The following is a 44,730-nucleotide window of genomic DNA, read 5'->3' on the forward strand; positions in this document are numbered from 1 at the left end:
TCTGTGTGGGTTTGCGCCCGGACACCCGAGGCCGCGAGCGGTCGACGAACGAAAATGTTTCAGTCGTGAACAGTGACGTTCATACCGTAAGCGCACAGACCCTGCCGGCGCGCTAACGTTTTCGTCTGCTGAATGGCCCGTCAACCGGTGGATCAAGGCACCGGCAAAGATTGCCGATCAGGTGGGTCGCGGATAGGAGGCCCCCTTCCACGAAGAAACAAGTGTTTCGCGAAAAATGTTGCATTCGTGGATAGGGTTTGGAGCGCCTGGATCGCCGACGTCAGCGTGGACTTTTCGACGAGCCTTGTAGGACGGGGCGCGCGCGGGTTTCGCGTCGTTTCGTGTACGGAACCATCGGACGCTCACACCGAACGCAAGGTTCGGCGAAAAATGTTGCATTGCGTACACGAACTACCATTTTGGGCGGAACTGAACCGTCTGCCGGCCTCTTCATGAATCAGATTCATGTTTCTTGAACAGCCTTCGTTTGTGCTCTGGCGTGGCCGAGGTCAACATCATTCAACCCCAATCAATATGCATGGAGCGAACCATGAGCGACGTCATCGAGACCCCCGCAAAGACCGCCGAACCGACCATCGATCTCAAGGTCGCGTGTCGATAACAGCCGGAGCAGGACGGCCTGATCTTCCCGGAAATGCCGGCGTTCTCCAGCCATGCCGAGCATCGCCAGTGTCTGAAGGAGCGGCTGGTGGCCGCGTGCCGTGCGTTCGCGCTGCAGGGCTACGATTACGGCTTCGCCGGCCACCTCACCGTGCGCGATCCGGAGCATCCGTCGCTGTACTGGACCAACCCGATGGCCGTGCACTTCTCGCAAGTCAAGCTCTCGAATCTGATCTGCGCCGATCACAAAGGCAGCGTGGTCGAAGGCAAGTACGCGATCAACCGTGCGGGCTTCGTGCTGCACGCGGCAGTGCATGAGCAGCATTAGGACATCGTGGCGATATGCCACGGATGTGCCACGCGCATACGGTCTACGGCACCGCGTTCGCGGCGCTCGGCAAGCCGCTGATCCCGATGTCGCAGGACGCGTGCGCGTTCTTCGAAGACCACGTCGTGATCGGTGACGAGGCCGGCAAGGTGGCTGTCGAGATGAAGGGCGGCAACAAGGTCGCGAACGCGTTCAAGGGCGTGAAGGCCGCCATTCACCAGAATCACGGCCTGCTCACGGCGAGCCGCCACAGCATCGACTCCGCCGCGTTCTGGTTCATCGCGCTCGAGCGCTGCTGTCAGCAACAGCTGATGATCGAGGCCACCGGCATCACACCGAAGCTCGTGCCGGAAGATCGCGCGCGTTACAGCCGCGAGCACGTGGGCAGCGACTATATCGGCTGGCTGCACTTTCATACCATCTGGAACGACTGATCGCCACGCAGCCCGACATGTTCGACTGATCGCGGCCCGATGTTCCTGCAGCAAGGCCTAGCCTTCGGAGAAAGGCGAGGCAAACGCTTCATAAAGAAAGATCGGAGACATCCCCATGACTACGTCGAGACAAACGTTCCCGGCGTCGCCTGAGTATCAGCGCGCGGACACCTCGGAGTCCACGCTGTATGCGAAAGTGACGTGGCGCCTCATTCCCCTCCTGTTTCTCTGCTATGTCGCCGCGCATCTGGACCGCGTGAACGTCGGCTTCGCCAAACTTCAGATGCTGAAGGACCTCGGCTTCAGCGAGACGGTCTACGGACTGGGTGCGGGCATCTTCTTCATCGCCTATTTCATCTTCGAAGTGCCGAGCAACGTCATCCTGCACAAGGTGGGCGCGCGCTTGTGAATTGCACGCGTGATGATCACCCGGGCCATCATCTCCGCCACGATGATGTTCGTGCAGACGCCCACCACGTTCTACGTCCTGCGCTTCCTGCTCGGTCTCGCCGAAGCCGGCCTGTTCCCGGGCGTGATCCTGTACCTGACCTATGGGTATCCGTCGGCGCGGCGCGGCAGGATCATTGCGATGTTCATGACCGGCATCCCGGTCTCGGGTGTGATCGGCGGTCCGCTGTCGGGCTGGATCCTGCTCGCGATGAGCGGCATGCACGGTTTCGCTGGCTGGCAATGGCTCTTCTTGCTCGAAGGGATTCCGTCGCTGGTGCTGGGCATCGTCATCATCTTCATGCTCGACAAGGGTTTCGAGCAGGCGAAGTGGCTCACGGACGCCGAGAAAAAGACGCTCGCCGCAAATGTCGCGGCCGACGCGAACGGCATCGAATCGCACGCGTTCAAGGACGGCTTCACGAACCCGATGGTCGGGGCGCTCTCCGTGACCGACCTGTTCTTCATCATGGGCCTGTACGGCGTGGGCTTCTGGCTGCCGACGCTGATCAATGGATCCGGCGTGAAGGACCCGCTCGCGATCGGCTCCCTCACGACCCTGCCGTATGCGGCCGCCGCGATCTCGATGATCCTCGTCGGACGCAGCTCGGATGCGCGCCGCGAGCGTCGCTGGCACGTTGCGGTGCCGGGACTGATCGGCACGGCGGGCTGGATCGCCGCGGTCATGGCGGGCAGCGGCAACGTGACGCTCGCGATGATCGGCCTCACGGTCGCGACGATGGGCGTCATGACCACGCTGTGCCAGTTCTGGTGCTTGCCGACCGCGATCCTGGCCGGTGCGGCGGCCGCGACCGGCGTAGCGGTGGTGAACTCGTTCGGCAACCTGGCGGGCTTCGAGTGCCCGTATGTGATCGGCTGGTTCATCGACAGGACGCATTCGACCGATCTCGGCGTGTACACGCTGGCGGCGTGTCTCGCGATTGGCGGATTGCTCGTGTTGCTGATGCCGAAGCGGCTGGTGAATCGCTGATCTACCTGGACTGGATGACGTGGGCGGCGCGGAGGAATCCGCGCCGTTTTGCATGAATGGGGGCACTTCGGGATGCACGTCGCTTACGGCCTGTTCCTGAATAGCTGAATTAACGACCGGCCTGTCTCCGCACCTCTCGACTGAAAGTCCTGATTAATCTAATGAAAACGGGGCAGTGCGGACGTCTGAATGTGTCGGATCGACTACAAAAAGACGTCCGAGCGATTAAATCGATATAACGTTAACCCTTATTAGACACGCGAAAAATTGTGATTTATATTTCCCGTGCCAATAACCCCTCTTCATATTTAATAATACTATAAGCTGATTGAACCAGGTATGCGTCAGGCCCAACCGATATCGGGAACGATTTTAATCATGAAAATAACGATCGTCATTTCCAGCAATGAAAATGCTTTCAATCTGATCTCAGAGCCTGCTTTTTTACATCAATGGCGCGACTTAAGCGAGAGGTGCCCTTGGGGCACCGTGTTTCAATCCCCGGACTTTGTCAAGGTCTGGTATGAAACGTATCGCGAACGATTCATCCCTGTTATTTTAAGCAAGAGCACTCCCGGGGGCCAACTCTGCGGACTTCTCACGCTGGCCATCAATCGATCGACAGGACAACTCGTCTATGCCGGCGATGTCTACGCCGAATATCAGGTCTGGCTCGCGCACGAAGACGCTAATGACGCATTTGTCTCCGAAGCTTTTAGTGTGCTCAGAGAAAAGTGGCCGCGAAAAGTATTAATGCTGAAATACATTCCTCCGCGGGTGCGCCTGGAAGTAGTTGAACAGTCGAGCTGGCTGAAGGGTATCTGCTTTTTTCGGCCGTCTTCTCGACCTTTGATAGGTCTGGATGCACAACAGCGCGTCGATCAGTCGCTGAAATCGAAACAGGTCAAACTCAACCGACTCAGGAAGCTCGGAGCCGTCTCGTTCGTAACGATCGAACGCGACGAATTCGCCGAAATCTTCGAGCGCGCGTGGCCGTTGTACGAGTTTCGTCAGATCGAGCAATACGACTCCAGTCCATTTCTAAGGGACGTCGATCTCAAAAGACTCTGGGTCGGCGTTGCGAAAAATTCAGACGCGCTGCATATGTCCGTGCTGAAGGTAGACGAAGCCATCGTTGCCTGGTTCCTCGGCCTTCAGGGAAACGGATACGTGCACCTGCTTTCGATGGGTTATTCCCCGTTTTACTCGCGTCATAGTCCTGCAATGCTGCACATGCTGATGCTGGCAAAGAGACTGATCCAGGAGCAGCGCGTCTTCGACCTCACGCCAGGCGGGTCCAAATACAAGGAACAGCTGGCGACCGCGCATGAAAAAACGCTGACGCTATATTTCATTCCGAGTCTCAGATCCGCCATTGAGTCGAAGCCGACGCGTGAGCTGGCCCAGAGAGCGGTAAAAAGGCTGGTGAGAGTTGCGGTCAAGAATCCTGCACAGGCTCTTGCGTCGTCGCTGCGCAGGAAGCCGGACGATGCGCCGGTCTCCAGCAGTCCGCCTCCCGCTCCCCGAGCACCGGAGATCCGCTTTCGCCTGCACAGACTCAACACGGTGGACTGTGCGCACCACGACGAGCGGTTGGAAGCCGTTGGAAAGAACAAGATCGCCGATCTTATACGTTACGAATCGACGCACGCGCAGTCACTTCGCGATTTCGTGAGCGAGGCATGGCGCTTCATCGATCAAGGCGCGGATGTTTATACCCTGGTGCGAAGCGAACGTCTGGCAGCAAGTTGCTGGATAGTCTCGGGTGAAAAGACGGCTTCCGCGGATTTACCGGATTCCGGCGTGCCCGCCGGCACGGCGCGTTTGGTCGGCTTCTACGCGCATGCCGATGAAGATCGGGGAAAAATGATCAATATGTTCATGGACAAATGGAGTAGCGAGGTCACAGCCGTAGCAAAAACGGCTGATATAAATATTGGCATACCTGAAACAGACATGTTTCGAAACATGCAGGTTTTCGGCGAGGACCTGCCCAAGGTGCCGATCGTACAGAAATCGAGTATGAAAACGTTGACCGCCAACGAATGAGATAAATCCAGACGATCAGCGGGCTTTTCGAAACAGGTCTGCTGAGGTCTTCCCTGCGTGGGAATCCCCTGATTTCGAAACCACTTTCGCCGCGCCTTTCAAACTCGTCAGGCCGGTGGCAGCGTATTCACCTGAATCTGCTGATCGATTAATCAGATATTTTCGAGACGCTTCGTTCTACTGGGCGAATACAGCATATGTTCGATACCGCGCATTGTTTTGTAGTCTGGTACGGTAGCTTTGTGTCACCTGGCGAGCAGACTGAATTCTTTAACTGTATCCAGTACCGGGTTTGCAGGATCGTGCGTCAGACTTCATGGTGCAATCCGCTGAGGATTCGTGACGAGTCTGTTCGATGGATTCATGATTCATCGCTGGGAAATAGGCGCAACCGATGCGTTCCTTTTAAACCGATCGATTATCGATCAAACCATGCTTCGCGACCTCTCGTCACTCGTCACGGCCAGGCAAGCCGTCCATGACTCAAAGCCCGCCACTGGCGGTGCATTGTCCCCTTGATTTTTTCACCGCAAGGCGATCGACCTGGGTCGTCGCGCCGACGACGCGTCTTTTTCTCCACGATGGTGGGCATTCATGTCGCAAATCGCGAGCTGGCGTAACCGTCTGCTGAGCATTCACCCGGATCACATACGCATTGCGAGAAGTGCGATGTGGGTGTCGGCGTTCGCGCTCCTCGCCAAGTGCGCAGGTGCGTTCAAGGAAATGGCGATCGCCTACCGCTACGGCATCAGCAACATCGTGGATGCCTATCAGCTGTCATTTACCGCGATCTCATGGTTGCCCACCGTGTTTGTCACCGTGTTGAGCGTCGTGCTCATTCCCACGCTCGTCGGCATGCATATGAAACACAAGGAAGAGCGCGCACGCTTCCTGGGCGAGCTCGACGTGATGGCGCTCGTTGTCGGCGCGGCCCTTGCCGCGCTCCTGTACTTCGCGTGGCCTCTTGCGCTGAAGCTGATCGGCCGAAACCTCTCCGAGGAGACGAGGACATTGTCTCGCCAGATGATGTTCTGGATGTGGCCGATCGGCATTCTGACGTTGACCGTCTGTATACACGCAGCGCGCTTGCAGGCGCGCGAGCGGCATGTGAACACATTCCTGGAATCGGTGCCCGCCATATGCACCTTGTGCCTTGTGCTCGGCTGGCAAACCGACCGGATGTCTCTTCCGCTGGTAATCGGCTCGACGGCCGGGTTCTTCGTACAGGCTTTCCTGCTGATCATGCTTTCGAGGAAGGCAGACGGCATCCGTCCGCACTATCGCCTGGGTTTCACGTCGCCCCAATGGCCCAAGATGGGTCGCGCCGTGGGCGTGTTCATGATCGGGCAGTTCATCATGGCCCTCGATACGCCGCTGGATCAGTACTTTGTCGCGGGTCTGGGGGACGGCGGGATCGCGACGCTTGGCTACGCCAACCGTATCATCGCGCTCCTGGTCGGCATGGGCGCCGTGGCGATCAGCCGTGCGACGCTGCCGGTGCTGTCGGAGATGCTGAGCAAAGGCGATCACGCGCGCGCCCGCACCATCGCGCTCAAGTGGTCGATGGTCATGACGGTCATCGGTGTCGGCGTGGTCGTGGTGGCTTGGGCGCTTGCACCGATCGGGGTGGCGTTGCTGTTTCAGCGCGGTGCCTTCACCGCCGCCGACACGCAGGCGGTAGCCGGCCTGTTCCGCTGGGGGCTCTTGCAGATTCCGTGTTATTTCGGCGTGCTGGTGCTAGTGCAGTTGCTCGCAAGCGAGGGCCGATTCAGGGCCATGGCCTGGGTCGCTGCGCTGAATTTCATCGTCAAGGCCGGCGGCAATCTGATCTTTATCCGCTGGCTCGGCATTTCCGGCGTGATGCTTGCCACCACCTTGATGTGCGTCTGCTCTTACGCCTCTTATCTGTATCTCACGCTTTCCACGCGGCCAGCCAGCGGGAATGCGGGTGCGTCATGAGGGGCGCGCCGCTTTTTCCCTTCTCTCCTTTTTTGTCCGTGCAGGCGCGTCGCCATGACGCCGGCGAACGCGGACCGGCCGACGGATGGGAGGTCTGCGTCACGCAGGAAGCTTGCCGCACGAGCTAAGCCCATGCGCTCCGCACGAGCCGAGCGGCGCGGAATCGCCAGAAACATTTTGCGCACAGGAGCCGGACCATGAACGGACGTAAAGTCGTGCTGTTCGCGAATACGGACTGGTATCTCTACAATTTTCGGCGCTCGCTGGCCGAGCGGCTCAGACAGGACGGCTATGAGGTCGTGCTGCTGTCGCCACCCGGCGACTGCGGCGGCAAGCTGCAGGCACTAGGGTTTCGCTGGCATGCCATACCGATGCAGCGCCGCAGCCTGAACCCGTTGCGCGAACTGACTTTGCTCGCCTGGCTCGTACGCTTCCTGCAGAAAGAAAAGCCTGCGCTGTTGCATGCCTTCACCATCAAGAGCGCCGTGTACGGGTCGGTGGCAAGCAAACTCGCGGGCGTGCCCGCGCGCATCAACGCGGTAGCGGGAATGGGCTACGTGTTCACCAGCAGCGACAGGAAGGCGCGCGTACTCAAGCCGGTCGTGCGGCAGTTGATGCGCCTCGCACTCAACGGCAACGGCAGCGCGTTGATTCTGCAGAATCCGGACGATGCGACGCTCTTCAAGGAGGCCAACATTGTCAGCGACAGCGCCATCCGGCTCATCAAGGGCTCCGGTGTCGATTGCTCCAGGTTCAACGCGCGCACCAGAAGCGATACGACCTCAATCGAGCCGCTGCGCGTCTTGCTCGCGGCGCGCCTGCTCTGGGACAAGGGTCTCGCGGAATACATAGCGGCTGTCCGCACGCTGGCAGGCGAAGGCCGGACGATCAAATTCATTCTTGCTGGTTCGCCCGACGAGGGCAATCCCACGTCCGTACCGAAGCAGACCGTTGAAGAATGGGTGAAAGAAGGTCTCGTCGAATGGCGCGGCCACGTTTGGGACATGCCGGCGCTGCTCTCGGAAGTCGATGTCGTTGTTTTGCCGAGCTATCGCGAAGGATTGCCGAAGACGCTGATCGAGGCTGCCGCATGCGCGTTGCCGCTCGTCACCACTGACGTACCGGGCTGCCGCGAAGTGGTGAGCAAAAACGGCGAGGACGGCTTGCGCGTGCCGGTGCGCGACAGCGTGGCACTGACCGACGCCATCCGCTTGCTCGACGACGATCGCGCGCTATGCCGCAAGCTCGGCAATGCAGCGCGAGCACGCGCCCTGAGCGAGTTCGACGAAAACATCGTGATCAACAAGACGCTGCTCGTTTATCACGAATTGCTCTCAGCGCAGATGGGCTTCACGGACGACGCGGCAGCCGAGCGGGATAGTCGGGCCTGAATTTTCGGGCGGAAATAATCCGGCTCGCAACCTGAAACTTGATCGATCGAACATGTCCTCCACCAAGTTCATCCTCCGTTTCGACGACATCACGCCGGAAATGGCGTGGTCGAAGTTCAGGGCCTTTGACGACCTTTCCGCTGAGCTCGATTTGCCGCTGCTCGTCGGCGTCGTGCCCAACTCCCTCGACGCCAGCCTGTGCGTCGAGCCCGCCAACGACGCCTTCTGGGAATTGATTCGCGGCTGGGCCTTGCGGGGCTGGACCATCGCGCAACATGGCTACACGCATCAATACGTGACGCGCGATCCGGGAATTCTCCGCATCGGCCGGCAATCTGAGCTCGCGGGTCTTTCCTACGACGAGCAATTCTCCAAGCTCGAGGCAGGCAAACGCATCATGGTCGGGCATAACGTATGGCAGCCCGTGTTCATGGCGCCGTCGCATTCATTCGACGAAAATACGCTGCGTGCGTTGGCGGCACTCGACTTTCGCTATTTGACCGATGGTTATGGTGTCTTTCCGTACCGCTTCGGCAACCTGACCGCTGTTCCGCAATTGTTCGCATCGCCACTGCACTTCGGCTTCGGCGTCTATTCGATTTGCCTGCATGTCAATACGCTCGGCGACGAACAGATTGCCAAGACGATCGACTTCGTCAAGCGCAACCGAAGCCGCTTCATTTCCTTCGAAGAAGGAACCCGCGTGGGCAGTGCGCTGCCGGGCGTTGCACTGGCGATGCGCCTGCTCACGTCGTCCCCGCTACGCCTGGCCCGCATGCTGCGTCGGTGACGAAGGGAGAGCACCGATGAACGGACGTCGAACAGCATTGAAGAAATTGCGAGCATTGGCGTGGAGCACGATGGCGGGTGCGGCCGGCTTGCGGCCCGTCGAGGCAGCCACTGCTCAGTCCGGCCGCCAGGACAGCGCAGACGAAGTGGTCGACAGATGGTTCGGCGTGCGCGCCGACGGCCGGACAAACGACCGCGAAGCGCTGCAGAAGGCCGTCGATAGTTCAGTCGGCAAGACCCTCGTCATTACCGGGCCGTCCCGTATCGACGCCGCCGGCGTGCATCTGAGAAGTCGAAGTCATGTGCGCTTCGTGGATGGCGCGTCGATCAAGCTGCTCCCCCATCGCGAAACGAATTACGAAATTCTCCGGATCTGGGATGTGCAGCATGTGGTCGTCGAACGTCCGCGCCTGGATGGAAGCAAGGATCTCAACACCGCGAAGGGCGGTGAGTGGGGGATGGGTATCTCGATCGCGGGCAGCAGCGACGTGACCATACTTTCACCCTACACGATAGATTGCTGGGGTGACGGCATCTATATCAGCAACAGCTTTCACGGCGGACTGCCTTATTCGAGCGATCTCAGGATCATGAACCACTACGCCAGCGGATGCCGCCGGCAAGGAACCTCGATCATCAGCGGGAAAAACGTCCTGTTCGATCATCCGGTGTGGGAGAACATTGCCGGCACGCCACCCGCCGCCGGCCTCGATATCGAGCCGAACTTCAACACGGACGTACTCGAAAATATCCGCATCGTCGATCCAGTCACGCGCAACTGCCAAATCGGTATTCTCGTGTGGCTCGCGGCGCTGCCGGGAGTTCAAGACAAGCACGTGACTATCTCGATAGAAGGACACCACGACGAAGGCAGCCGGGACGCGGCTTTCAGCGTGTCGAGGCTCAAGACCGAAGGACGCATCGTAACCGGATCTATCTCGAGTCGTCGGCCTACCTGGGTGCATCCCAAACGCCATGCTTTCGTCAACAGCGACTGGGACAGTGCCGGTCCGCGCGTGGACGTATCGGATTCGACAATCATTCGCTGAGTTTTCGTCGTAAGAATGAGCGATCCGCTTCGCGATCCGGTTGGCTGCGTAGCTAGCCGGGTGGCGCCGACCATTCGCGTGGCACGTCGCGCCACGTCTCTCCCGACACGCGTTGGGAATCACTTCATCCCGCCGGTCTACCCCTCGCATGACTAAGGCCCGCAAAGCGCCATTAGTTAGTCGCGCATCGCTTGGATGAGTGTTTCCGTGCGCCCCAGTACATTGCCTCCAGCCATATCGGCAGACTATTAATGTGCAGAAGATAGTTTCTGCTATCCTCTGCTTCCTTTTTACTACACCTCGCCGTGCGCTCTGCGATCCATCGTCGACAGCATGTTCCTGGCGGGCGGGAAGACTTCGGCCGTGGGCTGGCAACCTTTGTGCATGCTCTTTTATGTTTGACTAGCATTGAGAGCGTCCACGTAGCCTTTTTCGGCCGTGGCGCTTTATCGGGAGCGCTGAGCGGAGAACTTATGAATCTACTCGAAATAATTGGCGGAGCGGTGTTTTGCCTGGCGGTCGTCCTTGGGCTGATTGCCGTCTCGGATGTGTTCTCTCCCCGGCGCCGACGAGACCGTCAGGCTCACAATCCGAAGCAAACTTTCAACGAACGAGCAGATTCGTCCTTGAAGGCACTGCAGACATCGCCGCGGCGAGACGCTCGGACAGAGAGGCTCTGACTGGAGAGTCCTGGCGATGCCTTGCCTCCTCTCGCGGGCAATTCCACGGTTACGGCGCTTGATCCGCTTCCCAGCGGCCCCGCAGAATGCGCGCAACCAGCCGCTTCCATCCCGCTGTCAACGAAAATTTTTCGTGATAGAAATCCAGGATTGCCGAGTCTCCATGTATGTCGAGCGTGTGAGGCCCCGAGGCATCCTCATATCTGATTGTGCCGACCACCCGTTCCTCGTACGACTCTCTTGAGATCGAGACGATTTCACCAAGCGTCAGGCCATTGCCGTAGCCGTAAGAGTTATTCTGGCCCACGCGGTAAATCTTGTTACCGATGGACAGGATTTGCCCACCCATTCTGGCTCGCGTCGGATCGACCACGATTGGATTTCGAGGATGCGGATGAAATACTCCTTCGAGCGAGTCACTGAAAAATAGAAACAAGCAGTCCGCGGACGACTTCTTGTCGCTTGCAAAAAAGTAGTAAGTGTCATCCTTGATGAAGAGGACACCATCCACGATCCTTCTTGTCTCCAGTCCGCGCAGCAGCAGTCGCTTTCCCTCATCGTCAAACGGGCGCTGCATGAGATACGGCGACGAATGTGATGCTACTTCGGGCAGGAGATATTCCTTCGAGAATTCGGCAAACGATATCGGAAACGAATAATGTTTTCCTTTTAGAAGGTTGGAGGTTTTGGACAGGTGTTGAGCATCCAGTTCGATAATGTCGCCGAGCCCGGTCGTCCGGTCCAGCGCCTCAACCCGCACCCTGTCTCCCGAAGCGCTAAAAAACGGATCGGCATAGAAATCGTAGCCAGGAGCGATCTTCGGGACGAAGCCGTCGCTCACCCGAAGCACGTTCGGAACCGGGGATCCCGGGAGGTTGAACTTCACGACGTTCCATCGCTTCTCGTAGAACATGCCATAAAGTGCTCTGCACAAACTTCTATAGGCAAGCGCCATGACGAAGCGCGCGACCAGCGCGTTCGTGGGTAACGTAAAGCTCCGTCCGTCGGTAGCTATATCCACGGTGCGCGCGTTCGAGTAGTTGATCAGCGCGTTGCGAAGCAGATATTTTGAGTTTGCGTAGAAGTTGAGCGCTGTCTTCCTGTACGAATGATGAAACGCTTTCGAATAGCCCAACGCCAGAACGTCTCCACTGTCGAGCTCGTTGGACAGTCTCTGAACGATGGTTCCCACCCTCTCGCACTTGTGAAACAGCTCGTAAAATCCAGCAGGTCTTCCACGGTACTCAGAGGGATCGCCGTGATGAAAAGACAATGCGTCGACATTCAGCAGGTTGCCCTCTATCCTCAGCAAATTCATGCCGAACTTGATTGTCACCTTGATGGATTTATTTAAAAGCGTCTCGGATACGCAATCTGGAATGCGCTGCCAAGCTCCGTCGTATTCGGAATCAAAGCTTACAACTTCGATATTCTTTGTATCGAGCAGGACTTTTGCCGAGAGCGAGTTCTCCAGCGTGAAGCGATTCAGAACGTAATATGCAAAATTGTCTATGGTCCTTTTCTTCGATCGAGTGTTCGTGCAGGAAAGCACGACCCGTACATTGATCAAATCTGCAACATATTCGAGAGCTTGCTTCTGCCATAAAGCTATCCGGCAATCGTCGACAATGAGGGCGACGTCAATCTTCATTTCTCGCTTACCTCTTGTTAGATGATAGGCTTCGAAAGATGAGAAGCAAGCTCCGCAATCCTTTGCGTCCGGTATGCAACTCCGTTCGCGATGTTTTGATTCTATTGCTCAGGAACGGCACCGGCTCCAGCGATCGCTTGCTTAAAACTGTTCTGTGTGGCTTCGCTCGCAAGCCTGTCAGGCTGCATGAGTGCGCGGACGCGATAGTCGGGCGCCAGGAAGCATTCTCAGAAGACCTGGTATCGTCGAAACGAATAGAGCGATTCGGATCGAGCGCTCGTATAGAGGACGTTCGGCCTTAATACCATACGACTTTTCCCTCCCATGCTGGGTCAAAATCGTTCTGGAAAGCTAAAATTCTTCGTAGCGTAGGCGAACTGTCGATGAGAGTATGTGCGGACGACTACTCAACTTTTATTCCGCAAGCATGGCAGGAGGTTCAGATTTGCCGATGCTGCAGTGCGCCACTATCTCTGTGTCGTCATGTTCTGCTATGTCGGGCCTGCGCCTGATCGAGGCGTCGGTAGAACGTCAGATCCGCGTAAGGCGTTTTAATGGAAAAAATGCCATACAACAGTATGGCATTTCTTTCAATGACGACGTTCAGGCCATCTTCACGCCAGTGGCCGTGACGGTCGGCCCCCCCTTATCCCAGTTCTGGAGCTTGAGCGGATATTTCCACGTCGGATTCGTGCTGGTAATCGAACCATTTACCACATAGCCTTCGAGGAACAGTTCTTCGACGACGAATGAGCCGACCGGGCTCGTCGTGTCGGTATGTCCGGAAATCGCAATGCTGACGGTCTTGCTGACCGGTCCGGGCATGTTGTACATAAAGATCTGAATCCCGCCACCCGCGCAATTCGCGGTCGTCGGATTGACGATATTGATGTTCTTGAGAACGGCGTTGTTATCGTTGGGTTCGATATCAAGGCCGCAGCTCGGCATCGTGCCGCTGATATTTTCCCAAAGCGGAGTATTGAACGTGATGGTGTCTCCGCTGATGATCGACACGCCTTGGCGTCGGCAGCCGCTCGCGTGATGATTATTGATGGTGATGTTCTTGGTAACGCCGCTGGACGGATTGGTATAGCTGTTATTGATATAGATTCCGTCACCCCAGCAATTAATCGTGGTCGGAGACGTGATCGTGCAGTTCGAGGCGCCCTGAATGGAAATGCCCATGCCCCATTCGCCCGTGGTGGCCGAATTCAACTCCTTGCTGCCGTCGAGATACGGACTTTCGAGCGTGACGTTGCTTACGTCCCACAAGCGAATCATCTCGCAGGACTCTTCCTTGTACGGCAGCAGCTTGATGCTGGCGCCCTGCGCAAAGCGAACATGACTGTTGTTGCGCAGGTCGAGGCCGCCTGCGTCGATGCGGCTTTGACCCGTAATCAGAAGGATTTGCCCGATGGAACCATCGATAGCTGCTTGAAGAGCCGCGCGGTCATTGGTCTTCCCGTCTCCCTTCACACCGAAAGACGTGTCGAGGACAGTGCCCGCCGTGCTGGTTCCGGAGTTATTACCTGACGACGTGTTAGCCGCAGTGGTGGAGCTAGCCGATGAAGCTGGAGAAGCCGAGCTTGCCGGGGTCGACGAACCGGCGCCGTGTCGTCGTCTGCTGCGTTCGGCCACTGAATCGAGATTGGATGAATCGCTGCCGCCACCGCCGCAAGCGGTCAGGACGAGCGCACCGCCGCCTGCGAGTAGCGAAGCCAGCACTTTGCGACGCGCGGTAATTCGGTTATCGACGACCGTGTCTGCAGTTTGTTCAGTATTCGAGAACATAAGTCTATCTAAGTAGGTTGCGCGCTTTCTCAGGACGAGTCCGGCCCTGCCGCAGCGGCCGCGCGCGCGGGGTTTGAAAGCGGAGTGATGTCCGGTCGATACAGATCAACCCGCAAACGTTTGCGTTGTTGAGCGCTCGAACGCCGTGCGAACACGACAACCCTGAAGGAGCTTCTCAGCGGACGCTGACGAACTGCGGGATTGAGGAACGAAATACTTCGGGAGAAGACATACGCCCCGTGGCTCGACGGCTCTGCTAGCGTCCGATGGGACAGCGAAGCAAGACGAAAAATGTTACCGTCTGGTAATAATATTATCTGATGGAGTTGCCGAGTTCTACCGCGCGGTTGTTACAGAATGTACGCTAGTAACGTTTAATTGCGGTAGAAGGAATGTTAGCTATGCTTAAATTTCGTCATTTCGTAAAGTCGAGCAACCAACTTCACGGACGGTGCTTTGCTTATTATATTTTTATAAGATTTATCGAGACTACTTCGCATGGCTAATGTAATCGTTATATGAATCAATCTCGCTGGCTCGGCCTCAGTGTTCGGCCGAGCGGCCACCACAGGCGCAATCGACCGCCCCGCGCGGTTCGAGCAGGTTCTTCCCCGACAGTGGAAAACCGCCGAACGGTCGTCTCAAGCATTGAAGTCCACACTTAATTGTCGAAGGTTACGAAAACGCTCACCAGGGCCCATCGCCTCGCGCCATTTAAGTAGGAACCCTTCCGATCAGACGGTCCAAGAATGTCAAGCCGGTTTGACAGAAGTCTCCGTTTGTAACCGAAGTAATCCAAAAAAGTTATTCGTAGGAAAGAACGGCCCTTTTTGTGTCTGGCGGTTCAGATCTGCAAAGGCCGATTCAGAACCCGCGAGCGGCAATGTGTATGTTCGCGCACAGAGACGTGCGCTACGCAACACTAGGATTGGCCGTTGCCGCCGGCGAAAACGTACTCGGTTAAATTGCCGCGAATCGCGCGCCTAGCCCACATCCACGGTTGTCGCATTCCAGTGCGCCCATGAAGACCTTACGAATTGGCATTATCGTTGATGACGTAGTGATGCCCGCGTGGTTGGCCCGCATGCTGGAGTCGGTGCTTGCGCTAAATGGCGTGGATCTCGTACTCATCCTGAAGGTTTCGGGTACAGCCGGCGCCTTCAAAAATCGGCTCGCACGAGAGAACATATTCGTGTCGATGTGGTTGACGCTGGACAAATGGCTCACCCATGTGCCGAACGACGCTTTCCGGTCAATCAATCTCTCTTCGCGGCTCAGCGCCGTTCCTACGGTCGAGGTGACGCTCAGACAAACTGAAATCGGGCATTGCCTCGATCCAGCGGACGTGGCGAAGATCGCAACGCACGATATCTCGGTTTTTCTGCTCCTGTGCCCATTGCGGTTAGGCGAAGAATTCGCTGCTACTACCCAAAACGGCATCTGGTTTTATCTGGACGATTGTCGGTCCGCCGTGTCGAGCGTGCTTATGGAAGTGCCCGAGACTATGTCCGCCTTACAGTGCGTGACACAAGACGGCCGTTATCATACGTTGCAACGCTCCTGGTCGGTGACGTATCCATTTTCCGTACAACGAACGCGAAATAACGCCTGCTGGAAGGCTCTTTCGTTCGTGCCACGAGCGCTACGTGAGCTGCAGCATATCGATGACGATATCTCCAAAGAGCGATATCGGGACGGCACCGTAGCGGACGGGCCATCAAAAAGATCGTATCTCGCGGACGTAAGTCTGATTGCGGATCTCTTCCGTCGCGCTGCGGCACGCAAGATGCTCATGCGAAAAATGTTGGAACAATGGATAGTGCTCTATCGCATCGGCACCCTTGAAACCGCGGTACCAATTCTTTCCGAGTTCCGTGAATTGCTGCCGCCGAAGGACCGCTTCTGGGCAGATCCTTTCGTCGTCGCGAGAAACGGCGAGTATGTGGTCTTCGTCGAGGAGCTCGAATACAAGCGAAACGTCGGCCATCTGGCTGTCATACGCTTCGACGCGAATCAACAGCCCGTGCTCCCCCCGATAAAGATCATGGAGCGGCCGTATCACCTCTCGTACCCGTTTCTATTCGAGGAGGATGGCGAACTTTACATGATTCCGGAGACGAACGAAGACAAGACGATTCAATTGCATCGGTGCGTTCGTTTTCCTGACCAATGGGAGTTCGTGAAGAACATTATGGAAGACGTCATGACGGTCGATACCACGCTCTGGCGGCATGATGGAAAGATCTGGCTCTTCACCTGTATGCGCGAAAACGAAAATACCTCCATGTGCGACGAACTGTTCCTCTTCTCGTCAAACAGCGTGCTCAGCGATGAATGGCGTCCCCATCCGTGTAATCCGATCGTTTCCGATGTGCGGTCCGCTCGTCCCGCGGGCAATATCTTCGAACGCGATGGTCACTGGTATCGACCCGCTCAGGATTGCAGCGGACGTTATGGGCGCGCGGTCGTGTTCCAGCGAATCGACCAAATCGACGAAGACCACTATCGCGAGACACCTGTAAGCCGCATCGACGCGAACTGGGACGACAGCATCGAGCGAGTTCATACGTTCAATCACACCGGCATAATGACGGTTATCGATGCGATGAAATTACGCGACAGGAACGCTGATTGATTGGTGCTTCACGAATATCGTCGGAAGTCTCATCGCGAATGTCCTTCCAGGAGAAGTCGCTGATAAAGCTCCTCAAAACGCTCACGGGCCCGCTCCATCGTATATTCGGCATGAATGCGAGCCTTCGCGAGTTGCCCGATGTCGGACCGGGCTTGCGGCGCGAGCGTGGCAAATCGCGCTAAACCGTCCGCGAGCGAAGCGGAATCTTCGCTCGGCACCACAATCCCGGTTTGTGCGACCAGAAGCGCCGCATCGCCGACGTCGGTCACCACGCATGGAACGCCCATCGCCATCGCTTCGCCCACCACATTCGGAAATCCTTCCGTGCGCGATGAGAGACAAAAGACATCCATGGCGGACAAACAAATGGGCACGTCCAGTCGCTCGCCCAAAAGGACGAAGCGGCTCGTCTCGCCAGTCTCGTCGATCCAGCTCATCAACTCGGGATTAATCGGCTCAAGACCGCGCCCCACCAGAAGAAAGCGCGCATTCGGAACGGAGCGAGCGACGATCGCTGCACTTCTGACGAAATTGCGCAGATCCTTGACGGGGTGAAATCGGCCTACGGTACCGATCACCACATCGCCATCTCCGAATCCACATTCCTTTCGAAACGAACTCCGTTGAATGTCGGACGCAACGAGATTCGCGATATCGAAACCATTGGGGACGACCAACATGCGGCTCGCATCATAGCCAGCGCCGACATGTACGCGTCGCGATGCGTCGGCGGCACATACTATTGTGAGCGGTACTCTGGAGGACAACCACGCGCATATCTTTCGAACCGCCAGCGTGGAACGCGAGCCGCCTGCGCGCACGTCTGTCGTTCGTATGCCCCAGACGATTCGTCGATGCGACGCGAGTCGCGCGGCGAGTCCTCCGAGCAGATCCGCGTGATACATCCAGGTCTGAACGATCTCGGGCCGATGAGTCAGAATGAGTCTTCGCAGCCGCCACATGGCGCGCGGTATGCCCAGAAACCCACGCATGCCGAGCACATGCACGTCTATGCCGCGCGCGCGCAATCTTTCCCCTATCTTGCCAACCTGCGTCAGTGAACATACCGCGTGCCGATACTGCAGACTGCCGTCGTGCGATTCGATCAAACGCTGCAGCATCGACTCCGCCCCACCTACGTCAAGAGCAGTGATGACGTGAAGTATTCGGACCACTTGTTCCCCCGGTCTTTCCTGACGCGGATAATCGGCTTGCGAATGCCTTTCCTCCGCCGCTTTATGCAACGCTCGCGCACGCGCTGTCTGTTGCGATGAAGAAGCCATCCGTCGATCCTCCGTCCAATTCACTCAGATGCTGTGGCATTTGAACGCTTCATATTTCGTGCGCTATTCTGGTTTGAGCGTGAATGCTCAAATTCCCCGTTCGTAGCTCGCTTGCACAAGAACTGTGAGCACTCTCAAGGCGGGTGGAATTTCCTCTTCGCCATTCTCGTGAGTAGATGCGTATGACTATTTTCTTTGTCGCCGGAGGCGTCGTTATTCTGGCGGTCGTAGCTCTTGCTTTACTCGCCGTATTTGACATTCTGGTGTTGCCGAAACATCGACGACAGGCGCGTCGCGCAAAGCGTGTTACGGAAAGAACTCGCGACCGCACACCACGTTGAGCGCACCACAGCTTGCCATGGTTCACTGGCGTGCGCACGCGCCAACCTGAACGAACAACTCGTCCCACATGCGCAGGATCGTTCCGAGCGAATAGCGTTCTCGCACCGATATCGCCGCTCTTTGTCCCAGTTCCTGACGCAGTGTCTCATCCGACAGAAGTCGTCGTAACGCCATAGCCAGCGCGCGCGCGTCTCCCGGCGGAACCAGAAGTCCATCCTGACCATTTCGAGTCAATTCGCGCGGGCCGCTCGGGCAATCGAACGCAACGATCGGCAGGCCGATCGCCATGCACTCCATCATCGCCATCGGCAAGCCTTCATGGCTCGATGACAACGCGAAGGCCTGCGCCGCGGCCATTTCCCTCCAGGGCGTAAGTGTCCTGCCGGGCAAGAAGATTCGGCCGCCCAACGGCGACTGCCGGATCTGGGCTTCGAGTTTCGCACGCTCTTGCCCTTCGCCCCAGATCCACAGATCCCAGTCTTCGAATTCATCGGCAATCGACGCGAACGCACCGATCAACAACTCGAATTGCTTGCACGGATGCAAACGTCCCAGCGAGATCAGGCGCTTTCGATCCGACATCGTCGGTGTCCCGCGCCTTTCTGAAAACAAGCCTTCGGGCACCGGATTCGGCATAACCGCGATGTGCTTGATGCCGGGGACGAGCCGTCTGAAAGGCTCCACCACCCCGTGGGTAAGAAGCGTAAGAAGGTTTGCCCTTGGGTAGATCCAGCGGCAGAGAAGCCTCCAATGCAGTGCACGACGATCGGCGAGCGGATTCGTATGCTCACAGACGATGATCGGAACACCGAGGCCACGCGAGGCCACAATCGACGAGATATTCACGTTAGCCAGAAACGACACCAGCACATCCGCATCGGTCTCCCGAATGAGCGAACGGAGCGCCCTCAGACGGCTGAAGACCGAAAGAAATCGGCCACCGCGCGACTTCACCCGGTCCGCCAGATAGACGAAGCTGACTTTCTCCGAGATCGCGAAATTACACTTCCCTCTTCCTGAAAACGTCGCAACGAGCGTCACCGAGTCGCCCCTCTCGGCCCATGCATTAACGAGAGTAGACGCGACGCTTTCGGCGCCGCCGTCCTGCATTGCGCTGATGAGCAGGATGATCTTCATTGGATGTCCGCAGCCGCATGGGCCATGTCGTTATTGTGTGACTCCGCTGCGTCCAGGTATGCGCGCCAGTACGCAATAAAGAACAACAACTCTCCCGGCTGCGCGTCAGCGCCTCCCACCAGCATTTGCGAGACGAAAAATGCCACCGTGAAGGCAACGACGATCCGCCGCTCCTTCGGTTCTACCGATTCGCGCCAACTGGAGAAAAGGAAAAGCCAGGCGACGACATAGATCACCACGGACGCAAGCCCACCACCGAGCAACAGGCTCGCCAGGGTGGAATCGGTGTAATAGCGAGGTTCGAAGCCGAGTCCGAACAGGTTACCGTTCACGAAGAACTCTTCGAGCGCCAGGGCGTTCGTCGAAGAGCGGCTCTCGTAGCTGATATCGCCCGAAATGCGCGCGTCCCATATGGGCATCACGATGTTGGAAGCAAGATAGAGCGGCCCGATCACCAGCACCACGATGAGCAGGATGTTGCGCCAGGTCAGCCTCGACAGCAGGACGATCGACGCCGCGATCATGAATGAACGACTAATGGAAAGGCAGGAAAGAATCAATCCAATCTTTCCTTGCCAGCCGTCCCATCGTCGAATGAACAACGCGGCATAAGAAAAGAGCAGGAAGGAGAAAAAGAACGGGTTCGGCATGAGTCCGACCGCCCGCACGGTGCGCCTGCAATCTCCACCGGCGGAGCACGGTCCGACGGCGACGATTGGGAGGCGATCGATCAGATGCTCGTTGATCGGGTATAGCACCTGCGCCAGGCCCCAGACGATATGAAGGCCTACCGCAAGCGTGATAGCAATCAGCATCGGCCTGCCGAGAAAACGCGCGAACATCGGCGCGCAGAAAAGAAACATCCCCGCCTGCATGGTCACGGGTCGGAAGCCCAGATAGGTATTCCGCACCATGTCCTTGCCGATGTAGTTACGCCATTCCGACAACTCTGGATGAGCGAAGATCATGCCGAAGAGTCCGGGAAACGGCGCCAGTATCAACAGCCCGATAAACGCGAGTTGCTTCGTCGAGAATGTCAGCCTTCCCTGTATGAAGGACAGCACGCCGCACAGGGTCCCGATCCCGATTACTACGTAGGAGATGTCATACGGAAATGACACACCCACGAACGACCCCGGCTCCTTTCCAATCCAGTAGAACGTCACGAACAGGAAAATCAGGATCGAGAAGATAACCTCGATAACAACGTGCCTCTTCGCGGTTGGCGGGTACACCGAATTGATCGCACTCACTTGCTCACCCACTGATCGGCGCGGCACGCTACATCTTGCACGCCGGCTTCGGCGAACAGGTCGTACCACATCCTGAGCGTCCTGACGGGCGAGAACGCATCCGCGACATCGCGCGCGTTCGATGCCAGACGAACGCGCTCGTCATCATTCGTCATTAGCTCCGACAAGGCGCGCGCCAGGCTGGTCGCTTCACCGACCGGTTCCACCAGCAAGCCGTTTTCCCCGTGTTTGATGAGATCTCGCGGTCCGGTATCGCAGTCGTAGCTCACTACCGCGCAACCGCTCGCCATCGCTTCCAGTAGCGTCATGGGAAAGCCTTCAAAACGCGAACTCATGACGTACAGGTCCGCGCGCGCATACCACTGCGCCACGTTACCGACCTGGCCCGGCATGAATACCCGGCGCTCGAGCCCCGCGTCGGCGATCTGCCGCTCGAGCGCACTCCGCGCCGCGCCGTCGCCCAGGATGACCAAGTCCCATTGCGGCTGATCAGTCGCGATCTGCGAGAAGGCGGAAATCAGGCAATCAAAGCCCTTCTGCGTGGTAAATCGCCCTGCTGCCAGAAGCATCCGACGTCCCGGCACGACAATCGATTCCGGCTCGAGAACGGGATCGAATACAGGAATCGGCAGCGAAACCGCGTTCGGAATAACCTTCACGTTCTTGCAACGGCAGTGCTGCTCCAGCCACGCCCTAGTTTTTTCGGTCAACGCGACGACGTGGTCGGCGGACGGATACGCATAGCGTCGCACCGTCGTCCAGACGCGGCCCAGCGGCAGCATGGGCGGATGAATATGCTCGGTCGCGATCACTTTGCAACGCAGCCCCCGGCTGGCGAAAATCGACAAGAGCGAGGCTGTGGTCTCGACGCCGATCACGATATCCGGTCCGACACGTCGTAAGACGCGCCGTAACGCCAGGATCCGACGGAGGTTCGCGACAAGCGCATTTCCAACTCCAATCGACTCGCCCGCGACTTCAAGTGAAAGGCGCCTGATGGATTTGTCCAGCACGTAGAAATCCGTCGCTTTCGATGCCAGCGTAGCCACGGTGACTTCATAGCCGCGCGCGGACCAAAGGGCCGACAGGTTGGCAACCACGCGCTCCGCGCCCCCGTGCTGAAGGGAGTAGATGACGATCAGGAGTTTCATGGCGCCTTCATCCTGGCAGCTCGTGCATGTACATAGTCAAAGCGCTCACTCCCGGCAAGAACGATTCGTCGCGGTATCCTGGTCTGCAGCCTGGAGTTGCAACGCCATCAACTCGTGCTCTCTGCGACGAGCTGGATGTACCAAGGCATCGCGCGCGCGATACCTTCGGCCAGCCGGATCTTATGCCCATAACCAAGCAGGCGCTCGGCCTTATCGACGCTAGCTTGCGAATGCCGCACATCGCCTGCTCGAAAGGATCCGTACACCGGACGCAGTCCACACGCCACGCCGTTTTCAATGAGTGCGTCCTTCAATTTCACGAAGAGCTCGTTGAGCGTCGTCCGATCTCCCACGGCGACGTTATAGACCTGGTTTCTCGCCGTGGCGTCCGAGCACGCGGCAAGAATATTGGCCTGCACAACGTTATCGATAGGGCAGAAGTCCCGGCTCGTTTCGCCGTCACCGTGAATCACGACCTCGGAGCCCTGAATCATCGCTGCGATCCACTTCGGGATGACCGCCGCGTACGCGCCATCAGGGTCCTGGCGTCTACCGAATACATTGAAATAGCGCAGCCCGATCGTGTGGAATCCGTAACTGCGGGCGAACACCGCCGCATAGAGTTCGTTGGCGTACTTCGTTACGGCGTAAGGCGATAGCGGCTGGCCAATGCGGTCTTCGAGTTTCGGCAGATCGGGATGATCGCCGTAAGTGGAACTCGATGCTGCATAAGTGAAGCTGGATACCGCGGCGTCCCGTGCGGCAACCAGCAGGTTCAGGAAGCCGCTGATATTGACCTCGTGCGTTGCGATCGGATCCTGCAGGGAGCGAGGTACGGAACCGAGCGCCGCCTCGTGCAGTACGTGATCGACGTTCTTCACGGCGGCGACGCAGTCGTCGAAACGGCGGATATCCCCTTCGATGAACTCGAACCGACTCCATTGCAGCGGAGTGACGAGCGCGCGCACCTCGTCGAGATTGCGCTGATAACCGGTCGAGAAGTTATCGAGACCCACCACGTGCTGGTCCAGCCTGAGCAGGGTCTCCAGCAGATTGGAGCCGATGAAGCCTGCCACACCGGTGACGAGCCACCTCCTCGGATCCTGTACGAGGCGCTCGCGGATCGAATCATAGTGGTCAGGCATCACAACCCTCCGGACAAAAGAATCATGGCGTTGTTAGTCGATATTTCTGGAGTCGTCCCGATCTCTCGAGCGCGACACGTTAGGTCTTGTCCGACTGCTGGTAATAAGCGGTGTACGTGTAACTTCCTTGCCGTCGTGCCTGTGCATGACTCGTGCCGTGCAACCTGAGGCCGTTCAGCAGCACACCGCTCACTGCCGCACCGGTCTGCACGAACCGCTTGACCGATTCCTCGATCTCGACAATGCGCGTGTCGCCGACGCGCGCTACCAGGAAGATCGAACCTGCGAACGGAGCCATGATTCCCGCATCGGACACGGCGAGAATGGCGGGGGCATCGAGAAGCACGATGTCATACTCGGTCGACATGTGGTTCATCACGTCTTCGAAGCCGCTGTTGAGCAACAACTCGTCGGGGCTCTCCGGCACCAACCCGGCCTGCAAGACGTCGAGATTCGCGAACACCCCGCGGTGAACGACGTTTTCGAACGACTCGCGCTTGCTGAGCACATCGGCAAGGCCCGGACCGCGCGGCAAGCCGAAGTATTGATTCAAGTGCCCTCTGCGAAGATCGCCATCGACCACCAGAACCCGCTTTCCGCCAGCCGCGAGAACCGTCGCGAGATTTGCCGACAGAAATGATTTCCCGATGCCGGGCAGCGGGCCTGCAAGCAACACGATATTGTTGCGCGCATCGCTCAATGCATGCTGCAGCGCCGAGCGCAGAACGCGCAGACACTCGACGGTCGGGTCCATCGGATAGCGGGATGCGAGCACAAGCTGACCGGAGGCCTTCGCCGAGATCATTCTCGCCAGTTCGTTCTGTCGCTCGCTTTGCGGGATGGTTGCGAATACGCTCAGGCCAGTCAGCTTCTCGACTTCACGCGGATCCGTCACGCCACGCAGAAGCGCGACCCGGCCCAGCGCGAGCACGACGCCGACCAGTGCGCCGAGCACGGAAAACGCCGCCAGCACGAGCGTCTTGATCGGCTTGACCGGACGTTCGGGAACGTCTGCCAGATCGATCAGCTGTGCAGTACCAACCTTCCCGGCCTTGATAAGACGCAGTTCCTCCATGTTGATCCGGAGCGCGGAATACAGATCGGTATTCATTCGCACATCGCGCATCAGGCGCATCGAGTTCTGTTCCGCTATCGGCATTTCCTTCTGGCGCGCGGTCAGTTGATCGATATGCTCCTCGGCCAATGCAATTTTCTTTTTGATGGCGATCACATCTGGATGCACGCTGCCGAAATGCGCCTCCAGCTCCTGACGCCGCTGCTGCAGCGCCAGGAGTTGCGCGTCTGCAGCGGCGGCTTGCGTCAAGACCACTTTGCTTGCTTCGCTGAGGTCGACAAGCGTATTTTGATTCCGGTAATTCGTATAGTTCGATTCAGCCTGCTCCATCTGCCTTTCCGCCGCCGGCAGACGCTGTTCGAGAAAGTGCAGCGACTCTTCCGCACTCGCCGCCTTTCGTTCCGCGCTCTGCAACACATATCGCGTGCCGATTTCGTTGATCGTCGCACTCAGCAGGAGGGGATCGGTGCCTTCCAACGACCCACTCAGAACATTCGACTTGTTGCCCTCCTGACTGATCCTGAGTTGTTGCTGCAACGCTTCGATCGTCAGCTGCCGCGAATTTCGCACGAGGTCGAACGTCACACCTTCCGGCCCGACCATTTTCTTGACGAGGAGGCTGATCGTGCCCGTCGGTGTTGCGAATTGCTCATCGACACCTACTTTCCCGCTCATGGGTTGTTCGAGCCCTGGACCGCTCAAATGATAATGACCTTCCGACAATATTGTGACCTTATAAGCAGAACCTTCCAGCTTCTTGGGAACATCGAACTTGCCGACGTCGATGGATTCGCCTCCCCAGGCGAATCCATCGGTGCCGACGAAGCGCGGTCGCGGCAGGTCGTCGCTATGACGCGCGATCCAGCGCCCAACGAGCGGGAAATAGTGAGGGGTCACCTTGATATACAGCTTGAGCGCGTCCACTGCACGCGCAGCGATCATTTTCGAACCGAGGATCTGCAACTCGGCTTCCGCCGAAGACTTCGTGTTGAACAGGCTCGTAGCGTCAGCCAGCAAATCTTTCGATCCGGAATAGGACGGAGCGCTGCTGTCGTCGATCTGAATGAGGATGTCTGCGCGATAAACGGGAGGCGCAAGGAACGCATAGCATGCCCCGATCAGCATGAATATCGCCGTGGTGATGCCGATCATCCATCGGTGGTCGATAACGGTCGCGACTATTGCGCCGATATCAGGCACGTCCAATGTATTCCCGCGCATCTGCGTGTTCTGGTGGTCTTTTGGCTTCATGAAAACTCTCTGGTCACGTGCGCACTGCGCTAGCACTCGCCCCTCATCACCGACACCGTCCAGCGTCCTTCCACCTCGGCGAAACGGTGAAGGTGGTACGGCCGACATCGGTCTATGTCGGTAGCACCACCCTCCGTAAAGCAATCCTTCCCTCGCTGCGCGACGCCGCTCCGACTACAGGCGCAAATCGCTCGCTTCGGGCGCGAGCACGTATTTCAGGTCGTACAGAACGTGCGTGGGCTTTCCGTAGGCATGCAGCGCGTCCGCTCCGAGACGGGCAAACTCGCGATGTGCAACCGCGACGACGATCGCGTCATAGGCGCCGGCATTCGGGCTGTCGACAAGTTCGAGGCCGTACTCGTGGCTTGCCTCCTCTTTCGATACCCAAGGGTCCCAGACGTCGACGTCGAGGCTGTATTCCTTCAGCGCGTGGATGATATCAACGACGCGCGTGTTACGGAGGTCGGGGCAGTTCTCCTTGAAGCTCAGCCCCATGATCAATACTCTCGCGCCGGCTATGGCGATACGGCGACCCGTCAGCGCCTTCAGAAGCTGCGACACCACATAGCTTCCCATGCTGTCGTTGAGCCGCCGCCCCGCGAGGATGATCTCCGGGTGGTAACCGATCGCCTGCGCCTTGTGCGTGAGATAGTACGGGTCGACGCCTATGCAGTGACCGCCGACCAGACCCGGCCTGAACGGCAGAAAATTCCATTTGGTGCCCGCCGCCTGAAGCACGGCTTCGGTGTCGATACCCATCTTGTTGAAGATGATCGACAGTTCGTTGATGAGCGCGATGTTGACGTCGCGTTGTGTGTTTTCGATGACCTTGGCGGCTTCCGCCACGCGAATGCTGGGCGCCTTGAAAGTACCCGCGGTGATGATTTCCCGATAGAGCGAATCGACGGTCTCGGCAACTTCAGGCGTCGATCCGGAAGTCACCTTTCTGATGGCCGCAATGCGATGTTCCTTGTCGCCGGGATTGATCCGCTCCGGGCTATATCCGACGAAGAAATCCACATTGAACTTGAGACCGGACGTCCGTTCGATGACGGGAACACATTCCTCTTCAGTCGCGCCAGGGTAGACAGTCGATTCGTAAATCACGATGTCGCCCTTCTTGAGCACGCGCCCGATGGTTTCGCTCGCGCCGAGGAGATACGTGAGGTCCGGCCGCTTGTACTGATCGATCGGCGTCGGCACCGTTGCAATATAGACGTTGCAATCGCGAAGGTCCTCGGCCTCGCTGGTGGGTGTCAATTGCACGGCGGCCGCAAGTTCCTCGTCGCTCACTTCCAGCGTGAAGTCGTGCCCTTGTCGCAGGGCCGCAACGCGCGCCCGGTTGATATCGAAGCCCACGACGGGTCGATGCTTGCTGAACTCCACTGCGAGCGGTAAACCTACGTAGCCCAGACCAATCACGGCGAGCCGGATATCTTTCGGTGTGTACATCGATCTTCCTTCCATGTTGGCGACGTGCGTTGCGAATCTCGACGCAGCGTGGCGCGCTCCGCCGGATTGATATCTACACAGACCCAGAAACGGAAACTCCCTCTATTGCGCTGGCGAAAAACCGTACATCCACTTGCGGATTTCGAGCTCGAACTGCTTCCGCTCCTGATGTACGTTGCGGCAATCCGTGCGCGAGGCGGCTGTGACGCGCTCGTGGCACGTGTTCGTTGAAGCAGCGTTACGCCTGTCTCCCCATACCGGCGCTATCTCAATGACGCGACTGTTCGACGTCGGGAGCTGTCACCCTGGTGTGTTGGTGCCCTGGGAACAGAAGCCAGCGGGGCGTCCTAAGTCGGACGATTGCAATGTAGAGACGCGTGTAGGCGAGCACAAACAGCACGCTCGCACCAAACGTCGCGAATCGGCTGTCCCAGAACAACGTTGCCGGGCCGATTCCAATGACACTCAACGCCCACATGTAAATCGACGTGTAAGAGTTTCGAAGTGTCTTCTGGCGGAGATTCGCCGGGTCATAGCCGCGTCGGGCAATACGCCGGTACACCAGAGAGTGCAGGTGAAGTCGATCTGGTTCGTCGGCTGGCTTGCCATGCAGAATGCGCCGCCGATAAATCGAGAAAAGCGTTTCGAAGACAGGGTAAATCGCTATTGATACTGCGTACCACACAGGGACGTTCGGGTGGCGTGCAATTAATAAGACCAGAAGCTCGGCCATAATGAAGCCGAGTAAATAAGCACCGCCATCGCCCAGAAACACAGACGGTGTCGGGAAATTCCAGAGTACGAAGCCGCCAAGTGCCCCGACCATTGTGAGCGCCATGCTCATAATCGGCCAGTCGTTCACTTGATAGGCGACATAACCGATTGACCCGAAAATCATCATGGCCACGACGGACGCAAGGCCATTAAATCCGTCGATGATATTCACTGCATTGGTGAGCCCTGCGGTGCCGAGCATGGTGAAGCCGATTCCGAGGGGCAGAACTCGCAACCATTGATCGATCATCGGCACGTCCACGCGCGTCACCACGGCATTGAGCAGCAGGCAGGCCATCAATGCCGATGCAAATGCACAAAGAAGCCTGATTCGCGGCGAGACGAGCTTGGTGACATCTTCCGCCACGCCGCTGGCAAACGCCGGAACGGCGCAAAGAAGAAGCAATAGCGACGCGTAATTCGAACCGGTAGCCCACAGCGGTTCCGCAATGGTAGTGGCGACCGCCGCACATGCGATTCCAATTCCACCGATACGCGGCACAGCGTAAACGTGATTCTTCTGAACACTGTGCAAATCGCCGTCCATGGAAAACAATGCGTGTTTACCTGCGCTCCGCACTATAAGAAGGATGATCAGAAAGGAGCAAGTGAAGCCAAACGCAAGGTTAAGCATTTTTCCTCGACTCCAACGATGGCGTCACGATCCGTGGTAGTCCGTAACTTTTATGTGGTTACGGACGAAAGATTCGAACGACAAGCGATAGCTGTCTTTTACGTCTAACGTATATCTCTGGATTACTAAGCGTATGAAGATCAATTCGGTATTTAATTCTTTTCCCGCCATTCACTGTCCGGAAGAATGCTATTAGGACGTGCATATTCGCTATGTGCGACCGCGCACACTAGCGAACAGGGTAAGAATAGTAGGACGTTTGACGTATTCCACTGGCGAATCAACCCCGCGTCCGGCCGTTCGCGCGCGCTCAGCGCGTTTGATTGGCTGAGCGAATCACTCGCCTCCCTACGACACATCCGCGTCAAAATCCTCTTGTCGTGTGATTAATCTAACGATAGGCGTATCGCAATTCGCACCCTGTATCATGGCAACCCCTCTGCTTGAATGAAATTCCGCGCATTCCGGCGCACCACATCGACATCCGAAGACTTCGAGGAAATCGCCATGACAGGCACAACGCAATTCGATCAAGTTTCCGTTATCAAACGCGCCAATGTCTATTTCGATGGTAAATGTGTGTCACACACCGTGCTTTTTTCCGGTGGCTCGAAAAAGACACTCGGCGTGATCCTGCCGGGCACGCTCAACTTCGGCACCGACGCGCCTGAGCATATGGAAGTGCAAGCCGGAAAATGCCGCATCCGCCTCGACGGCAGCGACGAGTGGAAAGCGTACGGCGCGGGCGAATCGTTCTCGGTGCCCGGCACGAGTCGCTTCGATATCGAGGTTATCGAAACGCTCGATTACGTCTGCAGTTATCTCTGATGCAAGGCGGCGCCGATGGCGCCGCGATCAGCCGGGCGGCCGGAAAGAGTTGAACCGCACGTGCACGCTCAACTGTCCAATTTTCTTTTCCGTCCACGTTTCGTGTACAATCACATAAATTGGACAAACGAATTTCTCCATGCTGCCTCGCGCTGACGGCCACCCGGAGCAAATGATCGAAGCCGCCGCCGCCGCCTTCAGCGCCGCGACCGGCCTCGCCGCACGCTCCGCGAAAGCGCCGGCGCGCGGCGGTTATGACGGCGCCATCGAATTCCATGTCGGCACGGCGCGTTTCAAGCGGCGTGTGATCGTGCGTGAAATCGTCGACAGATATAGCGCGTTGTCGGCTATCGACACGTTGGATGGCGCAAAGTCGGCGCTCGTCACCACGCATCTCTCTCCCAACATGATCCAGGCTTGCCGCGAAATGCAGGTCGACGCGCTCGATCTCGCGGGCAACGCGAGCCTCGTCGAGGACAACTGCGTCGTGATCGTCTCGGGCCGCCCACGCGTAGCCGGGAGCCGGGCGCGCCGCTCGAAGACATGGACGAAATCGACCCTTCGTGTCGCGCTCGCCCTGCTCGTCAGCCCGTCGTTGCTGGAGCGCAGCTATCGGGACATCGCGCAGCGCGCGGGCGTCAGCCACGGCACCGTGCAGAATGCGGTGCGCGCGCTCGTCGACCATCGGGATGTTTTCGAGCGCCCCGATGCGCGCGGCCTGCAGTTCGCCGACCGCGAGCGGCTGATCGACGAATGGGTCACACTCTATCCGCGGCAGCTGCGCGAATCGCTCGTGCTGGGGCGGTATCATGCCGATTCGAACGACTGGTGGCGCGATGCGCCCGATCTCCCGGGCCAATGCCAGTTCGGCGGCGAACCGGCCGCCGCGATCCTCACCGACTATCTGAAACCTGCGCGTGTGACCGCCTACTGCACGGAAACCGTGCCGCGCGAATGGGTCATGCAGGCGCGGTTGCGGCCCGATCCGGCGGGCAACGTCGAGTTCCTGCGCGCGCCGGTCAAGCTCGCGCCTGTCGAGGGACTGCCGCCGAACGTGGTCGCGCCGCTGCTCGTCTATGCCGATCTGGTCGCGAGCGGCGACCCGCGAAATATCGAAGCCGCCAGGATGCTGCGTGAACGCTATCTTGCCGCTTGAGCTGCTGCCGCATCGGCCGCTCGCCGTACCGATTTCGGCAATGCTGCGCGAAGTCGTCGCCGCGTCGGCGGCCAACGGCATCGCGTGGTTCGTCGGCGGCGCCAGCGCGCGCGACCTCCTGCTCACGCACGTCCACGACATCGAGGCAGCCCGCGCCACTGCCGACGTCGACATTGGCATTTCAATTCGAAGCTGGACGGGCCACAAGGCGCTGCGCAACACGCTGATCGCCTCGGGCCACTTCGACGCGCCGAAAGGCTCGGCGCATCGGCTGAACTTCAGCACACCGCACACCGGCGAGCGCACCTGGCTGGATATCGTGCCGTTCGGCGGCGTACAGGACGCACGCGGCGAGATTGCGTGGCCGCCGGATCAGTCGGTGCGAATGAACGTCGCGGGCTTCCGGCAGGCGCTCGATGCGGCGCTGCCCGTGCGCATCGCGGCGGATCTCGTCGTGCCAGTCGCGTCGCTGCCCGCGCAGGCAATGCTGAAGATCGTCGCCTGGCAGGACCGGCACGCGTCCGACCGCAAGGACGCGATCGATCTGCTGTTCCTGATGGCGCGCTACGCGCAGGCCGGCAATCTCGACCGCCTCTATTCCGATGCCTTCGATCTCGTCGAGCGCCACGGGCACGATCCGGACATCGCCGGCGCCGCCTTGCTGGGCCGCGACACGGCGGCGCTCGCCGCGGATGAGGTGCGCGCGCGGCTGCTCGCGATCCTGCGCAGTGACGATCCCGCACCGCCGATCCTCGCCCACATGCTCGGCGCGCGCATGCCGGTCTTCGAAGACGACACCTCGGAGCGGATCGCCGCCCTCTTCCACGCGTTCCGCAATGCGCTGCGCGACGCCCTCTAGCGGTCAGCCATTACGGAACAGATAGCTGTAGGCGTTGAGCGCCGGCACGCCACCGAGGTGCGCGTACAGCACCTTCGAGCCATCGGGGAATTCGCCGTTGCGCACCATCTGGATCATGCCGTCCATCGACTTGCCTTCGTAGACGGGATCGGTCAGCACGCCTTCGAGCCGCGCGCACAGGCGAATGGCTTCGAGCGTGCCGTCGTTCGGCAAGCCGTATTCGGGGCCGCCGAAGCGCGTATCCAGAATGACGTCCTCGCGCGTGAGGTCCTGACCCAGCTCGACGAGTTCGGCGGTGTGCTTCGCGATGCGCAGGATCTGCGCGTGCGTCTGCTCGGGCTTCGCCGAGGCATCGATGCCGATCACGCGGCGCGCCCGCCCGTCGGCCGCGAATCCGACGACCATGCCCGCCTGCGTGCTGCCGGTCACCGAACAGACGACGATGTAGTCGAACTTGAAGCCGAGTTCTGCTTCCTGCGCGCGCACTTCTTCCGCGAAGCCGACGAAGCCCAGCCCGCCCAGCGGATGCTCCGAGCAGCCCGCCGGCACCGGGAACGGCTTGCCGCCGGCGGCGCGCACGCCGTCCATCGCTTCCTGCCAGCTCTTGCGGATGCCGATGTCGAAACCATCGGCGACGAGACGCACGTCTGCGCCCATCATCCGCGACATCTGGATATTGCCGACGCGGTCGTACACCGCATCCGAGTAATTGACCCAGTTTTCCTGCACGAGCACGCACTTCATGCCGAGATGCGCCGCGACCGCCGCCACCTGACGGGTCTGGTTGGACTGCACGCCGCCGATGGACACCAGCGTGTCGCAGCCTTCGGCAAGCGCTTCGGGAATCAGGTATTCGAGCTTGCGGGTTTTGTTGCCGCCGAACGCCAGCCCGCTGTTGCAGTCTTCGCGCTTGGCGTAGAGCTCGACCTTGCCGCCGAGATGCGCGGAGAGGCGCTTGAGCGGCTGGATGGGCGTCGGTCCGAAGGTGAGCGGATAGCGGGGGAAACGTTGCAGGTTCATGGTGAGCATCCTCTTGATGATGGAATTCGGGCCGGCGCGCGTGCGGCGTCGCCTTGAAACAATCCTAGAGATTCCTCGCAGCGGATGGGTTGCAAAAGAATTCGCTCATGCCTAACGTTCATTCACTCATTTACGTTATGGCAAACTTTTACGGTGTTCAAGCGACCTCATACGCAATGAAAAAAACCCAACCTCCCGCAAACGCACAACGGGCGGCGCATCAGACCGATCGGGTTGATCGCGCCATCCTGCGGCAATTGCAGCGCGATGCATCCATCTCGAACGTCGCTCTCGCCGAGAAGGTCAATCTGAGTCCGCCCGCGTGCCTGCGGCGTGTCGAACGGTTGCGCGAAGCGGGGCTGATCCGCGCCACGGTTGCGTTGCTCGATCCCAAGGCGCTCGATGCCGGCATGCTGGTCGTGATCGGCGTGATCCTCGACCGCTCCACACCCGACTCCTTCGATGCCTTCGAAAAAGCCGCGCAGAAAGTGCCGGGCTGCATGGAGTGCCATGTGGTGACCGGGGAATTCGACTTCTTCATGCTGATCCGCACGCGCGACAGCGACAGCTTCAACCGCCTGCATGCCGAGAAGCTGCTCTATCTGCCGGGCGTGCGGCAGATTCGCACCTTCGTGGTGTTGCGCGAGATTCTTTCGACGACGGCGTTTCCCATCGGCGAAACGGCGGGGACGCGGCCGGCATGACGCCGCATGCAGGCCCAACGGTCAGCCTGCTGAAAAATTACGCTAGGATTCAGGGTTTTCTTGTCTGAGCAACCCGTTCCGCCGTGACCGCGTCTGATCTCAAAGCCCTGGCCCGGGCGCTTCTCGGCCAGCTAATCGGCCAACTGCAGGCCCGCCTGCTGCCTCGGCTGCGTCCGCATCTGCGGCCGCGCACGCTGCTTCTTCTGCCCGCGCTGTTCGTGCTGTACGTGCTGGTGCTGATTCCGTTCACGCCCGGCATCCGCGACCTGCGCCGCGCCAAGGTGGATCAGCCCGCGCAGGTCTATTCCGCCGACGGCAAGCTGCTCGCCGAGTTCAAGCCCACGCATCGCGAATGGGTGAGCCTCAAGTCCGTGTCACCCCAGGTCGTCGACGCGCTCATCGCGACCGAAGACCGGCGCTTTTACACGCATCACGGCATCGACTTCAAGCGCACGGCGTCCGCCGCGCTGCATACGCTCAAGGGCGACCGGCAAGGCGGCTCCACGCTCACACAGCAGCTCGCGCGCAATCTGTTTCCGGAAGAGATCGGCCGCTCGCAGACGCTCACACGCAAGCTGAAGGAAGCCATCACCGCGTTCAAGATCGAAGCGGTGTATTCGAAGGACGAGATCCTCGAAACCTATCTGAACACCGTGCCGTTCCTTTACAACGCCTACGGGATCGAAATGGCCGCGCGCACGTACTTCGGCAAGTCGGCGGGCGAGCTCGACGTGCTTCAGAGCGCGACGCTCATCGGCATGCTGAAGGGCAACAGCTATTACAACCCGGTGATCAATCCCGAGCGGGCGCTCGACCGGCGCAACATCGTGCTCGGCCAGATGGTGAAGTTCGGCCATCTGCCGGCCGCGAAGCTCGACGCGCTCGTCAAGCGGCCGTTGCGCATCGACTTCGAACGGCAGACCGAAGAGCCTGGCCGCGCGCCGCATTTCGCGCAACAGCTGCGCAAGTGGCTGATCGCCTGGGCCGACGACAACGACTACAACATCTATTCCGATGGCCTCGTCGTGCGCACGACCATCGACTCGCGTCTTCAGACCATGGCGACCAACGCGCTCGGCTTGCAGGGCAACCAGTTGCAGTCGATCGCCAATGCCGCGTGGGGCACGCGCGGCGGCTGCGCGAAGGTGAATGTGGATCTCGCGCACGCGTTCATGCGCGAAACGGGCGAGTACCGCGCGGCGCGCGACGGCGGCATGAACGACGCCGACGCCCTGGCGAGGCTCGGCGCGGACCGCGGCTTCATGCAGTCGCTGTGCGAGAGCAAGACGCGCGTGCAGGCCGGCTTCGTCGCACTCGATCCGCGCAATGGCCAGATCAAGGCGTGGGTCGGCAGCCGCGACTTCGCGCAGGATCCGTTCGATCACGTCGCGCAGGCCCGCCGCCAGCCCGGTTCGACCTTCAAGCCCTTCGTCTACGGCGCAGCGTTCGAACACGGCGCGAAGCCGACCGATACCTTCGTCGATCAGGCCGTCGAGATTCCGATCAACAGCAACGAAACCTGGCGTCCAACCGACGATGCCCCGCCGAGCGGCAAGCCGGTCAGCCTGCGCGACGGCATCGCGTATTCGAAGAACCGCATCACCGCGCAGCTGATGGAATCGGTCGGACCGGGACGCGTCGCGCGGCTCGCCCGCGACATGGGCGTGCGCGAGAGTCATCTGGACGTCGTGCCATCGCTTGCGCTCGGCACGAGTCCGGTCACGCTGAAGGAGATGGTTTCCGCGTACGGCACGATCGCCAACGATGGCAGTTATATCGAGCCGCTGCTCGTCACGCGCATCGAGAACAAGGACGGCGAGGTGCTCGCGCAGTTCGAGAACGCGCCCGAGCGCGCGCTGTCGGTCGATGCGACCCGCAAACTCGTCGATGTGATGCGCGACGTCATCAATCGCGGCACGGGCACGACCATTCGCACGCGCTTCGGGATTCGCGGCGATGTCGCGGGCAAGACCGGCACGACACAGGACAACGCCGACGGCTGGTTCATCCTGATGCAGCCGCAACTCGTGGCGGGCGCGTGGGTCGGCTTCAACGACAGCCGCGTCACGCTGCGCAGCGACTATTGGGGGCAAGGCGCGCACAGCGCGTTGCCGATCGTCGGCGATTTCATGCAACGTGCGTTGCGCTCGCATCTGATCGACGCACGCGCGCGCTTCGACACGCAGGAAACGCCGGGGCTGTGGGAAACCACAGTGACGCGCCTGCGTGCGTGGATCGCGCAGACTTTTACGAAAGCGCCGAAGCCGAGCGCGACGAAACAGACTGCGGCGCAGAAATCCGTCCGCGTGAAGCGCGCGCCTGCCGAGCCGGAGGCCGAAGTGACCGAAGCGCCGCCGCGGCCGCAGGCGCCCGTTTTCACGACCCTGCCGCCGATTCTGCCGACGCCGGGCGATGAAACCGGGGCGGCGTCGCCTGCTCCGTCCGCGTCGGCCGCGCCATCTGCGCAGTGAGGCGGCGGGCGGCCTGATCCTTTAGAGTCGCCGCCTGTCGGTGCGGCCGGCCGGAGCCTTTAGCGCCGCCGCCTGTCGATGCGCGCGCCCACATCGTCATGGCCGTGCAGCGCTTCCGCGGGATCGATGCCGATTCCCGCCGCCCGGCTCAGGATCGCCCGCGTGCCCGGCGTCATGCCAACCTGCACGAGTTGGGCAGGCGCGACCCAGAGCACGTCGTCGATGCCGCCGCCCATCGCGGCGCGCGGGTGCATGTCGTCCGGAATCGCGACGCGAAAGACATGATGAAGGTGATGCGCAGACACCTGCTGGAACAGGAACGCGGCCGCGCTCGCCTCGACACCCGTATCCTCATGCAGCGCCCGGACCGCCGCGACCAGCGCCAGCTCATTCATTCCCACCGGCCCGCCCGGCAGCCACCACGGGCCGCCGTGTTCCCGGACCAGAAGCACCGCCTGGTGTCGAACCAGCAGCACAGTTGCTCGTACTCTCATCCCCGTCTCCATTTGCACCTGGGTTCATTGTTGGCATGATGGTGCGGTCCGACGCGCCGGTTTTCCGTTATCTACCTCGCCGTCGAAACGATTCTCAGCTTCGAGCAACCGCGCGATGTCGATCTTCCTCGTCCGCGGGGCATTCGGCCATCCGGGCATCCCCCGTCCGGCGACGTGCGTTGCAGCGCGTCGCAGCCGGGGCGCAGCCGGGGCGCAGGCGCGGACGGCGCACGCAACCAGGTGGTTCCGAACAGATCGGAGCGGAAGAGTTCCGGAAAACGGGGAAATGAAGACGGTCGCACGCCCGGCGACGGGGCGCGCGATCCGGGAGATCACCGCGGCGGATGCGCCGCGGCGGACGTCACGCGCCGAGCGCGGGATCGCTCATGCTGTCCCGGCCCGTTTCGACGTGACCGGCCAGCCGGCGGAGGAACTTCGCGTCGGTATCGATCTTGATTTCGACGTCATACCAGCCGTGCGCGTCACGCAGATCCAGGTAGATCTCCGCCGTATCGCCGCCGCGCACACGCCGCGTGATGGTGTGCGCCGGCGCGTAGGCGTTGCTGACGCTGAACGTGCAGGCAGCCGTTCCGCGGTTCTCGAGCCGCAGTTGCAGGTTGCCGTTGGCGACGTCGTAACCTTCCGCGACGTCCGGCTCGGCCTGTTCCCCCGACCACCACGACCGACGCTTGGCCATCGTGCCCGCGATGCGGCGCACAAAGCCGTTCGGGCCATGCACGACGAAATCGAAGCTGCCGTCCGTTTCCGCCGTTACGCGATCGGCGAGGCGCTTGCGCGCTTCCACGGTGTAGCTGCGCGGCGCCTGCGTGCTCGCGTTGCGGTAGAGCAGGAACACCGCGCCGGCGCTGCCGGTGTTGATGAAATCAAAGGAGACGGCGTCTTTCGATGCGTGCAGCTTCGCGCGCACGAACAGCTCGTACGGCAGCGCGCGCGCCGGCCGCACGCCCGGCTCCTGCTGCGGAACGGTCTGCGCGTCGGGCGGCACCGGCTGGTATTTCGCGTGACGCAGCTTGTCGGGCGGCGCGTAGGCGCTGGTGGCGGGCAGCGTCGGCAGATGGGCGTTCGGCTGGCGGAAGTCGAACGCGGACGTGAGATCGCCGCAGATCGCGCGGCGCCACGGCGAGATATTCGGCTCGGCAAGACCGTGCGCGCGCCCGAAGCGCTTCTGGATGAAGCGGATCACCGACGTATGGTCGAAGGTCTCCGAGCACACCCAGCCGCCGCGCGACCACGGCGACACGACCAGCATCGGCACCCGCGCGCCGAGTCCGTACGGCCCGCTCGCATAGCTGGCGTTGCCGGGGAAGATCTCGCTGGCGGTATCGACGGTCGAGAGGCCATTGGCGCTCGACGCCGGCGGAAACGGCGGCACGACGTGATCGAAGAAACCGTCGTTTTCATCGTAGTTGATGATCAGCGCGGTCTTGCTCCACACCTCCGGGTTCGACGTCAACGCCTGCAACACCTGATCGACGTACCACGCGCCATAGTTCGCCGGCCATTCGGGATGCTCGGAAAAGGCCTCCGGCGCGACGATCCACGAGACTTGCGGCAACGTGCCGTTCGCGACATCGCGCTTCAGCAGCGTGAAGTAGTCGTCGCCGGCGGCGGCGTTGGTGCCGCGCCGGGCCTTTTCGTACAGCGCACTGCCCGGCTGCGCGTTCTGATACTGCGTGAAGTAGAGCAGCGAGTTGTCGCCGTAATTGCCGATGTATGCGTCGTCGGTCCAGCCCCAGCCATTCTTCGCGTCGAGTCCGGTGCCGATGTCCTGATACACCTTCCACGAGATGCCCGCGCGTTCCAGCACTTCGGGGAATGTCGACCAGCCGTAGCCCGCTTCCGCGTTATCGACGACGGGGCCGCCGCCGGTGCCGTCGTTGCCGACGTAGCCGGTCCACATGTAGTAGCGGTTCGGATCCGTCGATGAGTTGATCGAGCAGTGACAGGCGTCGCAGATCGTGAAGGCGTCCGCGAGCTGGTAGTGGAACGGGATGTCGGCGCGCTGCAGGTACGCCATGGTCGTCGTGCCCTTGGCGGGCACCCACTGGTCGTACAGGCCGCCGTTGAAGGCCGCGTGTCCGGTCACCCAGTCGTGCGGCAGACCTTGCAGGAACTGCAGCCCGAGGTTCGCCGCGTCCGGATGGAACGGCAGCAGCTCGCCCGCGGCCGATGTCGTCGGCTGATGGAACACCGGCTTGCCGTTCGGCAAGGCGACCGCGCTTTTGTCGCCATAGCCGCGCACGCCGCGCAGCGTGCCGAAGTAATGATCGAACGAGCGGTTCTCCTGCATCAGGACGACGATGTGCTCGATATCCTCGATCGAGCCGCGGCGGTTGTTGGCGGGGATCGCCAGGGCCTGGAGGATGCCGAGCGGCATCACGTTCAGCGCGGCGGCCGCGCCGGCCGCTTCGGCGGACGCGCGCAGGAAGTCACGACGGTTCTTGTTTTTCATCGGTAGGCGGGGAAGGTGATGGGAAAGGTCAATCCACCGTGTGAATCACGGGGGTCGCAAGCGCATCCGACGATGCTTGCGCGCTGCCTGTCTGCGCCGGGAGGCGTGAGGTGTTGCCGGTGGCCTGCTGTGCCCAGCTTTGAAGCTCGCTGGTATCGGTCGCGGCGGGCGCCGGATCGTCGAGCGCGGTGGACGACGGCGCCGGACGTGTGACATCCGTGTCCGGGCGGCTGCAACCGCAAACGATTGCGCACAGGAATACGGCGAATCCCGCCGCCATGCGGCGGCCTGGCACGAACGACATCGGGTTCTCCGGCAGAGGCGCGCCGATCGACGCAGCGTCGCGAAGCTTAGCCATCGCTTGTGTAAGCAGTGTGACCAGTCCACGCGATACCATACGGCGGGCATAGAACGATAAGAGGACGACCAAGGGTGAGCCAGCGTAATGACACGCGCGAGGACGGGCGCGAGGACAAGCGCGAAGCGGAACGCATGCAGGCGTTGATGCTCGCGATCGCGTTGTCGCTTGGGAGCGCGATTGCGCTCGGCCTCGCGCGCTTCTCCTACGCCTTGCTGCTGCCGCCGATGCGCCAGGATCTCGCGTGGAATTTCGCGCAGGCCGGCGCGATGAACACCGCGAATGCCTTCGGCTATCTGCTAGGGGCGCTCGCTTTCTCGCGATGGTCGACGCGCTTCACCTCGCGCTCGCTGTTCGTCGCGGGCTGCATCGCCACGGTCGTGCTGATGGCGGCGAGCGGCGCCGTGACCGGCACGCACGCGCTGCTCGCGCTGCGCGTGGCGACGGGCATCGGCAGCGCGCTCATCTTCGTGAGCGGCGGCGTGCTGGCGGCGCGGCTCGCCTCGCGCTCGCCGCGCGACGCCGGACTCATCATCGGGATCTACTACGGCGGTACCGGCTGGGGCATCGTCATCTCGTCGATACTCGTGCCATTCACCGTGTTGCCCACCCTGCACGGCTGGCGCTACGCGTGGTTCGCGCTGGCCGTCGGCTGCGCTGTGTTTGCGGTGGTGGCGGCGTCGGCCGCGCGGCGGATAGACAGCCCGCAGTCCGCGTCCACGAGCGGCCACGGCGCGCCCGATGCAGCCCGCGCGCCGGTGCAGTGGCGCCGTTTCGCGCTCGCGCTGGCGGGGTATGCGTGTTTCGGCATCGGCTATATCGGCTACATGACCTTCATCGTCGCGTTGCTGCGCAATGCAGGCATGAGCGCGCCGGTGGTGAGCGGCTTCTATGTGCTGCTCGGCGCGGCGACGGTCGTCTCGGCGCGCATGTGGTCGACGCTGCTCGACCGCATGCGCGGCGGCCAGGCCCTCGCGATCCTCAACGCCTTGCTTGCCGTCGCGACGCTCGTTCCCGCGATGATCGCGCATCCGCTCGCGGCGTTCGTCTCGGGCGCCCTGTTCGGCGCGACGTTCCTGTCCGCCGTGGCGTCGACGACCGCGTTCGTGCGGCACAATCTCCCGTCCACGCAGTGGGCGAGCGGCATCAACGCCTTTACCATCGTGTTCGCGTTCGGGCAGATCGTCGGGCCGGTGGTGATCGGCAAGGTATCGGACAGCGCAGGGCTCACGCGCGGGCTCGTGTATTCAGCGTTGGTGCTTATGGTCGGCGCGGTGTTGGCGGCGTTTCAGAAGCCGTTGGGTGGCCGCTAGCGGGGACCCGCAGCCCTGCAAGCTTCAACGGGCCGGACGCGCCTTCTTCATCTTCGCAAACACGTGCGAGCAGAACGCGTCGCCCACCACGCGGTTCACGGTGAGAATGTTGTCGGCATTCAGCGCATCGCGCGACAGGCCCTGCTTCTCGATCAGGCGCTGCGGGATCAGCTGGCTCAGGAACGCGTGGCACAAATCCCGGCGCAACGGGGTGTCGGCCGACTCGAAGTATTCGCGGCCCGCGCGGACTTCCTCGCTCATCTTGGCTTTCGCCGTGTCGTTCTGCACCTGAATGCTGGCTTCGAGCTTCGCCTGCGCGGCATCGCGCGAGCGGCGCTCCTTGCGGTCGTCTTCGAGCTGCCGGGCCTTGACGGCGGCCATCTTGCGATCCGCCTCGCCAATCCGGTAGTTCCCCTCCAGCGCCTTGAACAAGTAGCCGCGCGGGCTCACCGTCACCTTGCCTTCGTTGAGCTTGTAGCGCGTGTATTCGATCGCCTGCTCGAGGCGCTCGTCGGTCCACATGTCGCGCTGCTTGGCGAGACGCTCGAAGTCGAGGGTATCGAAAGCGAATTCGTTATGCAGCAGAAGGTACATCGAGTCCTGGATGCCGGCGCGCGCGGCATCCGCGCCCTGCTTCTTCGTGAAGCGAAAGCGGATCTTGAGCTTTTCGGACGGCACGCGCTCGGCGTTGGGCTCCCAGCTGACATCGAAATCCGACACTTCATTCAGCTGGTCGATGGCGGGTTCCAGGAAGCGCTTCTTGAACTCTTTTACCTCTTTGCGCGATTCGCCGACCTTGCCCGGCCATTCGAGCACTTCTTCGTAGGCGAACCATTCGGTCACGCCGTGACCTTCGCAGGGGATCAGGCGGTCGTAGATGGCGCGGGACAGCGACAGCGAGAAGGCAGTCGATGCCCGCAGGCTGAGCCAGTGGGCCTTGTAGGGGCTGATGAGGTACTTGATGACGCGTCCTGCCAGCAGAATGCACACGACGTTGCGTTCGATGTAGCAATCGCCCAACAGGCTGATGGTGCCCCACGAATCCTTTTCGGTGAGTTCCTCGATCGACGGGGCCGTCATGATTTCGACGCGGGCCCGGGCCGCAGCCCGCATCTGCGTGATGAGGTGGCTGTGGTTGCGGCTGTCGTAGCGCATCAGCCACTTGAAGTAGTTGATGTCGGCCGAGAAGGTGTAGACCTTGTCGTCGATGAGTTCTTCCGGCGCCTTGGTCGCGACGATGAAGTAAGCGGCGTCCAGCACGCGGCGCGCGGCGATGCCGAGGCCGCCGACACGCGTGAAGATGTTGTTGCGCAGGAAGCCGATGTCCCTTGTCGACTCGGAGATAGCCGAGCCCTGGGCGGACATGTCTTCGTAGATGTCCAGCGCCAGTTGCTGAGGGGTAACGGTGAGTTCTCGGTTTTCCATGCGTTTGATCGACAGCGGTCCACGGGCACTCTATCAGGCGAGCAAGAGGTGTCAACACAAAAACCGCCCCGTAATGGGTTCGTCGTGGAGTCCATGCGAACGACACAAAAAGCACCCCAGCGAGCATTCGGTGCGCACAATTTCCACCCCGGTCGACACAAAATCCGTCCTGTGTCGCCCAAAAAGCGTTTACGCCAGCACAAAAACCGGCCTGCTGTTCACAAAAACCGTCCTTATCCACAGGGCGAACGCTTGATTTGAAAGGGTTTACCGGTCTCTGTTTGTAGGTTGGCGAGTTTAAGGTTTACAAAATAACTAAACGAACACAGCCGAAGATCATCAGACGGTATCTGAATGACATGCGCTAAGTAGCTGAAAAGAATGATTATTTCGCCTTCGAAGTGGCGTGCACAAAAACCGCCCCTGGGATGGTTTTTGTGCGGATACTGTTGCGGGCTATCTGGTGCGATGGATTTGTCATCCGCGCCGCACCGTGTGCATGTGCTTGAGACATGCGGACCGGACACAAAGCATTAGTAAAATCAAGGGTTTGAGGCGTTTCGGGATTGGAAAATCCTGAAATCTCGCGGCGCTACAACCTCGTTTACACATATTCGTGTATTCTGCGCTTCGACGTCAATACATGGAGAAAGCGCAGAATGGCGAACGTTGGCACGCTACCGATGGAAGACCGCAAGGTCACGCTTCGCGAAGTTGCGGAGTTTGCAGACAACCTGGAACCCTTCTCGGACAACCTGCGAGAGCAGATCCTCGCGCCCCGGCCGCGGAAGGTGGCGCCCTATTACACGATCAGCGAGTTGGCTGAGATGTGCAACCTGACGCGACAGCAGATCCAATACCTTGTCACGAAGGGAGAAGGCGGGCTGCCCGCGGGCACGCTCAATGGAACCGGTCGGAGCCGTACGTTTACGCTGCCGGAAGTTCGGATGTGGGTGAAGATGGCCTCTGATATCTATCAGACGCGCCTGGACGAAGGCGACGGCGCATTCCGCGGCAAGGTACTGACGACCGCGCAATTGAAGGGCGGGTCAGCGAAGACGACAACAACCGTTTGCCTCGCACAGGCGCTGACCTTGCTCGGGCGCAAGGTACTGCTCGTCGATCTGGATCCTCAGGCTTCGGCTTCGGAACTGTGCGGTCTCTACGCTGAAAAAGAGATCTCGGGCGACGACACTGTTCTGCCCTATATATATGATCAGAACGTCGAGGGCGGTCTTGGCGCAAGCGTCCAGTCGACTTACTGGGATGGACTCGACATCATTCCGGGCCATACCTTCCTCTACGGCGCGGAGTTCTTGCTGCCGGCGCGTCAGAAGACGATTCAAGGTTATCGGTTCTGGGCTGTGCTTCGCGAAGGACTCGAACCGCTTCGATCGCAGTACGACTATATTTTGATCGACACGTCGCCGTCGCTGTCCTATATGAATCTGAACGCGCTACTGGCCGCCGACGCGTTGGTCATGCCGATGATTCCCGAGAACCTCGACTTCATCAGTTCGCTGGCGTTCTGGCGTCTTTTCTCGGATGTCGCCGAAGACTTCCTCCCCTACGAGGAAGACAAGGTCTATGACTTTATCTCCATCCTGTTGTCGAAGGTGGACTATGGGAAGACATCGTCGGCGCCGGTGGTTCGACAATGGGCGCAAAGCGCATATGGCCGATGGCTCGATCCATTTGAGATTCCATCGAGTTCGGTGATGAGCGGCGGGGCATTATCTTTTTCGACGGCGCTGGATGTGGTCAGCACACACTCAATAGCCAAGTCGCTTCAGCGTGTCCGGCAACCGATGATGCAATATGCCAAGTGGCTAGACGACATGTTTGTGAAATCCTGGAAGGAGTCGGCATGAGCAATAACATACGCGAACAACTCATGGCCAAGACGGCCAATCTGCCGAAGCCTGCCGATTTCAAGGGAGAGGCCAAACGGGATAAGACGAATCGTGGCCCGCAGACGATGCCGGGAATCACGAGCGCATTGGCCGCAGCCCAGTTGCGAATTCAGGAACTCGAGTCCCGGGGCGTTGAAACGGAAATTCGGGTCGATGAGATTGTGCCGAACCCATGGCAACCGCGCCGCCAGTTCAATGAGGCAAAGCTTTCAGAGCTTGCTCGCTCGATTAATGAAGTTGGGCTCCTGCAGGCAGTCACGGTACGCCGTGTTGGCGATTCGTTTCAACTCGTCGCGGGCGAGCGACGGTGGCGGGCGCACAAGCTGGTCAATCGGGAAACGGTTCGTGCTGTGGTGATCGAATGCACAGATCAGGATATGGCCGCATTGGCGCTGATGGAGAATGTCACTCGTGACGATCTCTCTGACTACGAAATTGCGATTGCCATACGTCGGGCGGAATCGGAATTCCCCAATCGAACACGGCTTGCCGAGGCGATGGGAATCTCACGAAGTGATCTGTATCGTTTCCTCGCGTATGACGCATTGCCTGATTTCGTAAAGCGTGACTTGGATCTCAAGCCTTCGGTGCTGGGTGCGTCATCGGCGCAGGATATCGCGAATGTACTCAAGAAAACCGGCGAGCAGGGATTGAAGTCTCTTCAGGAACTTTGGCCGCAGGTGGTATCTGGAGATCTCGTACAGACAAAGGTAGCCGCGAGCATGAATGCCCAAGCTACGCGCGGAAATCCGACAAGTGACGCGGGCGGTAGAAGCATCCTCAAGATCTTTGCAGGGAAGGTTCAGGCGGGCAGCATCACAAAGGATGTCAAGGGGCTCACGTTCAAGTTCAAAGCAGGTGTGGTCACGGAGGAGCAGGAAAATCAGCTGAGGGAACATATAGGCAAGATGTTCTCGATTCAGTCCGAATGATCAAAACCCGCTCCGGCGGGTTTTTTATTGGGTGCGCTGGGTGCTGTGTGATGGAGCGTCCGAATTCGGACAGTTTCAGGCGGGTGAAGGGCGCGGTCGCAAGGGTATTGGCAGTGTCCCAGAGTGCGAGTGTTCGAATTCGGACAGTTTTCGGGTGCGCTCAAGTGGTGGTTCCCGGCGGTGTCGGTGAGGCAAGTGTCGGAATTCGGACAGTGAGAACTATCACCGGAGGTGGTGTTCGACGTACCACTGGAAGGTTGTGGTGCGTTAAGGGATACGAGCGGAGCTCGTTTTGACCGAACGATATGCCGAGCCGGAACGCTTAGCGAGCGTCTTTATTTCAGCGTCGAAATGGGGTGACGTTTGCCGCTCAGCTTAACGTGAGGATCGCGGGGGGGGGGGCGCGGGGGGGCGCGGGCCCCCCGCCGGGGGGGGGGCGGGGCGGGGGGGGGGGGGTAAAAAAAACCCCGCC

General features: G+C 59.8%; 29 protein-coding genes and 2 pseudogenes. 16 read left to right on the top strand and 15 right to left on the bottom strand.

The features are described 5' to 3' along the window. Positions 1-550 precede the first annotated feature (550 nt). The 7 genes and pseudogenes from QCE63_RS20060 (at position 551) to QCE63_RS20090 (ending at position 10,058) form a co-directional block, all read left to right on the top strand. A pseudogene (locus QCE63_RS20060) lies at positions 551-1,412 on the top strand (class II aldolase/adducin family protein). 86 nt (positions 1,413-1,498) lie between these two features. Further along, positions 1,499-2,821: pseudogene (locus tag QCE63_RS20065) on the top strand (MFS transporter). Positions 2,822-3,199: 378 nt separating this feature from the next. Beyond that, positions 3,200-4,870 (top strand): GNAT family N-acetyltransferase, encoded by a 1,671-nt coding sequence (locus QCE63_RS20070; protein WP_309835399.1) that lies wholly within the window; start codon positions 3,200-3,202, stop codon positions 4,868-4,870. A gap of 669 nt (positions 4,871-5,539) precedes the next feature. Continuing rightward, the gene (gene murJ / locus QCE63_RS20075) at positions 5,540-6,829 is read left to right on the top strand and encodes a lipid II flippase MurJ (protein ID WP_309835507.1); all 1,290 of its coding nucleotides are present in this window, start codon (positions 5,540-5,542) and stop codon (positions 6,827-6,829) included. Between the two features lie 197 nt (positions 6,830-7,026). Then, complete coding sequence (locus QCE63_RS20080; protein ID WP_309835401.1) at positions 7,027-8,220, top strand: glycosyltransferase family 4 protein; 1,194 nt, start codon at positions 7,027-7,029, stop codon at positions 8,218-8,220. A 52-nt stretch (positions 8,221-8,272) separates the two neighbouring features. Beyond that, positions 8,273-9,010, top strand: coding sequence for a DUF2334 domain-containing protein (locus QCE63_RS20085; protein ID WP_309835402.1), 738 nt, complete (start codon positions 8,273-8,275; stop codon positions 9,008-9,010). Positions 9,011-9,026: 16 nt separating this feature from the next. Further along, entirely contained in the window at positions 9,027-10,058 is a 1,032-nt protein-coding gene (locus tag QCE63_RS20090) for a right-handed parallel beta-helix repeat-containing protein (RefSeq protein WP_309835405.1), read from the top strand. 729 nt (positions 10,059-10,787) lie between these two features. Here the strand turns inward: QCE63_RS20090 and QCE63_RS20095 are convergent. Then, entirely contained in the window at positions 10,788-12,389 is a 1,602-nt protein-coding gene (locus tag QCE63_RS20095; RefSeq protein WP_309835407.1) for a hypothetical protein, read from the bottom strand. 603 nt (positions 12,390-12,992) lie between these two features. After that, positions 12,993-14,180 (bottom strand): hypothetical protein, encoded by a 1,188-nt coding sequence (locus tag QCE63_RS20100; RefSeq protein ID WP_309835409.1) that lies wholly within the window; start codon positions 14,178-14,180, stop codon positions 12,993-12,995. A 1,021-nt stretch (positions 14,181-15,201) separates the two neighbouring features. Here QCE63_RS20100 and QCE63_RS20105 point away from each other — a divergent pair. After that, positions 15,202-16,815 (top strand): hypothetical protein, encoded by a 1,614-nt coding sequence (locus QCE63_RS20105; protein ID WP_309835411.1) that lies wholly within the window; start codon positions 15,202-15,204, stop codon positions 16,813-16,815. Between the two features lie 29 nt (positions 16,816-16,844). Here the strand turns inward: QCE63_RS20105 and QCE63_RS20110 are convergent, their stop codons facing one another. The 8 genes from QCE63_RS20110 to QCE63_RS20145 form a co-directional block, all read right to left on the bottom strand. After that, entirely contained in the window at positions 16,845-18,098 is a 1,254-nt protein-coding gene (locus QCE63_RS20110; RefSeq protein ID WP_309835412.1) for a glycosyltransferase, read from the bottom strand. Positions 18,099-18,461: 363 nt separating this feature from the next. Next, on the bottom strand, positions 18,462-19,577 hold the full coding sequence (locus QCE63_RS20115) for a glycosyltransferase family 4 protein (RefSeq protein WP_309835414.1): 1,116 nt from the start codon (positions 19,575-19,577) through the stop codon (positions 18,462-18,464). After that, positions 19,574-20,830, bottom strand: a complete 1,257-nt coding sequence (locus tag QCE63_RS20120; protein ID WP_309835416.1) for a hypothetical protein — start codon at positions 20,828-20,830, stop codon at positions 19,574-19,576. The genes QCE63_RS20115 and QCE63_RS20120 overlap by 4 nt, the downstream gene beginning before the upstream one ends. Further along, positions 20,827-21,981, bottom strand: a complete 1,155-nt coding sequence (locus tag QCE63_RS20125; protein ID WP_309835417.1) for a glycosyltransferase family 4 protein — start codon at positions 21,979-21,981, stop codon at positions 20,827-20,829. The genes QCE63_RS20120 and QCE63_RS20125 overlap by 4 nt, the downstream gene beginning before the upstream one ends. A 107-nt stretch (positions 21,982-22,088) precedes the next feature. Continuing rightward, positions 22,089-23,126: an NAD-dependent epimerase/dehydratase family protein gene (locus tag QCE63_RS20130; RefSeq protein ID WP_309835418.1), complete on the bottom strand. Its 1,038-nt coding sequence runs from the start codon at positions 23,124-23,126 to the stop codon at positions 22,089-22,091. Between the two features lie 79 nt (positions 23,127-23,205). Continuing rightward, positions 23,206-25,452: a polysaccharide biosynthesis tyrosine autokinase gene (locus QCE63_RS20135; RefSeq protein ID WP_309835419.1), complete on the bottom strand. Its 2,247-nt coding sequence runs from the start codon at positions 25,450-25,452 to the stop codon at positions 23,206-23,208. Positions 25,453-25,626: 174 nt separating this feature from the next. Next, positions 25,627-26,904, bottom strand: a complete 1,278-nt coding sequence (tviB, locus tag QCE63_RS20140) for a Vi polysaccharide biosynthesis UDP-N-acetylglucosamine C-6 dehydrogenase TviB (protein WP_309835420.1) — start codon at positions 26,902-26,904, stop codon at positions 25,627-25,629. 268 nt (positions 26,905-27,172) lie between these two features. Continuing rightward, entirely contained in the window at positions 27,173-28,312 is a 1,140-nt protein-coding gene (locus QCE63_RS20145; protein WP_309835421.1) for a glycosyltransferase, read from the bottom strand. 507 nt (positions 28,313-28,819) lie between these two features. On the opposite strand from QCE63_RS20145, the gene QCE63_RS20150 reads away from it, so the two are divergent. The 3 genes from QCE63_RS20150 to QCE63_RS20160 all read left to right on the top strand — a co-directional run bounded on the left by QCE63_RS20150 (position 28,820) and on the right by QCE63_RS20160 (position 31,155). Next, entirely contained in the window at positions 28,820-29,140 is a 321-nt protein-coding gene (locus QCE63_RS20150) for a pyrimidine/purine nucleoside phosphorylase (protein ID WP_309835422.1), read from the top strand. Between the two features lie 139 nt (positions 29,141-29,279). Next, the gene (locus QCE63_RS20155; protein ID WP_309835423.1) at positions 29,280-30,296 is read left to right on the top strand and encodes a type IV toxin-antitoxin system AbiEi family antitoxin; all 1,017 of its coding nucleotides are present in this window, start codon (positions 29,280-29,282) and stop codon (positions 30,294-30,296) included. After that, on the top strand, positions 30,274-31,155 hold the full coding sequence (locus QCE63_RS20160) for a nucleotidyl transferase AbiEii/AbiGii toxin family protein (RefSeq protein ID WP_309835424.1): 882 nt from the start codon (positions 30,274-30,276) through the stop codon (positions 31,153-31,155). The genes QCE63_RS20155 and QCE63_RS20160 overlap by 23 nt, the downstream gene beginning before the upstream one ends. Before the next feature lie 3 nt (positions 31,156-31,158). Here QCE63_RS20160 and QCE63_RS20165 read toward each other — a convergent pair whose 3' ends face one another. After that, a complete protein-coding gene (locus QCE63_RS20165) occupies positions 31,159-32,175 on the bottom strand; it encodes a 1-aminocyclopropane-1-carboxylate deaminase (protein WP_309835425.1) in 1,017 nt (338 codons plus the stop codon). Between the two features lie 176 nt (positions 32,176-32,351). Between QCE63_RS20165 and QCE63_RS20170 the strand changes: the two genes are divergently transcribed. Further along, positions 32,352-32,879, top strand: a complete 528-nt coding sequence (locus tag QCE63_RS20170; RefSeq protein ID WP_309835426.1) for an Lrp/AsnC family transcriptional regulator — start codon at positions 32,352-32,354, stop codon at positions 32,877-32,879. Positions 32,880-32,962: 83 nt separating this feature from the next. Further along, positions 32,963-35,350: a transglycosylase domain-containing protein gene (locus QCE63_RS20175; protein WP_309835428.1), complete on the top strand. Its 2,388-nt coding sequence runs from the start codon at positions 32,963-32,965 to the stop codon at positions 35,348-35,350. Between the two features lie 59 nt (positions 35,351-35,409). Here the strand turns inward: QCE63_RS20175 and QCE63_RS20180 are convergent, their stop codons facing one another. The 3 genes from QCE63_RS20180 to QCE63_RS20190 all read right to left on the bottom strand — a co-directional run bounded on the left by QCE63_RS20180 (position 35,410) and on the right by QCE63_RS20190 (position 38,621). Continuing rightward, entirely contained in the window at positions 35,410-35,844 is a 435-nt protein-coding gene (locus QCE63_RS20180) for an NUDIX domain-containing protein (protein ID WP_309835429.1), read from the bottom strand. A 361-nt stretch (positions 35,845-36,205) separates the two neighbouring features. After that, positions 36,206-38,317: a phosphocholine-specific phospholipase C gene (locus QCE63_RS20185; RefSeq protein ID WP_309835430.1), complete on the bottom strand. Its 2,112-nt coding sequence runs from the start codon at positions 38,315-38,317 to the stop codon at positions 36,206-36,208. A gap of 28 nt (positions 38,318-38,345) precedes the next feature. Further along, positions 38,346-38,621, bottom strand: a complete 276-nt coding sequence (locus tag QCE63_RS20190; protein ID WP_309835431.1) for a hypothetical protein — start codon at positions 38,619-38,621, stop codon at positions 38,346-38,348. Between the two features lie 188 nt (positions 38,622-38,809). Between QCE63_RS20190 and QCE63_RS20195 the strand changes: the two genes are divergently transcribed. Beyond that, positions 38,810-39,988 carry a YbfB/YjiJ family MFS transporter gene (locus tag QCE63_RS20195; RefSeq protein ID WP_309835509.1) on the top strand — a complete coding sequence of 393 codons (1,179 nt, stop codon included), beginning with the start codon at positions 38,810-38,812 and terminating at the stop codon, positions 39,986-39,988. Positions 39,989-40,012: 24 nt separating this feature from the next. On the opposite strand, the gene QCE63_RS20200 is transcribed toward QCE63_RS20195, so the two are convergent. Next, the gene (locus tag QCE63_RS20200) at positions 40,013-41,413 is read right to left on the bottom strand and encodes a replication initiation protein (RefSeq protein ID WP_309835432.1); all 1,401 of its coding nucleotides are present in this window, start codon (positions 41,411-41,413) and stop codon (positions 40,013-40,015) included. Between the two features lie 659 nt (positions 41,414-42,072). Between QCE63_RS20200 and QCE63_RS20205 the strand changes: the two genes are divergently transcribed. Together QCE63_RS20205 and QCE63_RS20210 are read left to right on the top strand one after the other, a co-directional pair. After that, positions 42,073-43,284 carry an AAA family ATPase gene (locus QCE63_RS20205; protein WP_309835511.1) on the top strand — a complete coding sequence of 404 codons (1,212 nt, stop codon included), beginning with the start codon at positions 42,073-42,075 and terminating at the stop codon, positions 43,282-43,284. After that, a complete protein-coding gene (locus tag QCE63_RS20210) occupies positions 43,281-44,258 on the top strand; it encodes a ParB/RepB/Spo0J family partition protein (protein WP_309835434.1) in 978 nt (325 codons plus the stop codon). The genes QCE63_RS20205 and QCE63_RS20210 overlap by 4 nt, the downstream gene beginning before the upstream one ends. Positions 44,259-44,730: the final 472 nt, after the last annotated feature.

The organism is Caballeronia sp. LZ065 (assembly GCF_031450975.1).
Taxonomy (GTDB): Bacteria; Pseudomonadota; Gammaproteobacteria; order Burkholderiales; family Burkholderiaceae; genus Caballeronia.

Bases quoted from the DNA above. Each gene is read 5' to 3' on its own strand.
- QCE63_RS20070 (WP_309835399.1), top strand. From the start codon at position 3,200: ATGAAAATAACGATCGTCATTTCCAGCAATGAAAATGCTTTCAATCTG.
- murJ (WP_309835507.1), top strand. From the start codon at position 5,540: ATGTGGGTGTCGGCGTTCGCGCTCCTCGCCAAGTGCGCAGGTGCGTTC.
- QCE63_RS20080 (WP_309835401.1), top strand. From the start codon at position 7,027: ATGAACGGACGTAAAGTCGTGCTGTTCGCGAATACGGACTGGTATCTC.
- QCE63_RS20085 (WP_309835402.1), top strand. From the start codon at position 8,273: ATGTCCTCCACCAAGTTCATCCTCCGTTTCGACGACATCACGCCGGAA.
- QCE63_RS20090 (WP_309835405.1), top strand. From the start codon at position 9,027: ATGAACGGACGTCGAACAGCATTGAAGAAATTGCGAGCATTGGCGTGG.
- QCE63_RS20095 (WP_309835407.1), bottom strand. From the start codon at position 12,389: ATGAAGATTGACGTCGCCCTCATTGTCGACGATTGCCGGATAGCTTTA.
- QCE63_RS20100 (WP_309835409.1), bottom strand. From the start codon at position 14,180: ATGTTCTCGAATACTGAACAAACTGCAGACACGGTCGTCGATAACCGA.
- QCE63_RS20105 (WP_309835411.1), top strand. From the start codon at position 15,202: ATGAAGACCTTACGAATTGGCATTATCGTTGATGACGTAGTGATGCCC.
- QCE63_RS20110 (WP_309835412.1), bottom strand. From the start codon at position 18,098: ATGGCTTCTTCATCGCAACAGACAGCGCGTGCGCGAGCGTTGCATAAA.
- QCE63_RS20115 (WP_309835414.1), bottom strand. From the start codon at position 19,577: ATGAAGATCATCCTGCTCATCAGCGCAATGCAGGACGGCGGCGCCGAA.
- QCE63_RS20125 (WP_309835417.1), bottom strand. From the start codon at position 21,981: ATGAAACTCCTGATCGTCATCTACTCCCTTCAGCACGGGGGCGCGGAG.
- QCE63_RS20130 (WP_309835418.1), bottom strand. From the start codon at position 23,126: ATGCCTGACCACTATGATTCGATCCGCGAGCGCCTCGTACAGGATCCG.
- QCE63_RS20135 (WP_309835419.1), bottom strand. From the start codon at position 25,452: ATGAAGCCAAAAGACCACCAGAACACGCAGATGCGCGGGAATACATTG.
- tviB (WP_309835420.1), bottom strand. From the start codon at position 26,904: ATGTACACACCGAAAGATATCCGGCTCGCCGTGATTGGTCTGGGCTAC.
- QCE63_RS20145 (WP_309835421.1), bottom strand. From the start codon at position 28,312: ATGCTTAACCTTGCGTTTGGCTTCACTTGCTCCTTTCTGATCATCCTT.
- QCE63_RS20150 (WP_309835422.1), top strand. From the start codon at position 28,820: ATGACAGGCACAACGCAATTCGATCAAGTTTCCGTTATCAAACGCGCC.
- QCE63_RS20155 (WP_309835423.1), top strand. From the start codon at position 29,280: ATGCTGCCTCGCGCTGACGGCCACCCGGAGCAAATGATCGAAGCCGCC.
- QCE63_RS20165 (WP_309835425.1), bottom strand. From the start codon at position 32,175: ATGAACCTGCAACGTTTCCCCCGCTATCCGCTCACCTTCGGACCGACG.
- QCE63_RS20170 (WP_309835426.1), top strand. From the start codon at position 32,352: ATGAAAAAAACCCAACCTCCCGCAAACGCACAACGGGCGGCGCATCAG.
- QCE63_RS20180 (WP_309835429.1), bottom strand. From the start codon at position 35,844: ATGAGAGTACGAGCAACTGTGCTGCTGGTTCGACACCAGGCGGTGCTT.
- QCE63_RS20185 (WP_309835430.1), bottom strand. From the start codon at position 38,317: ATGAAAAACAAGAACCGTCGTGACTTCCTGCGCGCGTCCGCCGAAGCG.
- QCE63_RS20190 (WP_309835431.1), bottom strand. From the start codon at position 38,621: ATGTCGTTCGTGCCAGGCCGCCGCATGGCGGCGGGATTCGCCGTATTC.
- QCE63_RS20195 (WP_309835509.1), top strand. From the start codon at position 38,810: ATGCAGGCGTTGATGCTCGCGATCGCGTTGTCGCTTGGGAGCGCGATT.
- QCE63_RS20200 (WP_309835432.1), bottom strand. From the start codon at position 41,413: ATGGAAAACCGAGAACTCACCGTTACCCCTCAGCAACTGGCGCTGGAC.
- QCE63_RS20205 (WP_309835511.1), top strand. From the start codon at position 42,073: ATGGCGAACGTTGGCACGCTACCGATGGAAGACCGCAAGGTCACGCTT.
- QCE63_RS20210 (WP_309835434.1), top strand. From the start codon at position 43,281: ATGAGCAATAACATACGCGAACAACTCATGGCCAAGACGGCCAATCTG.